We start from the raw sequence: 43,956 nt of genomic DNA on the forward strand, positions 1-43,956 counted from the left end.
AGAAGAGTTATCACCTCTAATAATATTCAATCCGGACTCAAATTCTATTTCATAACCATAATCCAAGCCGTCGTCAGCTAACAGCTTCACTAATAACTTATCAAATTTCATTATTCCACTTCCTTACAGCTTCATTCACCATTTTCTCAGTAATCCCTTTCCCAAGAGCTTTCATTTCCAAGGAGAGTTCAGGCAACAAACCTATCATGTTACTCTTATTCATAAACTCTAAACCTAAATCACTTAATTGAAATGAGCCGTTTGCTAGTCGTAAAATTAGCTTTTCTGAAACCGCAAATTGAAGAGCCATATTTAAAGAGGGGTCTATTCCCCAAACACCCAGAAGTAACTTTTTTTGCTCAGCGGATAACTTAAGAGCCTTGAACCTTTGGCTATCCAATAACGCCCAATTAAGAAGATGTAATTTGAGTAAACTGGCTTTTTTACCTGAACAACATAGTGCTAGAATCATCAAAATTTTTGCAATCTTATACATCGGCCTCAAGTCTGGAATGACAGCAGCCCTTCTTCTATTAAATTCTATTTTACTCATGAGTTAATCCTCATAGGGCACTCTGCTATCCACCTCGCAACCATATGGGTCGTTATCGCATGAAGGTCTTCATATTCAACTTTTGCTAACTGCTGATCTCTATCAAACCTTGAATTAAGCTTTTCTTTCATGCAACTAATAAGCTCTTGAGGAGTTCCTTGCCAAGTAGAAGATTCCTCTTCTACTTCATCTTCAAACTGATTTATAATTTTCAGTATTCTGCTGTACACCTCAGGAGCTTGGATATGAATGCCCTTCAATATTTCATATCCCTTTAAGTATTGCCTTTTAGTTAACTCATTTAGACGTTGATGAGTTTCTTCATTGTAAATCTGATTTATAACACTTCTAACTCTATTTTTACTTTCAATATTATCATCGTATTCAGTAGTTAATACTGGGTCTTTGATAGTGTGATAATTATTATTTGAAAAACTGATTTTTCTACCACCAGCAACCTGTATTTCTCTTATTTCAGAAAGGTATGTATCAATATCATGCACAAGAACTATAAAGTCTTCATCAATAAATGGTAAACCAAAATCTCTAACCATTTTTTCCTTCTTTCTCACGTGTGATAGAATTTCATTTTTTGATACTGTAGGCGTAATAAATATCCATGTCTTGAATTTAGATTCACCAACTCTTTTTAATATTTCTGAGGAATAGGTTTTTAACTTATTTAAATCTTCAGTTATTTTATCTCGCTGCTTTTCATACAATGTATTAGTATCATATTCCTTTTCTGGACAATAACACTGTATGAAAACTCCTTTATCTAAAACAAAACCTTCCACGCCAAAATCACCTGGCGAAGATACCATCTCCTGATACTGTTCATACTTTCTTTTAAAGACTGATTGGATTAACCTTTCCCAACTACCCCCATCCAAATAACCCAAGCTAGTTTGTATCATATTTTTTAAACCTCATAATATCTCTCAACCGCGCAAACGTTACAAACTCATCACTGGCTTCCATGACTGTATACTCTGGGTTTCTTGCCACAAGTAGGTAAGTTATTTCACCTTGCGCATTTATCTTTTTTTGTACATCACGTAATAAAAATTGCTCATCACCTGCGCTATCAAAGCGCTCTATGGCAATGGTGGTATTGGTGATCGAGCCTGCGTTATCGGGTGTGATGCGCTCAAGCAGGAGTAGATCACCGTCTAGAATCGGGTGCTTTCCGCCGTTCATGGAATTGCCGCTGGCGTGCGCCAAGAAGTGTTTTTGAGGGTCGACTTTACCGCAGCCTTCAGGGGCTGGCAGGGTTGTCATATCACTGGTGTCGCCCGTTTTAAAATGACCGCACGCGATTTTTAAATTTGGGAAATATGGCAGCTGAACAATATCGGCCTCATCCGCTGAATTATCGTGAGGTGGGGTATTATCCACTGAGGTTAGTTCAGCGCCTGTTGAACTGTCGTTTTTACCCTCAACCTCTTGATGAATAGTGCTATTTGCTTGCTGTTGTTCAAACTCGGTTAACTTGTCACTTTTACTTTTGAGGTAATTAGCTAGTCGATATTGGCTTAGTTCAAGTATGCAGTCATAAAGCTGCGCTACATCTTGCTCATTAACCTCGATGTTGAGCTTAAACAACGCATCCTCTATGGAAGTATTTACAGGTTGTTCAACCACAAACCAATGATGGTCTTTGCGCTTGTGCGCTGGTTTGGCAATGTCGGTAAACGCATTGATCGGATTGATTAACCAATACTTAAACCAAGCTGCACTGCCTTTGGTTTTACTTTGATCTTTTTTTGCAATGTCTAAAGCACGCAACTGCGGGTAGTGCATCAGCACATCATAACTTTTATCGGCCAATACCTTTAAACTGGGGGGATTTGAAACCCCGTCCAATGCAACAAACGCTTCCAGCAAAATAGCTTTAAAGCATTTGGTCATGGGTGTTTGCTCAACGCCTTTATGTAAGAATGTTTGGAAAGGTGCAAGCCACTGTGAGGTGATGGTTTTGCTAAGCCCTGCGTTTGCTACCAGCTCAAACCAACTGCCTTGCTGTTTGGCTTTTTTAATATCGCCATATTCATGGAAAAATTCGCTGGCACTGGGGCCATGCCCGAGTAGTTCAGTAAGATTCTGATAGTCTTCAAGTGCTGTGGTGCGCTGTGCTTTAGCAAGCTTTTGCCAAAAGTCGGTAATGGCCAAATCGTAATTAATAAAACAGCCATCGGGTAATGTGCAGTTCTGCTCGTTGTGCTTTAGTTTTGTCGCCAATTCCTTGGGTGAATGTGCGCCAAGCAAAGCATAGGGTTTGTTTAAAAAGCTATGGTGATTACCAATAAAATCCATCACCACTAAATGGGTTTTATCAGGGCATCGTCTGAGCCCTCTGCCAAGCTGCTGCAAAAACAAAATTTTGGACTCGCTTGGCCTGAGCATCATCACGGTATCAATGCTTGGGATATCAGTACCTTCATTGAATAAATCAACACTGAATATGACCTGTAGCTTGCCAGATTCCAACTGTGCCAGCGCTTCACAACGCTTGACCTTTGAGTCACCGTGCACTGATGCTGCGCGGATCCCCGCCTGATTAAAGTACTCCGCCATATGATCGGCATGCACTCTGGAAATACAAAACGCCAACGTGCGCGTTTGTGCAAGCTTGTTGTAGTGCTGTAATGCATGCTTGGCTCTTTGCTCTGTGGCAAAGTGATTATCTAAGCTCTTTGGATCAAATTTACCATTTCGCCATGGTATAGCGGTGTAGTCTACGCTTTCATCCCAAATACCGTAGTAATGGAATGGCGCAAGCGTTTCCGCTTCGATGCCTTGCACCATGTTACGCTCATACACGAGGTTATTGTCACACAAGCCCAAAACATCAGCTTGGTCGGTGCGCTCAGGCGTTGCGGTTAAGCCCAGCAAAAACTGCGGGGTAAAATACGACAAAACATTGCGATACATTTTACTGCTCGCATGATGAAATTCATCAATGATGATGTAATCAAAATGCGCCGCAGAGAAGTTAGCTAAATTACTGGTTTTACCAAGTGTTTGTACTGATGCAAACAAGCAATCTGACTCGATGTGTTTAGACTTTGCGTTGTAAAAACCAACTTTGCAGCCAAGTAGATGAGTAAAGGCTTTAGCGGCTTGTGAAAGGATCTCGTCACGATGTGCAACAAACAAGATTTTTTTAGCTTTTACCTTCTGTGCATCCAGTGCCGCGAGCCAAGTTTTTCCCATGCCTGTTGCCAGTACCACAAGACCCCGTTTATAGCCATTGGCTCTGGTTTGGGTGAGCTTTTTTAGTGCAGCTTCCTGCTCTGGCCTTGGTGGGAACACCTCAGGTGACTCTTCATTGATACCTGCACTCACAGCGCGAAATTCAGGTTTAACTCTGCGCTTTTGATACGCTTCAATCCACTGATCAGTTAGGTTGCTCACTTGTGGATGGTTAAATACGGCCTCAAACGCCCGTTTAAATTCAAAAAAGGCATCATCGTTAGTGCTTGGTGACACAGGTAAATAGTCATGCCGAAAAGCCCATTCGAGTCCGCTTGTCAGTGCGACTTCACTAATATTATTCGAGCCAACAAACGCACTGCCCTCATATATTTGACCGTCTTCACCCTGTGTTTTGGTGAAAATGTATGACTTCATATGAAAGCTATCTTGGGGTTTAGTCTCAAATATCCTGATCTCAGCCCCCAAGCTTTGTAGAGATATAAGCGCTTTTAGTGCCTGCGGACAGGTATACCCTAAATAATCAGAGGTAAGTAGTTTTAGGCTGGTGTCATTATTCAGCGCGGTATACAGGGCATCAAACACTAAATTCAGCCCTGAACGCTGAATAAAAGAAACGGAAATCTCTATTTCATCAGCGTGCTCGATAGCTTGCAGCAGCGCAGGAAGGAGCGGATCATCCCCTCCGGTATAGAGTTGTTTTTGGGTGTTTAGTTGATGTGTTCTTCCTTGGTTAAAACTATTCACTTGATTAATCCTTCCTAAGTAAACAATTTAACCAAAGTTCGTTCTCTCGCCCGGGCCGCCTATCTTCAGTCACCCATACTTTGATGGCATCAAGTGAAGGTAGTCCTTCAAGTAACTGCGCTAAGCCTTTTTCATCGAGATCTGAAAAGTGCCGCTCGCCGTGTATTCGTTCACCTTGCCCATGTTTAAATGAGGCGTACATGACCCCCTTGGGCTTGAGTGCTTGTTCAAGGTTTTGCATAACGCGTGGTAAATGTCGATGTTCAACATGCAATAAACTGGCACACGCCCAAATACCATCGAACTCTGCGACGTGATTGAATGATTCAAAGTGTGCGTGTTGCACTGGTTGGTTTAGCAGGTTGGAAGCAATTTCAACGAGCTCAGGACAGGCATCCATCGCGCTTACCTGAAAACCTTGCTTTTTGAATGCCAATGCATCACGGCCACTGCCACATCCTGCATCGAGAATATGCAGCTGCGAATTGGGTTTGTCTTGTAGTGCTTGTAAAAAAGGCGTGTACAGTGGCTGCATATCTACATTCAGAGTAGCATCTGCAAATTCTTGGGCATGTTGACTGTAATAATGGAAAGTAGACTCGGACATCGATCACCTTAAAAAATAATACTCTGCGGTGGCACGTATAGACAATGACTGACTTTGATAGGTCCTGCTACACGCGATTCAAAAATCCTTTAACCGCTTACTTCTAACTCATTGCTATTAACAAATAACTTTGTATTAATTAATTTATAGCTTGCCATCATTTAACACGATTTCCCACACTATTTATAGTGTTTTAGCTCGGATATTCGGGATTTTTTTGAATTTAATGTGACAGAAGCAACATTTAAAATTTAGAAAACTTTTTAATATAACCTTTTTATTCTAAAAGAACCCATTACATGCAATTACATCTATTTTGTTATTTGCATTTATGTTTTGTTTGATGTGTTGAGTTTTCGGGTGAGAATAACAGATATGGGCCCTGAATAGAGTTTCGGGTGACGTAGGGTTAGAACTGAGTGCTCAATTTTAGACATATATAACTCCCAACCTCGTCATTGCGGGCTTGCCCCGCAATCTATTCTTTTAAACAACCTAAATGGTAGGCCCTTTGAGTGAACAGAAAATGGTTCCTGACGTTCGTCAGGATGACGCAGATGAAACTCAGCTTAAGTCTAAACACCCGCCATTGCGGGCTTGCCCCGCAATTCATTCTTTTAAACAATTTCAATAGTCAGCGCTTTGGGTGAGTAGAAAATGGATCCTGACGTTCGTCAGGATGACGGGAGTTGAAACCTGCTTTCTATTTAAACGCCCGCCATTGCGGGCTTGCCCCGCAATCTATTCTTTTAAACAACCTAAATGGTAGGCCCTTTGAGTGAACAGAAAATGGTTCCTGACGTTCGTCAGGATGACGCAGTTTGGATTCTGTTCAAATCTTAACATGCGTCATTGCGGGCTTGCCCCGCAATCTACTCTTTTAAACAACCTGAATGGTTGGCGCTTTGAGTGAGCAGAAAATGGATCCTGACTTTCGTCAGGATGACGCAGTTGGGATTCTGTTTAAATCTAAACATTCGTCATTGTGGGCTTGCCCCGCAATCTATTCTTTTAAACAACCTGAATGTTGGCCCTTTGAGTGAACAACATATGGATCCTGACCTTCGTCAGGATGACGCAGTTGGGATTCTGTTCAAATCTTAACATCCGTCATTGCGGGCTTGCCCCGCAATCCATTTGCTTTATAAAACTAAGTTAATACACAACTGCACGCACTCAACAGAGCTCCATAATCTATTCTCCAATACCATAGCCACCCCCCCCCCCCCATCCAAAAAGCCCACAAATGTGGGCTTGGGTTGATAACCTAATTACCAGATCAGGTTAGTCACATGAAATTATATTGCCGTCTTTGTTATGGCATTGCTGGCTTTGGCCGATTTGCCATACACAGTTATAAGCCACATTGTTTTCCATACAGTGAGTGTATGTGCCATACATGCCATTACCTGGGTTGAAAGACACTTTCCACTCGTAATATGACCAAGGCGTGGTCGAGCGGTTATCTAACCAGCGGTAAAACACCGATGATGAAACTATGTCGTACAAGGCATGGGGCTTTTGGTTTTCTTTATAACTGCGCCAACCGTTTTTAAAGCCTGAGTGCGAGTTATCCATTTCTACTACGGCATCAGCGGCATCAAAATAGGGGTTATCAAAGTTACTGCGCTTATCCACTTTTGACAGCAAACCTTGATAGTCATCTACCCAAGTCGTGCCTTCGCATTTATCTAGTAAGAACATACCTTTGTCATTGCCCTGACCGCACGAACCTTGTGGCGCACTGTCGCCAGTCCAAATGTAATCGCCGTTTTTGCCGCCTTCAATTTTGGCATCATACCCCGTTGAAAGCGCGATGATCACATCGTTTCCTTTACCCCCTTCTTGATCAGAAAACTCACCGTTAGTCACGAGGATATCGTCGCCGTGATTACCCCAGGCTTTGTGCCAGCGCTTGTTGTTCGAATTTCCGTCGCCATCTTCAAATAACGCATCATCGCCGTCGCCGCCATGTAAACGGTCTTCACGGCCTTCGTTACCCGCAAGGTAATCGTCGCCATCATCACCATATAAGGTATCGCTGCCTCTGCCGCCGCTTAGTACATCATGACCATTACCGCCGTACAGTTTATCTGCACCATCTTTACTGTGGTCGCAGTGCGGTGCATCGTAAATATCACCACCATTGGCGTTTTCAAGCACACACCCGCCGCCAATGTAATCATTATCATTACCACCGTACAGTCTATCTTCGCCTTGACCACCCATGATAAGGTCACCGCCGTTGTCACCTAAAATCGTATCGTTGTTGTACGAGCCCAATAATTTGTCATGACCGCTACCGCCGCGGATAGAGTCATTACCATAACCGCCATCCACTTCATCATCGCCATTGTCACCTAAAATGGTGTCGTTACCGCTGTTACCAAAAATCGTATCGTTGTTATTTCCACCGCGAATATAGTCGCTCTGACGACCAGTAGTGATGTGATCGTTACCATCGCCGCCATACACCTTTCGAATGACATTGACATCCTTGCCGTTGTAGGTGTCATTACCACCGTTAAGCACGGCATAAACCTCGTCAATTTGACTCAAATAAAAGTTATCGCAACTGCTACTGTTGCCCACTCTTCGAGTAACCTTTAAATTATCGCCAGACACGCTAAATGTGAACTTTTCACTGCTATTCGTGCCATGAATTTTTAGTGTATCGCCGTCAATGTAAGCGATTGCGCCGTCGCTTAAACCGCCGCAGCCCGCCATCGCATAATTTGACAAACCCAATGCTAAAGCTGCGCAGAGTGTACTTTTTTTAAACATCATTTTATTTCCTCAATATGATTGATATAGAGGCATTTTTAATCCTTTACTTGCCTACTCAAGAGGAAGCTAAAAAGCAAATAAGTAAGAAAAGTGAAGGCGGCCACTCCTAGCCTTTTTTGGCGCCAACGGTATGCATTTTGGCAGCATTTGCCAGTACCAGTTTGCAAAACAGCTTTGCTTTTCGCAAATTGAGACTCTTCGCCTTTGCCTCGTGAAGTTTCGCATTTTGAGAAATAATTTCGCCTTTCTAGGTCTTTGCAATATGCAAAAAGCGCATTTTCATTCGCCATCAAACTGAGGCTAGCATTTCCTTACTCACTGTTTTTTATACGTATAAATTACAAAATAGCCAAATATAGCTAAATTGGAGCTATTCTTGCTTTGATGTTAGTAAATGTAACGACTAGATTGGATTTGCATGACAACACTAGAAGCAAGTAAAACCATCGCGCTACTTGAGAAAAAGCTGCAACGTGCGCTAGCAGGTAAAGCACACGCTGAAGATTTACTCGAGTCCAGAGCTCGCAGCTTATACAAAGCAAATGAAGAACTTTGTGAAGCACTTGAGGCGCTCAAAAAGCAAGAGGTGCAACTAATCCAACAAGAGAAGATGGCTTCTCTGGGGCAGCTTTCTGCTGGTGTTGCACATGAATTAAACACCCCCACAGGCTATGCCAAATCGAATATTGAGACGCTTAAAATGTATCTCATTACTTTGCTGGCGTATCAGGACGATCTTGAAAAAATGGTACCAAACGAGCAGGCAATGTTAGCGCTCAAATCCAGCTACGACGTCGCCATTATTCAAGACGATATTCCAGACTTGATGGATGAATCCTTGTGCGGCCTCAATAAAATTGCGTCAATTGTTACTGAGCTACGCAACTACACACATATCGACAACGAAGAAATGGTACCAGAGGATCTCAACCTAGTCCTCGATCAAGCAATAAATTTGGCTCAGAGCAGCTTTAAACATCACGCGACCTTGAACACCCAGCTAGGAAAATTACCAAAGCTAGTGTGTAGTGGTAACAAGCTGTGCCAAGTGTTTTTAAACTTATTAATCAATGCTGGTCAAGCAATTGAGAAGCTGGGCAGAATTGACATCAGCAGCAGCTTTGATGAGCGACATATTTACGTGACTATTGCCGATGACGGCATGGGGATCTCAGCACAAAATCTACGCAATATATTTGACCCATTTTTTACCACTAAGCCGGTCGGAAAAGGCACCGGATTGGGCCTCTCAATTTCTTATAAAATCATTCAGCAACACAAAGGTAAAATCGCCGTTGAAAGTACAGAAGGTAAAGGTACACGCTTTACCATTAGTCTTCCATTCAAACCGGAGTTTGCATAATGAAAGGTCATATTTTTATGTTACTTGAAGAGTTTGTCACTGAAGTCGCCAGTGAAGAAGTGTTATACGACGCTTTTGAAGCTTGCACATTTGACACAAACACTGCCTTTGTACGAACAGAAAACTACCCTGACGAGCACCTTATTGAATTGGTCGATATCGTCATCAATAAAATAGGTATTACACTCGCACAAGCGCATTTTAGCTTTGGTAAATGGCTTTACCCAAGGCTGTCAGGGTTACTGCCAAAGCATTTCACTGATTACGCACACCCAGCGTATGTGTTGCAACAACTGGATGACTTACATCATATCGAACTTAAAAAGCTCTACCCAGATGCGCTGCCGCCAAAATTCCAATACAAGACGTTATCTTTATTTGAAGCGCAGCTGATTTATACTTCTTCACGTAGAATGTTCGATCTGGTTGAAGGCGTACTGGCTGGCATGGCCGCATACTATGGCGTACAAATCACAGTTACTAAACAGCTAAATTGGCAAGAAAACCCAAACAGTGCAAAGTATTTAATTACTTACGCTAACGGCGTTGAACTTTAAAACCTCAGTATGGGTTAAGCTACCTCTTTCCCAGTATAACGCCTATAAAGCTGAGGTACAGGAAGATACAGCATATTTTCATAGAAAAGAAATAACAACATAATTGGACGTTTATAGAATCAGTTTAATGTGCCGAGGTTAATACCATATCCATAAACAATAGATTTATTAGGTCAATTTTCGTTCTAACCTAATTGTTTTCCTTCGTAATACCCTGATCCGATAATATGGATATGATAAAAGTACTAGCGTTAATGCAACATAATGTAATAGACCAAAAAAGCGGTATACCGGAATAAACACATTGAGATTCAGGAAACCTCTTAGTACTAGCTCAATAAAGTTAATGGTCATAGTGGTGAACAAGATATAAATGCAATACCTTGTAGCAGGCGAATAAACGCAGCGACACAGGGAATGAAGTATGTAAACAGACATTATGCAGGTAAAGCCAAAGCACATTTTAAAAAAATAAAATAGCCGACGTCTCAACATGACTTCCATATCAGCATCTATCAATGCACTGTTAATTGGTTCATCTGTAAATTGCAAAATAAACACAACAAAAAAAGTGATACTCCATGACAAAAAGCGTTTGTCAATCTCACCCTTCCTCTCACAAGGCTTACGGTGTAATTTTATAACCCCCCTAAAAATCAAATCATAAATAAAATATATCAAAGCAAACAAAAGGGAAACTTGAAAGCCACGATGAGCTACGACATTAGCTAATACTGATTCTACATAATATGACAAGTTCTCACTCCAACAGCACCTCCTTGATGAACTTAAATGGATGTTTTTTCTCTAAATAGAGAACAATATAATTTATAAACTTGCAACATTTTAACCTTTTAAGATTTAACCATCCAGATATAATCACTATTTATTCAATTCGTTAACCTTCTTGACGTTTATATCAACTATCCGCACTTAACAAGTTATCATTTATGTGACAAAGTAACAAAAGCTAAAACATTAGAGATAGGGATAGTTATGTTGGATATAGGCAAAGTAACTGAAAAAACAGGTATTAATGCCTCTGCACTGAGATTTTACGAATCAAAAGGCCTTATCAAACCAGCGGGCAGAAAAGGTTTACGGAGGTATTACGCGGATAATATTATAGAACAGCTATCTATTATTGCGCTTGGCCAAACTGCTGGGTTTACTTTGGATGAAATTGCCTCTTTTTTTAGCGGCAAAAGCATTGAGATAGATAGAGATATGCTGCTCCAAAAGTCAAAAGATATCGCATTAAAAATCAGCCGGTTACAAGCAATTGAAGCGGAGCTCATTAAAGTAGCTAACTGTCCGAATTCAAACCACTTTGACTGTCACAATTTTAACAAGTTACTAAATAACTCATTTAACACCACAAAGACCTTTAACAAATTTTAAAATTCTGATAACTTAAATAATGAACTATATATTCAACAAGGAATAATGCAGTGAAATTAAAAATAAATAAAAAAGCAATTAAATCACTCTCTAATGACAGCAAAGCTATCCCAGTAATGCAAACACCAAATATTGCAGGTGGTAATAATCCATTCCCATACACAGTGTTTGAAAAAGGCTGTCGCTGGTTCACTCACATGCAAGTACATACATGTAACAACCCGTACTAATCAATTTTTTTGATTTAAAAGCTCAAACTAAAAATAGTTTGGGCTTTTTTATGGCATAAACAATAGCTTTCTAAGCCTTTGAATCACAAAATTATAAGATAATTATATAGCTTTTATCATTTCATCATATTTACCCTTCCTGCTAATTTTTTGAGTGAAATTAAACTCAAACTTAAAAGGAAGAAGCTATGAAGCTAGTCATTTCTAAAAAGCCACTCAAACGTTTGTTAAACGAACAAGCACTCAGTAATAAACTAACACCTCAAATAGGTGGCGGTTATCCACACTACCCTCCAACTAAGGTAGATGTTGGCTGTAGATGGCACACTAGGCAGTATGCTGAGACATGTCATAATCCAAAATAAACTTTGTTTTATAGTCATCTTGATGCAGCTTTAAACTAAAAATAATAGCTGCATTTTTTAAACCAGAATACATGGAGAGAATATAACTAACGATAATAAAAAGTCACATCCATGTGACTCTGCTTGCTTGGAAGGTATTATTCAAGGTCGTAACTTGAATACCGCAAGTCTAGTCAGAGAATATGCAAATAAAATGGAGGAAAACTTTTTATTTTAAAATACAGTGAGATATGACCAGTATAATTACTGGCCATATAGGATTAATCTGATTACCTAGGTCGCTATACGTTTAAGCTTTGCAATAAACGAAGTCGTGCGCTTTTTTTGCATTAACCAATAACAACTTGGCACAAAGAAAAACGACAATACAGTCGTTAATACGGTGCCACCCGCTATTGCAATTGCAAACGGTGGCCAGAAACTCCCTCCCGCTAAAATTAACGGCAAAAATCCCCCAACAGTTGTGATGGTTGTTGAAGTAATATGCCGAGCACACGTCATCACACCAGTTACAATGTCATCGACGCTACTTGCTTCATTGGCCCTGAGTTCAGATAAAATCACAATAGCTGCATTAATCGCTAGCCCCATTAGACCGAGCAAGCCGATGATCACGGTAAATCCAAATGGGAAGCCCGCGATGTACACACTTAAAATCCCTAACATGGCAGACTGAAAGGCTGTGATGAGGATCAGTCCTGTTGTTGTAAAAGAATTAAAAGTCAGTACCAACACAGTAATCAGTACAACAAAAATCACCCCAACTTTACCCAGCAGACTGCCCACCGCTTGATCTCGCTGCTGAGACTCACCACCGATCTCTAAACGATAACCAACAGGTAAAGTAAACTGCTCTTTTTCAAGTTGAAGTTGGAGATCTTTCAGTACCTTAGCAGGTAATACATCCGCTTGTAAAAATGCTTCAACCACATTTAAACGCTCGCCATTACGACGATGAATGGTACTTTGCTCAGGCACAATATGACTCGTTGCAAATGCCGACAATAATAAAGGCTGGTTGCCCATGATCTCCACATTAGCAAGGCCATCCAGCCCATCGCGATATTGATTATCAAATCTTAAGTTAACAGGTACAGTTTCAGTATCCTCTAGTACACTTGCGACCGTCACGCCTTGAGACTGAGCTTGCAATTGGGCAGCAACACGTTGAGCTTGTGCACCTGCGTGAATTAGTTGCGACTCTTGAGCCAATAACTCAACCTTTGCGGCACCGGACTGCAATGTCGTGCGCGTATGTGTCACTTCAGGGTGTGCAATAACGGTTTGCTTAACCCGCTGGCCTAATTCCGCTAAATTATCGAGATCTGGGCCAAATATTCTAATTTCTATCGGCGCATTAAATGGCGGGCCTTGCTCTAGCTTCCTAACCAAGGTTTGTGCCTCAGGAAATGCGCGATCAAGTTCAACTTGTAAAGTTCGGATCAGTTCATTGGCACGCTCAAAATCTGTCACTTTGACCATGGCCTGAGCGTAGTTTCGCGCGCCTTTGTCTCTTTGCATCAAGTTGTAATAAAAAATTGGAATGTTACGTCCGACCATCCAATCTAAACGCTCGATCCCCTCGTGGTTTAAAATATGCGCATCCATTCTTTTCACCAGTGCTTTGGTCGCATGTATGCTGGCATTGTCGGACAAGCGAATTTCTATATGGAACATATCTCTATCCGCTGGCGGGAAAAACTGCTCCGTCAATTTACCAGCAGAAATAAAACCAATCACTGGGAGCACCATGACACACAGCGCTGTTAAAACGGGCCTATTCAAAGAGCGGCTAAGTAACTGTTCAAAGATCTGACTAAGCCCTTTTAATCTGATCCCTTGTGTTAAAAAGCCTGAACTATTTTGCGCATCAACTTGTACATATTTACCTGCAAATACGGCAATCAAGGTATGCGAAATAAGATAGGAACCTATCAACGCGAAGATAACACTCAGTGCAATGCCGCCAACAAATTCACCTGATGGACCTGGCATGAGCACAATTGGCATAAATGCCAAAATAGTGGTCAGTGTTGAGCTTAATAGTGGTAGCCAAAAATGGTGCACCGCTTTTGACACTGCTTTAATCACAGCCAAACCTTGCTGACGGTATCTCTGTATGGCATCAGTGATCACAATGGCGTTATCAACCATAATACCCAGCGCAACCACTAATCCAGTTACCGAGATCTGATGAATAGGCAGGCCATATATATTCATACAGGCCAAAGTAAACATGACGGTCAAAGGTAGTGCCATACCAACGATAATGGCGGCTCTCAGCCCCAGTGTGACAAATAGTACTGCCAAAATCAGCACAAAACCGAGCAAGATGTTATCTAATAAACTGCCTAATCTGTCCTCTGTGTAACCTTTTTGGTCGAACAGGCTATGCAGTTGGATATTATTTGGCAATGTTTTACTAAATTCGTTTAATAGGGCATCAATCTGATCAGAAAACTTATCAATGCGCACATCAGGGAGCATGCGAATACCCAAGTACGCGCCCGGCAGCCCATCCACCCAGGCAATTTCTTGCTGCGGTTCAACCAAGACACGCTCTACGGTAGCGATATCACTCAACTGTACTTGACCGTAGCGGCTATCACTTTGAATAGGAATCGACGCAATGCGTGGAATGGACTTGAACTCGCCACTCAACTCAACCTGCATTTGAATTTGCGCATTGCTTATCATCCCCGCAGAGACTTTCGCATCCGCATTTTTTACCGCATGCGCTACTTGCTCGAATGATAAGCCAGCTAATTTTAATTTAGCTGGGTCAAGTGTGACTCTCACTTCCTCATTTGCCACACCAAATAAGTGAACCACCTCAACTCCGCTTTGATTACGTAGTTGATTACGAAGCTCTTTGGTGTAGCGATTCACGGCGATTTGTTTGGCCTGCTGCAAAGATAAAGACTCAGTTTCATCCGGCTCTATGGTCAGTGCAACAATTTTGGTATAGGCATATCCCCTATCGTCTTCGAGCAAAGGTGACGAGGCATCTTCTGGCAGTTCTATTTGCACATCAGCAAGCAAGTCTCGCATTCTCGACCACACCGGCGTGCTGTCTGTCACGGCATCTTCAAGTTCAATACTTAATACACTGATCCCGGCACGTGACATTGCAATAAGGTTTTTAATCTCGGACTGTTGCTTTAACTTTTGCTCAATTTTTTCAGTAACTTGAGCCTCGACCCGGGCAGCAGACGCGCCCGGTAAATACGTCGTGACAAAGGCAAAACGGTTGATAATACGGGGATCTTCTGTTCGCGGTAAGCTGCTTAGTGCAGCAAAACCAGACACCAGTAGCAGCGCAATGAGTAACACCTGAAATCGAACGTTTTTGAGCAAAAATGCTATCATTGCTGCTCACCTCGGGTCGCAACCGACTGGACGATATCTACTTTTATATTTGCAGCGACTTTATGTGTCCCGTTGGCTAAAATCTTAGTGCCATTTTCCAAGTCGCCATCTATAAACGCATATTGCCCATCGCTATGTAACACCTCAACCGCTGTCGGTTGTAAATGCCCTTGCTCAATTTGATATATCTGCCAAGTACCACGCGTGCCGTTGGTTAACGCACTCATTGGTACCCAATAGCCTAATTTTTCGCGCTTTTTCGCAATGATCATAGAAGCCATCTGACCAGAAAAAACAACAGCGTCGCTTGGTAAAGAAAAACGCAGTTGTACGGTTCTTGAAATTGGATCTAAATTGGTCCCACCGGAGCGTTTTTGCGCTTGATACACACTACCACCAATCGTAATAGGCATCATCGGCTGTATATTTGATAACAAATTTTGCGGCACGCCGATACGCACTTCTGAATTGCTCTGCTCTAATACTCGTAACGCAATTTGACCGGGCCCCACAACCTCACCTATTGACACCTCACGCATAGCAATAACACCATCAAACGGCGCCTTGAGGTGCGCTTTATCTAACCTTACATCCATGCCTTTCAACTTCACATTAAGCACCTGAATTTCGGCTTTTAATACCGCAATTTGAGAGCGGTTTTGGTCTAGTTGCTGCTGGGCGGAGTAATTCGACTTACTCAACTTTAATAATCGTTCGCTATCTTGCTGCGCCAGTGTGAGTTGGGCTTTGATCTTGTCTAGGTTGGCAAGTAACTCTAGCTTTTCAATTTCAAGTAACTGGGTGTCTTGTTTAGCAAGTATCTGCCCTTTTTTGATAGTGTCGCCTTGATCTGCATACAAAGCCTCTAAAACACCACTAAATTCAAAGCCTATCTCAGCTTCTTGATGTTTAACGACTTGCCCTGTTACCTGACGAAATTGATGAAAGCCAGTTGCTTGCTGCAAACTATAAGCTGCAACTGGCAGCCCTTTTTTCTCAGCACCTTGGTTATCTGCCCATGCCCAGTGCGCATTCATCAACAACATTAAGCCCAATAAAACTCTCATAATGGTTCCTTGCGAATTTCTATACTTTATATACTTGCTGAGCCAGCCTAGAGTTTAGTGCATTGTGTCATATGTATGTAAACTCAAATATAAAGCGTTTAAAACACCTAGAGCGGACGATAAAGGCCCGCTCATCCAATGTTGTCGTACAATCGAAATTAGAATAAATTATCTAAAGTCGTGTTCATTGTACCCTTGTTTGATTTTTATACTAGGCATACTAAATAAATTTCAATTTTATTTTCATATAAGTCTCTGTTAAACCCATCATTGTGTACTTTTCTTACCCATGTTACGTAAAACCCATCGCCACTTTATCAAAGGCAAAGTCGTTTTCAGCTCTCGCAACTGTATTCGTGTCGGATATGAAAAGTAACTACTTTGCTGAGATTGATCCCTCGCTTCCACGTGTTGATACTTCAACAACTCTAATACTTGCGCGTATAAAGCCGGAAAGCAGTTACTCACTTGTCTATCTATCTCCAATAAACATGTCGCACCACTCACCTTTATCGCACTTTGAGCGATCACAGGCCCAGCATCAATCTCTTTATTTTCAACCCAATGTGCAGAAATACCATAATTTTCTTCGTTATAAAGATAACTAAACATGATCGGGAACAAACCTCGGCATTTTGGCAAATATGCTGGGTGAAAATTGACTACACCTTGTGTTGCAGAACCAATGATCTCGTTATGTAAAATTTGGTCAAAATAATAAATACTCAGCAAATCAATACTTTGGTTTTTAACAAGCTCAACCACACCGGCTGAATTAATATCTTTTACCTTGATATACTTAATACCCAGCTCGCTACAGCGCTGTTCAATACTGGGCAACACATCCACACCAAAGCATTTCAACAACGGGCGTATTAGAGATAAAAATACCATTTTCACAAAAAGATACTCTGTGAATCCGTACCCTCTAAAGCGCATATTTTTATACGCTTGCGCTAAAAACCCGCCATTTTTTTTAGAATACGGATCACTGGTGATCACCAGTTTTATCTCATCCTTGTGCGTCTCTAACACCTGAAGGATGGCAGGTTGTGTGGCCATATTTTCAATATTGCACAGCGCTATACGCATTACACCATCTCCAACTCTTGACCATCGAAGTACTGATTCAAAGGCCCATACATGGCATGCTTGGCAGGTGGATGAAAATTAAATGCATGTACTACCTGCGCAATCGTCGCAAAGTATCCATTGTTAATGTAATTAATTCCCCCAACTAAACTCAGCGTATTTTGCGTTACATTCGCTAATACGTCTTGCAAGTGGTAGCGCACACTTAATACTTGTGCCAATGTGTCTTGAGTTTGCTCATTCATGTCTGCTGCGATTGCTTTTAACGATAATGCACATGCTTCTAATTGAATGTGAGCCTGTGCCTTATCTGCACCTTGCAATCTGCCAAGCTCACAAGCACGCTCAACTAAACCACATACCATACCTAAGTATGACGCGCAGGTAATGAGTTCAAACCATACAAAACCGGCGACATGTGACTGATAAGCAGACTTTTCATCTACATTCACTAACATTGAATGCGGCACAAACACGTTTTCTAAAACAACAGCTTCACTTTGGCTAGCTTGTAAAAAAGGTGCTTGCCAAAACTTTTCAACCGAGATCCCCTCGCATGCTTTGTGGATCATGGCAACAGCAAAGTAAGGCTCACCGTCTTTAGGTTCAACTTGCACACTGGCAGTCAATAAATCCATGCAGTGAGCTAAACTACACGGTTTTTTGACGCCTGAAATCACATAACCTTTGTCCACTTCTTTGGCGACAATTGAGCTTTTTAAGATACTTTTACCTATTTGCCCTTCACTGAAAGCAGAAGACACCAATAAGTTTGAACGAGAGATCCCTTCTAACATCAAAGACTCCAGTCCATTACCCACTTTCGCCATTTCTTGCAAAGTCGCAATCGAAAACTGATGCATGCCAACAGCAATTGCTAACGATGGTGATGCGCCACCAATGGCCATTTGCAATTGCACGGCTTGCCAAGCATCCAGACCTTTTCCACCATACTTTTGCTTCACCAAGGTAGGTGCACCACCTGTGTCTCTGAATATATTGATGGCTTGGCTTTTCTCATCTTCTAGCGCGTCAAAGGGGGTTTCGGCCAAATAATTTGCCAATTCTGGCAACGTATCGCGCAGCAAATGCTGCGCGTTTTGGAATGTACTCATGCAACGGCCTCTTGCTGGCTGGCGAATAGCTCGCTCAACATTTGCTCAACATTTTGCTTGATAGCAGATTCCGCAATTGGCTCTAAAATATCCGCAAGCGTTGGGATCCCCATGCAAAAACGCGCATCAAATGTCACTGTGCATTGGCCTTCTGAAAGAGCTTCAATAGACCAAAACCCTTCAAAAATATCTGCATCTCCTTCTATTTGCGTAAATTCAATCTTCAAGTCATTTTTGTTGAATATATCGCGTTCGCGCCACGACATTTTTCCATCGTGAAAATGCACCAACCAAGTTGACTCAGACTCAGTCTCATTAATCTCAGTCACATCAACGGAGATCACCGCCTGACAATGACTTTCAAATGATTTGAAGTCAGCAATTTTCTCAAATGCTTCTACCGCCGATGCATTAACTGTTTGGGTATATTTTACGTCTCTCATGGTATTTCCTTAAATCTTGTCAATTGCGTTTTCAAACGCGGTATAAAGCTGTGCTAACTGCTCGTCAGTTAAAAAAGCACATGGGGTTAAGCGCACCGTAGACGCATTACTTAATGAGTGGCTCGTCAGGATGTTATGATGTAAAAGTGACAAAGTGAGCTGGCCTGCACGAGCAGGACTACCAACATCAATCCCGATCAAAAGCCCCTCACCGCGCACAATGATTTCCTGCGAAGCACTGTTGTTATGTACCGCCGCAATGCTTTTTAATTTGGTTACTATGTTTTGACCTATCTTGGATGCTCGTTCTGCAATTTGATCTTTAAGCAACACATCAATCGTCGCTTCAGCCGCAGCCAACGCAATCGGAGAGCCGCCAAAGGTACTTGAATGCAGCATAAAATCTTTATTTAACGGTGCAAAAGCAGCTTCTGTAGCAACCACAGCTGCGCACGGCACGACACCACCGCTGAGGCCTTTGCCTACCAGCATGACATCCGGCACTATGTTGTGTTTATCAATAGCCCACATACTGCCAGTGCGAGCAAGCCCAGACTGGATTTCATCACAAATAAATAGACCTTTTGATTGCTCACACAACTGCTTGGCAGTATGCAAAAATTCATAGCTCAGGGCATAAACACCGCCCTCGCCTTGAACAGGCTCAGTAATAAAAGCGACAGGCTCTTTGTGTTTAGCAAACGCCGCTTTTAGTGCCGCAACATTGTCTCGTTCGACAAACTCAACATTGTCAAACAGTGGCGCAAATGGCGTGCGAAATTCATCGCGGTGTGTTACCGACAAAGCACCTAGTGACTTTCCATGATAACTGCCCGTTACGGCAATAATATGTTTACACCCATTGGCTCTGGCGAGCTTCAGCCCCAGCTCTGTCGATTCCGCACCAGAATTAGTGAAAAAGGCATATTGGATAGGCTCAGGACAAATATCTACCAGCTTTTTACTGGCAGAAGCCAAATTTGGGCTCACAAGCGTGCGTGAACTCATTGGCATAATGTCTATTTGCGATTTGACGGCCGCCACAACTTGCGGATGTTTGTGTCCCAAAATAAAGACCCCAAACCCACCAAAGTCTAAATAGGTTTTGCCTTTTTCGTCGACAATTTCAGCACAATGAGCACTTTGCTCTATGGGTAAGCTCATCATGCTAGATAAACGTGCTTTTGAGCGGTTACTGTGCGCCTTAAGTAGTTCGAGTGTTTCCTCTCTCACGTCACTGCGCTCCCGAAAGCTCAGTGATCAAAGGATGCTGATGATCATAAGCAACCAAGTTTTTAGCCAGTGTATGGCGTACATCATAGTTGTAACACTCGCCTGCAACCTCAGCTAGATGCGGTACATCAGATTGAAAACCTTCTGACATATCAAGATATTTTAAATAAATAGACGTTTCTTCAAACATACGTTTAAAGCGTTTTGGCAGTGCCGGCATAAATACGGGTTTAACCAACCTCTCAAAGGTGGTTGGGCTCATTAGCTTAGGCGCTTTGAAACGCACATCATAACGTGATGTGATATCATCATCTTCACCTAGTGTAAGCAAGTCGCCTAGTGTTTTAGCCAAGGTGCCCGCGGTTAACCAAAACTCACCTGACAGCTTTTTATCCACTATCGTCAAAATACATTTAGCGACAATATCGCGGGGGATCACATCAACCAATGTGTTCGCATCTCCAGGGACTATCGGGATAACTTCCTTGGTGGCAAGTTTAAGCATGTTATGTAGCCCTTGCTTTTTAGGCATCAAACCCAGTGCGCTGTCGCCAATGATCACAGATGGACGAACAACTGTGATGTTATCGCTGAGGCAAGCTTCTGCTTCGCGTTTGCTTTGCTCATAATTATTAAAATCATGACCATTTCGACCTTTTACAAATGCAGTGCTTATATGGATAAGCGGTACGGTTAACTGCTCAGACAACTGGATGGCGTGTTTAAGACCCGCCACATTTATCCCAGCTAACACATCTGGATCGGCGGTAAAGTCTGTCAGTGCCGCGCTGTGCACGATACAATCTATACCTTCAAGTTGAGCTATTTGCTCATCACTTAAGCCAAAATTGGCTTTACGGATATCACCCTGAATTTGCTGACTTACCCCTTGAGGCAACTCACTAAAAGATCGTTGATTTACTAGAATAACAATCTCATCATTTGGTGATAAAAGCTCTATCATTGAGAGCCCCACGACCCCAGTCGCGCCAGTCAATAAAAATCTACGAGACATAATTACTCCTTAATCAATTTGTGTGTAAAAAGCACGCTATATACTGCAAAGTCCCCCTTACAGGTAATAATGATAATGATTTTCAATTTCAGATCAAACAAATATTTTACTAAATTTTAACTTGCGAGATTCGTTTATGTTAATCACTGCAAATAAAACAGCGCGTTGCGGTGATGTAAGAGAGATTTAACAGGGAAATGTGCACAAAATATTGAAGAGAAGTTTTTGTTGATGAGGATTTACAAAGTGGACCCCACGCTAAGCATCTGATCCACTTGTGATTGTGAGCTTTTACACTAAGGCATTACTTATTAACAATTAAAGTGTAATCACCTGCGCCTGAATATGAATACACAACTATGCGATAGTATCCATTTGCAGCACTATACGAAATTGACTCAACTGATGTAGGTGTTTCTGAGATTGATACTTGTGTCCATCCCCCACCTTGCCAGCGCTCAAGTTTCAAGTCAAAATCAGCATTGCTTGGGCCTGTTAAATCAAGGGATATAGTGCCACCAGCATATTGAAACCAACTACCATTAGGTTGAATTTGCTGTGCTTTATTGCTAAGCGTCCCGCGATAAGTTTCACCTTTAGGCGGCTCAACAACAGACGATTCAACGGTAAACGAAATGGTTTTAGCTGGATCTGAGATACCAGAAATAGAGAGCCCTGAATCAGAGCCATTCCACCAAAGTGAATTAGTCCCTTTTGAAGATAAACTGTTTGGATATAATTTACTAAACTCCCCATTTGCTATAAATAGGTCGGTACCGTCACCTCTATTGCGCTTATTCTCAGGGTCACGATTGCCATCAGCATGTTCCATTTGGATATAAGGGTACCACTCATTAGAGTTGCTTCCTCTCGAATCGACATGCCATATCGCTAATCCCTGACCGGGCTGTTCAGAGTTTTGACCTGATTGGTGGATAGCTTCGATATAAAATGCCTCGTTACGATTACTTGGATTGGTCCATTTATAGGATGTATGCGCACCTGAGGTATGCGTAAGCACCCCTTTTGGTGCATTCTGATCGACCGCAGGGTTTAACTCAGTCACGGTATCCCATCCAGCAATTGCTCTGAAATGTGCAACAGGCGGGGTCGGTTTAAATTTATTCGTTGTGCCAATCGCACCAAATCCCATAACACCATAACTAGCAACAGAGCCATGAGAACTGCCATCGTAATCGTATAGATCAGGCCAATTAGTGATCAAGTGCCCCGACTCATGCACAAATGTACCTATGGATAAACTGGCACGCATATCCGTAATTTGATATCGGTCAGTACACACGCCATCGGCACAAAATCTTGGGCTCAACCTCGCCATATGCGGCCACAGCCCTTTTGACCATGAGCTATCTGAATTACCCGCGTAAAAAATATTGAGGCCGCGTATTTGATTGCTGCTATTGGTAGATAATGTTGAAAAATCAAACCCCTGTTGGTATTCAAGCCAATCTAACGCTTCTTTAATCAATTCTTGAGAGCGTACAGTCGAACTTAAACTTGAGTCTGCATAATAGGCTTTATTTTTTTTTGCAGTGTAATATGCAGTAACTGTATTAGTGTAATCTAACTTGTTATCAGATACCTCAAGAAAGTAACCTCGAACAGATTGGGCATTGCCAAATTCGGTGTAGTTTTGATCATTCAAAAAGCGTTCAACCTGAGATTTCGTGATGCTGCCGCGCTCATCAGGAAAATCAATAATAATGGTTAACCCTTTGATCTGACCAGTTACTTGAGTTTCAACGTTGGCACTTTGTGTACTCAATAAAAGCGGGCTTTCAATCGCGGGTAATAACTCATCTTGCTTTTGAATAACCAAATTTTGAATGGCCTCTGCAGATAAGCCAGCCTGTGTGGTGATGTCAAAGTGTGTAACCTGCTCTCCTATATGTCCTTTATCAGATACAAGGATACCGAGTGACTCAATATCAGTGCCAGCTTTATTGACTAACGCATACGACAAACCACCTAAGCTTTTATCGTAAACAACTAACCTACCATCATGTGCTCTTTGCTCTGCATAGTAGGTGTTGCCATGTAGAGTAATGGATACAACCTCTCCATTTGGTTGAGTATATTGATATGTCTCATTGTGGTATGGAATCGCGGCGTAAGATAAGGTGGGTGCGATTAAAGATGACAATATCGCTACGTGTTTAATTAACTTCATTATAGTTTCCTTTACATATTTTCCGAAATAGGAAACTAAATTATTAATCAAAATTTAACCAATGACAATTTATATTAACGATTGAAATAGTGATTTTTTGCAATTATTCTAGTTGTGCAAAGTCTTTCCAGCTTGACCCGAATGCCATTGGGTTCTTGTACTGACTTGATATCCGGTGTTTTTTCAAGTTGACTAAGAAGTGTGCTGCGTAATCTATCGTTTTGAAATAAACTCGAATAATAAGCCAAAGACGGCCCTAGTTCACTCTTAAGCAATAGTGGGATTGTATCAATTAACGTTGAGATTCTCTTTTCAGATAAAGGAGTATCATAATTCAGGTGCTCATTGAGATAAGTTTGCCACATGAAAAAAAACTTAAACATATCTTGCCCGCTCTGCTTCACTTCTAACGCAACAGATGAGCGGTAGCGTTCAAAACTCGGCCAATCGCCTAAAAATATTTGGGTATTTAGCAAATTAAGTCCGGTACCGGCCGCATAACCCGACTGCCCAACTTCTGAATGATAACGAAATGCTCGAATATACATAAGTTGAGCATGACGATATTTCTTTTGATCAAAATAAATATTACCCAAGTTATTTTTTATATTGGCAACTATTTCCCTGTCTTCGGCGAGCATCAAAGATTCATTCAAAATATTTTGCGCTTTTGCTGGCTGCCCACTGTATCGATACACCACAGCCATGTTATTCGCCACTCTGGCAAACTCTTTTGGATCAGCAGCATAAGATATAGCACACTCGTTTAAGATCTCTGCATAGGCATAGTCGTGAATTCGCCTGTGATAAATGGCGACAGCGGTTACAATATCAAGTTCAGCCCCCTCAACCGTTTCTTTCCACGGGTCACTTTCAAGCACAGCCACAATATGCTGGACAACATCTGCATCATTTACTCGGACACCCGCCTCTAAACCAGCAAGATATAAATCAAGTAGCCCTCGGCTTGGCTTTTTAGGCAACCTAGACTTTACAGTACGAAAAACCTGCGCGGCGTGCTGCGGATTTTTACTATTGAGTTCTTTTAATTGATTGAGGGTCATGAACATTTCGCTCGGCGACATCACAACAACCACAGATAACCAAAATGCTATAAACATAATGCCAGTATTTTATTTCAGTCCCGTCTAAGCATGGTATAGAACATAATGAAATCCAAGTTAAGTTAAAATTTACCTAGTACTGCAGCGCTTGTCTGAATGCCAGTTAAGAGCCAATAAATCAGATACTCAAAGCTGTAGAATCAAGGCCGATAAAAACAATTATTTAACAAAAAGAAATTAAAAAACACTCTACATATAAATAGATAAAACAAAAACCACTTTAAATCATAAACTTAAAAACACGCAAATTTTACCCATTAAAGGTAAAAAACACAACAAACCTACAAACCTAATACATAGTCAGCTGTAATTGTTAGGTTTTTAATTTGCGTATGAATAAACGCATAAAAGTGCAATATTTATAAACAAAAAATACAAAATTAATACAAGTACAAATTTTTGCACCAAAATAGTTTACATTTTGAATACATCCATGTAGGATGAAGTTGTTCCTTTGGAGACACCACTTAATTAAGTGGCTCCTAGAACTCCCGAGAAGTAGAGCTTACTGATAAGGATGTTGGTTTATTGGGTATTTCCTTGGCAAAGTTTATTGCTATTGGAGATTGGGCAGGCGTTTGGCCTGCCTTTTTTTTGTCTTTTTTATAGGTAAGATGCCCAAAAGTTCACGCTTGTACGTATCACTTGGTATAATAAATTGGTACTTACACCTATGGAAAATATAATGTTACGCCAACCGTTATCTGTCCTTGTCGTTATTTACAATCAAAGTAAGCAATTTTTAATTTTACAAAGAAAAGATGACCCTGATTTTTGGCAGTCTGTAACAGGCGGTATAGACAGAGGGGAAGAGCCGCTCACTACAGCGTATCGAGAATTAAAAGAAGAAACCGGTATAGACGCCCATGCTTTGGGCATCAAAATTAAGCAACATAACAGCATCAATCAGTATGAGATCAGGCCTCAATGGCGCCACCGGTATGAAAGCAACGCCAAAATAAACTCAGAACATGTGTTTAGTGTTTGCGTCCCGAATGATGTGCAAGTCACCTTGTGTGATGAAGAACACACTGACTATATTTGGCTAAACCAACAAAGCGCAGCCAACAAAGTGTGGTCGGCGAGTAACAAAAAAGAAATCCTTGCTATCTAAAACGCGTTATCAGCCTACTCATCATTAAATAGGCTTAAATAGTAGAGTTTGCCATCTTGTATGCACACGACCTTGCGCATCAGGCTCTTGAGCAGTGGTGAGCTCTAACTCGAGATCTGCACTGTGCGCCATGATAGATAATGTGTCGATGTCTATATTCGTCAACCCACGCTCTTTCAGATGCGCACTGTCATTACAGTGCCTTAGTTTCACTATCAATAACCCTTGAGGTTTAAGCAACTGCCTAATTGTTAAGAGTGCTTGAACACAAGCGCTATCATCTAGATAGTTAAAAACTGAGCTGACCAAAATCACATCAAATGCTTCAAATTTCTTTTTTACCTCGTATAGGCATGGCAACTCATCTCTAAGCCATACAATGGGTAAATCTCTCGTGTAAGCTTGACCTAACCTATTGATTGAACTGACGGGTTCTACTGCAACAACTTCGGCGCCTTGGCTCTGTTCGACTATGAATTTTGCATCCCTGCCCGCACCAGCACCAATATCCAGAAATTGTAACTTTTGCCGGTTAAAATAAGGCGTTAGATGAGTTAGCCAATTTGCATGCAATGATTCGAAACTGTCTGACTGATAGAGCTTGGCTAACTTAAGTGCATTCTGCTCGTAGTACTGCGCGGTCAATGTCGATACCTCAAAAAATATGTTCTGCTGTAGTATCTAGGATAGGTAATTTTTATAACAAAATAATGACAAACAAGCGCGTACACTTGTTATTTTCTGCAGAAAAATAAGTATAACTACATCAGCCTAAACAGTTAAATTTAACTCTTACCGACATCGTGTTATGGTATAGATAAGACTATTAATAAGGAATGTAACTTTATGGATCCAGTCACGACAATACTGAACTTTTTGTTCACCATCGAAGCTGTACTGCTAATTTTTGTCATTTTTATCTTAAAAGGTTCAATTAAATTTGTACCGCAAAATCGCGCTTGGATAATTGAACGTTTTGGTAAATATCAATCAACCAAAGAAGCCGGTTTAAATTTTATTATCCCTTTTATCGATCAAGTTGCTGCCGATAGAAGCTTGAAAGAGCAAGCGACCGATGTGCCTTCTCAATCAGCGATCACCCGCGACAACATCTCGCTTGTGGTTGACGGGGTACTCTACTTCAGAGTCCTTGATCCATACAAAGCAACGTATGGTGTTGATGACTATGTTTTTGCGGTTACTCAATTAGCACAAACAACCATGCGTAGTGAGCTAGGTAAAATGGAGCTGGACAAGACGTTTGAAGAACGTGACATGCTCAATACCAATATTGTAACAGCTATCAATGCAGCGTCTGAACCTTGGGGTATTCAAGTCCTTCGTTATGAAATTAAAGATATTGTGCCACCAAATTCTGTGATGGAAGCCATGGAAGCGCAAATGAAAGCTGAACGTGTAAAGCGTGCGCAAATTTTAGAATCTGAAGGCGACCGTCAAGCCGAAATCAATGTTGCTGAGGGTAAAAAACAAGCACAAGTATTAGCCGCAGAGGCTGAAAAAGCCGAGCAAATTCTCAAAGCAGAAGGTGAAGCAAAAGCCATCATAGCCGTTGCAGAAGCACAAGCTGATGCACTTAAAAAAGTCGGTGAGGCAGCCAATACTGAAGAAGGCCAAAAAGCGATTCAACTAGACTTAGCTACCAAGGCAATCTCTGCGAAAGAAGCCATCGCGAAAGAGTCTTCCGTCGTGTTACTTCCTGACAATGGCACTGATGCAAGCTCTCTTGTAGCGCAAGGTATGTCTATAATTAACACATTAAATAGCAAGAAAAATGGGTAAGTTATGACGTTTATAACTGACAATCTACCCCAAGCACTGATCATCTTTGGCCTAGTTGCACTTTGCATTGAAGTCATTGTCTTGGGGTTTGCAACCTTTGTGCTGTTTTTCTTAGGTTTGTCCCTTATCACCAGTGGCGTATTCATGTACTTTGGGCTCGTTGAGCCAAGTTTGTTAAATGCCGCATGGATAAATGGTGTGCTGACAGCCTTGCTTGCTGGTGTGTTATGGAAACCACTAAAAGCAATGCAGTCACAACAAGATAGCAAAAAAGTAGACAGTGACTTTGCGGATATTAGTTTTACGCTAGAGCAAGACTTGAATAATGAAAGCCCAGCCTTTTATCAATATTCAGGTATTCAATGGCAATTGAAAAGTAAAACGGAAATTGAAAAAGGCGTGCAAGTGAAAGTCGTCGAAAAATCTGTAGGCGTTCTTTGGGTCGCACCTGCTGAATAATATTACGCTACTGAATAACGCAAAAAACATCGCCCACTTATTGTGGGCGTTTTTATTTATTTAACAGCAAAGCACTCAATCACCAGCAGCGCGTTGTCTTGAAATTTAGTGTATCTAAGCCCGTAAACACATAATGCTGGGCACTTTACCAAGCCGCAGCATTATCTCGACCATAAATTATCTTCAGGGCTTATTTTTAATAATTATTTTCTCAGCTCTATTTAGAGACTATTAAAGATAATTCTAACTCGCTTTAGGTAAACTCATAATCCCGGATAAATCACACTCAACATAAAAGTCACAGCCAAAAACGAGAATTAGCTCATAAGCAAGATCTAAAGTCATAATCGTTTTACCACTCTCAAAATTGCTGATAGTCGCCTGATCGACACCCAGAATATTACCCAGCTGCCTTTGCGTTAAGTTTTTACTTTTTCTTAATCGACGAATTGATTTTTGCATATTAGTTTTAAACTGCGAAACACGCATTTGCCTAACAGGCCTGTTGTGTATAAAGCTTTTATTCGTTTTGGTGTTAGATTCGATAACATATTCAAGGGCCATGATGATTTCCTTTCAAACCTTATAAAATAATGAATAAACATAATTTAACAGAACCCGTGTTCCAGAATCTGGACAACTTACTCGTAATTACCACAACCAACATTTGTTGATAAAACAAACACAGAAAGTTAATATGCATTTAATTATTAAAGTGGCGTTTAGGTTATGGATGAAATTGACCCGTTTAAATTCGGGGAAAAGCTGAGGCACTTTGTAAGGAAAGAACTCATTGCAAAACAAGGCTCTGTTTCAAAAGGCTGCAAAAAAGCGGGTGTATCACGCAGTACAATGAACAACTATTTGAATGGGACTTCTGAGTTTCCTCAAAGCGTGTTAACTAAGTTACACAATGGGTGTAAGATAGATGTGTATGGTTTTTTGGCCTCCATGGCTGGAGTTGCTGGAAAATACAATAATGCTTGTATCAAAAAAGACCCCGAATTTGAGGCCTCTGATGAAAAACATGAAAATAAACCACAAACACCTGATCAGAAATAAAAGTCAGCTAAAACAGGTTTGTGCTGGCAGAAACCCAGGTAAAGGCTCTGGACCTAGACAGCAAAGCGTAGCCATTGACTACCCGTCAGTAACGATTATTCCAGATGATTTCCAAGGAGGTTGAGTGAAACCATTTACCAAGTTATTGCTTATCTTTATCGCGGTTGCTTTTGCCATTTACAACATGAAATCGCCAACTTATGAAGGAAGTATATTTATAGCCTGTTTGGCTTTTGCTTCTTATAAAACGGCTCATGGCTGGAGTTGCTGGAAAATACAATAACGCTTGTATCGAAAAAAAACCGAACTAGAGACCTCTAATGAAAAACATGAAAATAAAACAACCGATTAATAATAATGATCAACTTAAACAGGTTTATGCTGCTGGAATGACCTCCGGTAAAGGCTCAACGCCTAGGCAACAAAGCGTAACCATTAACTATTCGCCAATAATAATTATTCCAGATGAGTTCCAAGGAGGTTGAGTGAAACCATTTACCACGCTATTGCTTATCTTTATCGCGGTTGGTTTTGCCATTTACAGCATGAAAACGCCTATTTATGAAGGAAGTATATTTATAGCTTGTTTGGCTTTTGCTTTTTATAAAACGGCTCATGGCTGGAGTTGCTGGAAAATACAATAACGCTTGTATCGAAAAAGAACCCGAATTAGAGGCCTCTGATGAAAAACATGAAAATAAAACGAAAACACCTGATTAACAATAACGAGCAACTTAAACAGATATGTGCAGGAGTTAATACAGGTAAAGGCTCTGCACCTAAACAGCAAAGCGTAGCCATTGACTACCCGTCAGTAACGATTATTCCAGATGATTTCCAAGGAGGTTGAGTGAAACCATTTACCAAGTTATTGCTTATCTTTATCGCGGTTGCTTTTGCCATTTACAACATGAAATCGCCAACTTATGAGTCAACCATATTTATAGCCTGTTTGGCTTTTGCTTTTTTTAAAACGACTCATTTGCCAAAAATGAGTGTATTCATTTTGTATATTTTAATATTGACGATAATGGAGCTTATAGCAGCAAGCCTATTAGATAACTTTGTCTACGGGCAGTATACAGGCTTTACGGAAAACACCTGGTATTTTTCCACTTCAATCGTATTCGATGTATGCCTTTGTTTATACTGCAGAAAATCTGCCATTTATTTTTTAAGAGAAGAACCAAAGCTATTTGATATGGCAAACAGCTTATTTTATGTGTTTATGCTTTACCTCTTTGTAGACTTATACGCATTAGGTGAAAACTTCGTACGTAATTTGGATAAGCTTGGGTTCCCAGAAGAACAAGTAAGCCACCTTTGGGGAGTCACACATATGTATTACAATATTGAAATTTACAAATCTATTTTAATTGGTTTAGCTGGCATTTGTTTGTTCGCCAGTGTATATGCTCACCGCTAAGAAGAAGCACTCTCAGTTGAAAAAGAGTGAAACTAACTAAAAAACACGATTAGCTCTTATTTTATTTCTGAGTTGATGATTATTTTAATAGAGAATGGCATCACATTAAGTTTACCGAATAATCCACTTCAAAGGCGCAATTTTTGCGCCTTAAAAAAGCATGAAGGACTAACTATGCAAAACGCAAAAATAAAGCAACAAAAACAGCCAATTAATAATAAAAAGCTACTCATACAGATCTTTGCAGGCAGTAATTCAAGTAAAGGTTCTGACCCTAGACAGCAACGCGTTGGCGAATACATCCCTGCAAAATAACCTTCTACACATTGCCCACTCATTGTGGGCGTTTTAGTTTATTTAACTGTAAATCGTTCAATCGCCAGTAGCGCATTGTCTTGAAATTGTGGGTTATCTACATGATGCTGCGCACCAAGTGCGCCTGTTAGTCCTTTTTTACTGGCGTAAAACCGACCTGACTCTAAATTTGCATCAAATATCGCCGTTAAGTAACGCGCTGCGCCTGTCTCAACTCGGTGCACTTTGCCAAGCCACAACATGACTTGCATCATGCCTTTCATTGCATACTGTTTGATAAACGGAAGTGTGTTAAACCCTTCAGTGCCTTTGGTCGCAGCTGGGCTCATGGTTACAAACCTAACATGAGGGTGACGCCTCGCCATTGCCGACATCCACAGCGCGCCCATGTATTTGATTGGGCCATAATGTGCTGTGGCATCTTGGTTTTTTGCAAACGCAGAGCCATCACAGATACGCATAAACTCCTCAACAGATGAAGTGCTTAAGTTAGGTCTGGGCATGCCCATTTCGGGTACTCCTCTGGCAGCCTCAGAGCCTGCATAAACAGCGACTTGTGTCAGCTTGCCACACTTTAAAAGCCTCTCTGTTAGTACGCTATGGCCAAGTAAATTCACCGCGAAGATCTCTGTCACGCCAGCACTATTAATTGCCGAAAAACGCTTACCCCCTGTGCCACCAGCGTTCATAATGAGCGCATCTACACTCTGCGGTAAATCATGTACAGCGCGCTCAACAGAAGCGATGTCACTGACGTCTATTTCGAGCACCTCAAAAATATTCCGCCCTGTGATTTGCTCCAGTTCTTGTTGCGCCACAGCGGCTTTGTGTTTATCTCGACAGCCTAAATAAACCACTTCGACCTCTGGGCGTGCTGCTAGCTGTAAAGCCGCTTCTTTACCTAAACCTGCGTTTGCACCTGTAATTAAAACACGCTTAATCATAATAACCCCTTTTCATTTAACAACATCAAAACTCAATGTGGCTAGATTAAATGAAGCGCGAAAAGCACTTTTGATATTTTTTGCTGTATTTAAAATTCAGGCATAAAAAAGCCTGATAAATCAGGCTTTGGGTTTTATTGGAATATTTAAGTAAATCTTATTGTTTGGATCTGCATCGTTAAAATTTGCAGGCAGTAATTCAAAATCGGGCTTATTAGCGTACTCATACTTACTTTTTGGCAACCAACTACCCCAAATATAACGCAAGGTTTCTTCCATTTTTGCAATCGGTCCTATGTGAGTGAAGCGCGCGTAGGTTTGTGCAGCTAATTCACGGGTTATCAAACCCTCTGGGACATCATCAAAGTTTTCAACTTGTGCTGAGCAAATATAAACAAACCGAGTTACCTCTTCCGACTCTTCATAATTTTCATAAATGCCAAAAAAGTCACTGCCAACACGATTAGGGATTTTATCCCGATAGGGTCTAAACCCTGACCATAACTTAGGTAGGCTTAAGTCTCCATCATCATACTGAGTGGCGATGCCAACAATTTTCATCGCAGCTTGCTCGATTATCTCAGGCTCCATACTTAAGTTGTTTTGTAAAAAAGCGAGATCTTCTTGGCTTACCGGCTTTTTATATAACAACCTAAACGGCTCATTTATTTTGCGATATTGCGCTGGCGTCATATCAAATAAGGCCTTAAACGCGCGGGTAAATGCCTCTTGTGATTCAAACTGGCACTCTATGGCCAAGTCTAAAATACCGACATCGTCCATGAGTAATCGTTTTGCAGCAAGCGTTAAACGCCTTTTGCGTAAGTACTCTTTTGGTGTATCTCCAACCAAAGCTTTAAACACCCTACTGTAATGGTAAGTTGAATAATGAGCGGACGTCGCTATTTCATGCACACTGATTTTGTCGTATAGATGCGCTTCTATGTACTCAATACTTTTAAAAAATCGGTCCATCTCATACCTCATTAATAATAATTACGCTTGTGCCGTATTTGCTTTGAGCACATGTGACTCAGCATACCTTTTAAGACCTTTGAGTAGTTTGCCAAACGCCACGGGAAATACCAGCCTTAACAATGGGTAAAATGGATAAGCAAATAATTTAAGCACAGGGGAAGCAACCCAAATTACTTCTGCTTGGTTTGGACCAAGTGCACGCACAGACATGGATACATGGTTTTGCTTAATTGGCACAATTTTAGGGTTATTTACGGGCAACACATCAAATGCCAATTGCTTTTTTTGCTCATTAAAGTCGGTGATAACTTCTTTGACTTTCGCGCCATTAGGATCGGCGTTTAAATCACAAATACGCCCTTCCATCGGTGCACCTGTTTTGCTATTGCCACGACCCATTGCCACAGAGTTAGGAATAGGTCCCATCCATAAGTGGGCTTTATCAAACTCATGGGCAATCAAATGCCAAACTTGCTCTGCGGATTTATTGATGATGATTTTTTTAGTTACTTTCATAAGTACACCTGTGTATGTTGCGTTGATAGGTGTACTTTAAAAAATACCGACTGTGTTTTTTTGATATTTCTTGCTGTATCGACTCACTAAAATAGCAAAAACAAAAAACCTACCCTTTATGCAAAAGGTAGGCTTATGTAAAATTGCTTTAAATCGCCTTTAATCTAACAAGTCATTCGAATTGATAAACGCAGACAGTTTATTCGCGATATCAGTATGTTCTGCCTCAGTCGGATGCCAAATACACCCCTCTAATGGCGATGAAAAAGTGTGCGAGTACAACTTATCAATCCCCTGCTCTTCAAGCTTGGCTTTTGCCTCTAATGTAGCAGGAATAATGAAATCATAGGGGTAAGCGGGTCTTGGCATAAATATAATGGGTGCATTCGGGTAACGATAACGTACCTTATTGACGAACTCGACCATGGTAGAGATCCAGTCCGCTTTGACTTCTTCAATGGTTGCCCACGGTTCATGAGGCTGCGGATCTGTACTGAAATCGTTCGTGCCCACCTCAATCACAACCAAATCAGGATGTGTATCTTCATAAGCTTTATTATCGCCAAATACCGCTGAGACTTTGTCTAAATAAGTACGAAGGTCATGATGCGGATCGTTACCGCTCCAATTTCGAATTAAGCCCAGCCCTGAATAAGATACTTGTGTGAAGCTGGCTTCAAGCATAGATGCTGTCAAATAAGGAAAAGCCACTCTAGCATTACTGCTATCAACTATCTCCTGCCAAGTGCACTGGCGTTTAGTAGACTCACTGCCAAAACCAGCACTAATTGAGTCTCCGACAAATAAAATATGTGGTTGCTGCTGCCAAATCCCCTCTAAACGGCCATCCGTTGAAAAGCTGAGTATTTTGGTATTGTTACCATAGTTTTCCCAACGTTTGACGATTTCAATCTCGACCATTTTGGCTTCTTGCTGTGTAAAAACAACATGCTCTTCAAAATTGCCATTTGCATTGGTCACAATTTTTTTATGTAGCTGACCGTCCACCAATACATCAAACTGATCGCCATAACCTGCTAATGTCACCTTCAGTGATTTGCCTACCAACTTAGTTTTGAGTTGCGTGCCCGGCCAGTTAAACTCAACCTGACCTTTACTATAATGCTTGCTGACTCGCCCTTCATAAACAATGGCATGGTGCGTCGCTTGATAGCTTTTTGCAAACGCGGTGCTGGACAACAGCGCACTGCTGCAACTGAGAAAAGCCACCAACAGTGATAACTTAATAGATATTAACCTTAACATGTGTCATTCCTTAATTTAGTTTGTATCCGAGACTGTATTTCAACATTACATATCAACATGCAATGCACACAGTGCCCGCCAAATTAGTCACGCATTAAGTACCACCCTCAAATACAGCCTATTTCATTTGAAAAAAACTCATACAGCAAACATCTGTTCACAATTCGACCTAGTCACTATTGTATGCACAAGTGCAATAATCTTAAAATACAATCATTCTCATTTTAGAAGACACAGATCTGTGAACAACCGTATTTTAGTCGTAGAAGACGACATTACTCTCAACCAGCAAGTTTGCGCCCTACTTAATAACAGAGGCTATCAGGTAGACTGTCTTCATGATGGAGAACAAGGACTTAGCCAAGCACTCGCAGTAGATTACGACCTCATTATCTTAGATATTCGCTTGCCGAGCATGGAAGGCTATGAAATTTTGGCCCAGTTAAGAAAAATTAAACACACGCCTGTGTTGATTTTATCCGCCTGTGGTGCTGAGCAAGAACGTATAAAGGGCTTAAGCTTGGGCGCGGATGACTATTTATCTAAGCCCTTTAACCTTGATGAACTGGTATTACGCATCGAAGCCATTTTACGACGTGTTCATGCTAGCCACACACAAGCGCAAACGCCCTTTGAAATTACGTTGTCTGACCTACATTTAGACAGACAAAAACAGCTTGCTGCCTATAACACAGAGCCGCTAGACATTACTGCCATTCAATTTAAGTTGTTATGGCAGTTAGCACACAACCATAAAGAGACACTCAGTAAAGCGTTTTTATATCAAAGCGTGCTTGAACGTCAATTCAGCCGATATGACCGTAGTTTAGATATGCACCTGAGCCGCTTGCGTAAGAAGCTCGTTGCAGTAGGGCTCAGCCCAGAGTCTATCACCACAGTGCATGGCAAAGGGTATCGTTTGCATGTTCAATCTTAGAGCATCATATTTTTTACGCCTGTGTGCGTTGGTTATTGCAGGATCTTTATTGCTCTTTGCTGTGATTGACTACTTGGTCAATCACACTGAGTTTAGGATGAGCCAAATTAAAGTAGCGCATCAGCAAGAGCTCATCGCACTGGGCAAGCAAGCGGAGCAATTATATTTGTCAGGAGACATGGCTGCACTCAGTAAATATGTAAAAAACATAGAGCGAGACCATGATACTTGGGCTGCGGTGGTACAGCGCGAACTGACGCCACTGGCAGGCACGCAGCTTCAACAGTACTACCTAGACGAGTTTACACTTGGTCGTGATGTAAGATGGAAAATCCACTTATACTTTGCTCGTAACCCTGTCATGGACATTCCGTTTGCAGATGACAAAACCCACTTTTTGATCCAGTTACCCAGTCACATGCGCCCGGGTAATTATTGGCAAATTGCCTATATTTTGCTGCAATTTTGTGTACCTTTTTTAGTCTTAACCGGTATTTGCTGGCTGTTATATCGCGCCATTATGAAGCCACTCAAACAACTAGAGCAAAGCACCCGCGCTTTTGCCGATGGAGACTTAGATAGCCGTATTGGCGACAAAATCTCTAGTCGCGATGCCGAGTTTACGCAAATTGCAGCCACCTTTGACAAAATGGCTAACTGCACCGCCAATACCATTCGCGCACAAAGGCAGTTTATTGCTGATTTTTCTCATGAAATTCGCACACCGATCGCGCGTATTGAAACCGCGCTGGAGTGCCATAAATCAGGCTTAGATCAACAAGATATGCTCAATCGCGTGACCAAAAACACCCATACCATGCGAGAACTTGCGGAGAACACCTTAACACTCACTTGGCTCGAAAATGAACGCTTCTGCCCACATACAGATACCGAAAACACCCCTTTTGATTTGGTCGACTTAATTGACTGTATTGCTGAAGAGGTGAAGTTCGAAGCCCCTCATTTACAAATTAACCTAGAATTGCCCGACTCCAAAACGCTTAATACTGATGCCAGAGTCCTTGGCCAAGTCATTGAGAATGTATTAAGAAATGCCAGCCGCTTTGCAGAGAGCCGCATCTTAGTGACGCTCGACAATACCACCATTCAAATCATTGATGATGGACCCGGTGTGTCAGACAATGAACTGACTGATATTTTCAAACCCTTCTATCGCAGCCACGGCTATTCACATACGCAGCCCGATAGTGATTCATTCGGTTTGGGGCTTGCTCTTTGCAAACGCCAAATGGAGCGACTCAACGGGCAGATATACGCACAAAACAATTCAGATTCAGGGCTGTGTATCGTCATAGCACTTTAACGATGGTTTTTTAGTCCCTATTACATGCCAATATGTCACTGTAAATGTAACAGTTGTAAAAGTGCTTTGTTTTGGGACAGAACCATGAATAATACACGCGTATTGATAACTATTTTCATTTAAGATAAAGGAACACACCAATGCAGTTTGGTTTTTCTCGCACATCTATCGCCCTTGCTGTCGCTGCAGCAACATTCGCGTCTCCCGCTACTTTGGCAGACAATCAACAGCAAAAGATTGAAATCATCGAAGTTCATGGAAAAGTCTCTGACGCCGATATGATCATTGACCAAACTGATCTAACCCAGTTACAAGCCAACGACTTATCTGACATTTTTAGATCTTTACCACAAGTGTCTGTGGGTGGCTCAAACCCAGTCGCACAGAAAATTTACGTGCGCGGCCTTGAAGACACCATGCTTAATGTCAGTATTGATGGCGCATTACAAGCAGGCTACTTATTCCACCACCAAGGTCGTTTATCTATTGAGCCTGAGCTTTTGAAGCAAGTTGATGTTGTTGCTGGTGCTGGTGATGCAACTTCGGGGTCAGGTGCACTTGGTGGCGCACTGAGATTTAAAACCAAAAGTGCTTCAGACTTACTTGCCCCAGATGAACAGTTTGGCGCGTTGTTCAAGCTTGGCTATTACGGCAATAGCGAGGGCTTTAAAGCAAGCTCGACACTATATGGCCGTGTAACTGATGACATTGATGCACTTGTGTCACTTATCAAACGCGACACTGAAAACATGGAAGACGGTAATGGCGACGAGATCCCTTACTCACAATCAGAGCAAGAAGTCGGGTTTGCAAAAATCAGTGGTGACTTGACCAGTACACAATCGTTTAGCTTAAGCCATGATGTCCGCCATGATGATGGCACGCGTTTACTTCGTGCTCACTGGCACCCAAGCCGTAAGAACTTTGCATTACCACAAGAAAGTGAGCGTACTACAAGTACATTAAACTACCTCTATGCGCCACAAGATGACCTCATTGATATCGCTTTTTCTGCATATCAAACGAAGAACTCTATCACGCATGCTCATCCTGAAGGTGAAAATAGAGCCGGTGTTGTTGTCCAAAATACCTATTTTGCAGAGTATGACTCACAAGGGTTTGATCTAAAAAATACGGCACTATTTGAAACACACAAAATTGTTGCAGGCTTCGACTACAGAAGTGATGAGGCAATTTTGGAAGATGTCGGTTCTAACTATGAGCTATCAGGGGTAGAAGAAGGCAAAGTACTGGGTTTATATATCCAAGATTACTTCCAAGTGACGGATCAATTCCAGATAAGTACTGGTGTAAGATACGACAAATATGAACTAACAGACGATAACGGGTTTGATTTTGACTCAAGCGGCTTTAGTCCTAACCTGAACTTAACTTATGAGATAACGCCTGAATTATCAGTAAACACTGGGTATGCTAAGGCTGTTCGTGGCCAAAAAGTAAAAGAGTTGTTTGTACTTGGCTACTATGACAACGATGAAAACCTACGTAAAGAAGTGGCTGAAAACATCGAAGTGGGCTTCAAATATCTGGGTGACAACCTTGTTGTCCAAGCTGATGTCTTTATGTCGACCATTGATGATGCTGTGTCTACTGCTAAAAACATTGAAAGCCAACCTGCAAACTTCCTAAGCAATGTCGGTGATTTAGAAAACAGAGGCATAAACATCAATGCGCGTTACAGCTTTGACCGTGTATCTGTGTCTTTAGCGTTCAACAGCAGCCGCCCAGAATGGAAAACGCACGTTAATCCGGCACTTGCTGGCTCCGCGATTTCGGATCAAGATTGGTCAATCGGCACGTCTGTCGGTGATACACTGACACTCGGTGCAGATTACTCACTGACAGATTCTCTTGAGTTGGCTTGGCAAGCTCGCTTAGTTCAGAGATTGGATGATTCAGGTACTTATGTTTGGGATAACACAGAGCTGCCTGAAAAGGTAGGTTACGGTGTACATGATTTAAAAGCGACTTGGTACATCACAAACGACGAAAATGTGAAGCTAGATATCGCCATTAAGAACATCTTTGATAAGTTCTACTACGACCACGCAACTTACGCAGCCATCGGCCCAATTGACACCGGTGTTGCAGAGCCTGGCCGTGATATTCGTGCCACCATAACATGGCAACTATAATAAAATTCTAGTCAGCTGAACAAAGAGGCCCACAAGGCCTCTTTTTTCGTGCTAGGCGATTGTAACCAAACTAGACTAGTCCAAGCTGAGAAAGCTTGCTCTCAACCTGCTTATATCTCAAAGCACTGCAACTACCAAAACCAGACCTCTGTCTAAACTTATTGGCTGTAGACATCGGCGTTGTCATGCCAGTTAAAAAACGCACCAGTACTGGGGCTGTCGCTTCAATGCCAGCTTGGTTGAGATAGTTTTTTAACCCATTGATGTCATCTCTTAATTGCTGATCATCTGGGAAAAGCGGCTCTTGACTAAATTGCAGTTGCGCAGAGCTACCTCGGCACACGCTACAGTGCCCGCAGCTTTGCGGCACTTGCTGATCGTCAAAGTATCTGGCGAGGTTATTAGACAAACAGTTTTGCAACTCAAAAAAGCGCAGCATGGCTGCAATGCGCTTTACTTCCCCAAGCTCCTTATCAGAAAAATAATCACTCAATTTGTTAGCGAGCTCAGGGGCGTTCAAAGCAGTTTCATCCACTTGGTAGACTTGCATCATACGCTTAGATTCAAGCAAGATCATGCCCTGCTCATGCAAATAATCCAGTGCTGCAACCACGCGGCCGCGCTCTAGTCCTTGATTGACCAAAGCGGCCATATCAACTGTTCCCCACACTTTTTTAAAGTCGGTATTTGAAACTATCTGCTGAATAAACGCTTGGCGATTTGCGTCAAAGGAGTTCAGCACTTTGTTTTCTGTGTGTAGCCATTTAAAACGAAAATCAGCATAAAATGCATATTTTGCTTCGAGCACACCAAACAACTCCAGTTGAACGAGCGCCGTTTTTAGCGCAAGCAGGCGAATGTTTGTCGCCTTAGACACTCTCAGCTCTTGCATTTCCCAAAGCCCTTGAGACATTGACGTGCGAATTTCATTAAGTAGTGATTCAATATTGCCAAGCTCAGGCGTGTCTGCATACACAAAGTTCTCAAGGGTTGAAACCCCGTCTAAATTTGCCAGTGTGATACATTTTGACGGCTGCCCGTCTCGCCCAGCACGACCAATTTCTTGGCTGTAGTTTTCAATAGACTTAGGTAAATCATAATGAATAACAAAGCGAATATCTGATTTATCAATCCCCATACCAAACGCGATAGTGGCCACGATGATACGCTTTTCATTGTGCATAAATTGCTGTTGGATCTGCTGCCTTGCGTCATCTTTTAACCCTGCATGGTAGGCAACTGCGTCTTGCCCTGCTGCTTGTAGCTGTTTTGCGACTTCTTCTGCCGTTTGCTGCAACGTAACATAAATAATACCGCTGTCCTGTGTCTGGCTTAAAAACGATAAAATCGTCGGTAGCTTCTCACTCTCGGTGCAGGCCTGAATACTCAAATCTAAATTGGCGCGATAAAACCCGGTTTGCACAATATGCTGCTCATCAATGGAGAATCGATGTGCCATATCTCGCTTTACTTTTTTTGTTGCGGTTGCCGTTAATAGCAGGACCAAAGGAATATTTAGCTCATTGCGAATTTGCGGTAACTTCAAATAATCGGGTCTAAAGTTATGACCCCACTCTGAAATACAGTGCGCCTCATCGACCACCAGCATAGAAATGGGCACTTGCTTGATAAAGCCCCGAAAGCGCTCATTTTTAAAACGCTCAACAGACACCATCAAAATTTTGATGTGGCCATCTCTCACACCTTGCATCACACTTTGTGATTGCTCATAAGTTTGCGTCGAGTCTAAACTTGCAGCAGGGATCCCCTTTTTATTTAAAAACTCAATTTGATCTTGCATCAAAGCAAGCAGTGGAGAAACCACTAACGTGAGATTGGGCAAATGTAATGCAGTTAGCTGATAGCACAGGGATTTTCCAGAGCCCGTTGGAAATATCGCCAAGCTAGACTGGCCACCAATTAATTGCTCAATGGTTTGTGCTTGGCCTGCCCTAAAAGCACTAAATCCAAAATACTGTTCTAGCGTCTGATGTATATCTGCTTGATGCATAAAGTGTCTCGTTGTGATGTGTGAGCATAAGCGTTGGCCATCTTATTTAACCAAACAGCAGAGCAAATGCTAATTCACGCCCATGATAATTATGTACTTTATGATACCAGCTATTTGGGCACCTTTGCTTCACATATGATGAGTTTCATTTATTTTGTACTAGGTGCAGACAATAAGTGCTATTTGTCGCTTTCTATTTGAACAACACTGCCCCAATCGCTTATTCTTTTGTGCGCAAAACATCCAAACACGTATTATCGAAGTCCATGTTTTTATAAGGAGTATTTAATGGCACATGTGCGCCAAGCGACCATCACTGACGCTAATGAGATTAATGAACTCTCACGCTTTTTAGGCTACTCAAATACGACCTCTGACGAAGCTCAGCAGCGGCTGGAATATTTACTTGAATCAACCAATGATGATGTCTGGGTATGTGAGGTAAATGGACACATTGCTGGCTGGCTTCACGGGTTTAAAGCGCACCGACTAGCCTCTAATATGTTTTATGAAATAGGCGGTTTAGTCGTTGACCCAAAAATCAGGAAACAAGGGGTGGGTAAATTGCTTGTTGAGCAAGCTTATCAATATGCTCAACAACTTAATGTGGAGCTTAGAGTTAGGTGTAACAACAAGCGTGTTGAAACACATGAATTTTATAACAGACTTGGCTTTACCCAAGCAAAACAGCAGAGTGTATTTAGCAAGCGTTAATACCTTGTTTGACCTAATAAATGTTCGTGTAATGCAATGAAAGATACATTTTTATCAATGCACATTAAACTGACGGTATGAAAAGCACAGGGAGCCAATGAAATGTCTTTGCCAAATCAACAATCTCGATGCCAATCAACCACAAGTAAATTAAGAAAACTTGCGGTATTTTCCAGCTTTTTACTGCTTTTTGGCTGTAATACGACCAGTTTAACGAGCGAGTCAAGCGCGCTTGAAACTGCAAATAATGACTGCATTGGCAAGGTAGAGCAGCATACAGGGCTTGTGCCCCTGCCAGATGAAAGGCTTCCGTCAGGTGTGGTTATGCCGCAGCAGCAAGGTGGCTTATGCAAGGGGCTGGTATTCGTCACTACCCAAGAGATCACCATATGGCGTGCATGGAATAGTGAGTACAGTGGTTCAAAACTTGGAAAGTGGTGGACCTTCGACAAACCTCGAGGCTCTATCTCTCAATATCGACGAGACAATGTGATCTGCCCGAGCTACTCCCCTTTAGATATGCTCGTCAGTTGTAAAATAAAAGTCGGCACGCGGGTCATCGTGGGCCCCGGGCAGAGTGCAAAATGCAGTGATTACTTTAGCTACCCTGCATCAAAAACAAACCAGATATATTTAGCGGATGCCGAAAATACAACATTAGTTTGTCAATCTTATGATGGCCGATTTTCTTGGCGAGAAGCGCCGCAAAAAGTAGTCAAATCCGCTGAGTCACTTTAGTTGACTCAACTAACAGAGCACAATCACTCTTAAATTCACTTGTGCTCTGTTTGCTAAAAATGACTATCGACTAAGATAGCCGATACGGTTTAGCTCATCCGCTTTATGGCGCAACGGATCTTGTATTTTACAAATTCCATTTGCGCTAGCTATAAATGCGAGCAGTGCTTCATGCTCCATATGTTCAGTTACACTCAGGCAATCGTATGCAAGTAATTTAGATTTTAACCGCTGTGGACCAAGTAAATCATCTCCTGTAGATGCCGCTATTTTTTCTTGCTCATGTATCGCGTATGACGTTGCTACTGGCGTTGTCCATGACGAGGAGTAGTGATTCCAATCTACGACATAGCTCATTCCTATTGTATTTGGTGACATTTTTGGCGTGCTATTGGTCACTTGTTCGCCTCCCCCAACCAATGGGGTGTACCCAAGGTTAATGAACAAATCAATACTACGACTACCATTAAAATACGCTTGATGATCAACAAAAACTTTTTCCCAACCAGATTGACCGTAAGGTGCTAAATCTGTGTCTTTGTCTTTTGTAGAGTAATATGAAACTCGAATACGATTGGGGTAATCAATTAAATCTAAAGCGTCACCGCTTTGCTCAGCAAACTCATTCCCAGCATGAAAGGCTAATGTATTAGATGCATCAAATAGCGCATCATACACAGGCTTAATCGCCATATAGAATTGACTTCGCTGCTCTGCATTTAGTGCGTCTTGGCAACCATGTTGATGCAGAGCTTGCTCCACTGATTCTAAAGTAAACCCACCCGAATAGTTAATAAACTCGACCCCATACTGTTCAATAATCTCAGCGGTTAGTGAACGAGCAGCACTCTTCATATTGGCAGAAAAAGTAGCAAGGTCGTTATTACAAAGCGCGTCTTTATAATTTAAAAAAGGCGTGAACGTGGACGTGTCTATAACCACAAATTCTGCTTGAGGATTGTGCTGTGCCAAGTAACCAAATACCTGCACACCGTGAGAGTATATAGCTTGATTTGTTTCTCTGTCATATCTATCTTGCGGTACAACAGCTCGGTACTTGTTTGATAATTCAGTTAACCAAGCCGCAGGCACAAAGGTAGGCTGTGGCTGTGTAAATCGCTCATCTGTAATACTAAAACGGTTAACCTCTCCTAACAACTTAACGCCAAGCTTTGAAGTGTGAATATATGGATCGTCTATTACAAAGGAGTTTGACTGTGGGTTATATTTATAGGTGGATTTAACTCTTGAGCGGTATCTCAACACAGAGTGGAAATCCATCCCATAATCTAAGACAAGAATAGTTTGAGTCTGTTTAGTACGTGATTGTTCAAATTGACCATCGCTAAAACTAACACGCTGCACATCACACATTTCGTGCGCTTGAGCTTGCTCAGTACAATCAATTTGTTGCTCTTCAATCCAACGAACTGAATCGAGCACATATTGCTTGCTTTGCGTTTCAATTAATTCCAACAACTCCAACGGCTCTAAATCACTTGGCGGAGTTGGGGCGGGTCTTGTCGGCGTGGGTTCTGTCGATCTCGGATCAGGTGTTGTATCACTGCCACCACCGCACCCAGAAACAATGATGGATACCGCTCCAACAAAGAATAAACTTCTTATATTAAACACTGTGCTCTCCTTATATGTCATATTTCTATGTTGCTTGATGTTATAAATACAACACGTTGAAATGTCGTAAATGACTATATCACCAC

The 43,956-nt window shown here is 41.6% G+C and carries 43 protein-coding genes; 21 read left to right on the forward strand and 22 right to left on the reverse strand.

Going from position 1 to position 43,956, the window contains the following annotated elements; genetic code table 11:
* Positions 1 to 100: 100 nt before the first annotated feature.
* The 5 genes from L1077_RS24405 to L1077_RS24425 form a co-directional block, all read right to left on the reverse strand.
* Positions 101 to 553 (reverse strand): hypothetical protein, encoded by a 453-nt coding sequence (locus tag L1077_RS24405; protein WP_237139409.1) that lies wholly within the window; start codon positions 551 to 553, stop codon positions 101 to 103.
* The gene (locus tag L1077_RS24410) at positions 550 to 1,470 is read right to left on the reverse strand and encodes a hypothetical protein (protein WP_237139410.1); all 921 of its coding nucleotides are present in this window, start codon (positions 1,468 to 1,470) and stop codon (positions 550 to 552) included. The genes L1077_RS24405 and L1077_RS24410 overlap by 4 nt, the downstream gene beginning before the upstream one ends.
* On the reverse strand, positions 1,457 to 4,516 hold the full coding sequence (locus L1077_RS24415) for a DEAD/DEAH box helicase family protein (protein WP_237139411.1): 3,060 nt from the start codon (positions 4,514 to 4,516) through the stop codon (positions 1,457 to 1,459). The genes L1077_RS24410 and L1077_RS24415 overlap by 14 nt, the downstream gene beginning before the upstream one ends.
* 4 nt (positions 4,517 to 4,520) lie before the next feature.
* The gene (locus L1077_RS24420) at positions 4,521 to 5,123 is read right to left on the reverse strand and encodes a class I SAM-dependent methyltransferase (protein WP_237139412.1); all 603 of its coding nucleotides are present in this window, start codon (positions 5,121 to 5,123) and stop codon (positions 4,521 to 4,523) included.
* Positions 5,124 to 6,407: 1,284 nt separating this feature from the next.
* On the reverse strand, positions 6,408 to 7,910 hold the full coding sequence (locus tag L1077_RS24425; protein WP_237139413.1) for a calcium-binding protein: 1,503 nt from the start codon (positions 7,908 to 7,910) through the stop codon (positions 6,408 to 6,410).
* Positions 7,911 to 8,328: 418 nt separating this feature from the next.
* Between L1077_RS24425 and L1077_RS24430 the strand changes: the two genes are divergently transcribed.
* The 5 genes from L1077_RS24430 (at position 8,329) to L1077_RS24450 (ending at position 11,826) form a co-directional block, all read left to right on the forward strand.
* Complete coding sequence (locus tag L1077_RS24430) at positions 8,329 to 9,273, forward strand: sensor histidine kinase (protein ID WP_237139414.1); 945 nt, start codon at positions 8,329 to 8,331, stop codon at positions 9,271 to 9,273.
* Positions 9,273 to 9,830: a heme NO-binding domain-containing protein gene (locus tag L1077_RS24435; protein WP_237139415.1), complete on the forward strand. Its 558-nt coding sequence runs from the start codon at positions 9,273 to 9,275 to the stop codon at positions 9,828 to 9,830. The genes L1077_RS24430 and L1077_RS24435 overlap by 1 nt, the downstream gene beginning before the upstream one ends.
* A gap of 996 nt (positions 9,831 to 10,826) precedes the next feature.
* Positions 10,827 to 11,231 carry a MerR family transcriptional regulator gene (locus tag L1077_RS24440; protein WP_237139416.1) on the forward strand — a complete coding sequence of 135 codons (405 nt, stop codon included), beginning with the start codon at positions 10,827 to 10,829 and terminating at the stop codon, positions 11,229 to 11,231.
* A gap of 50 nt (positions 11,232 to 11,281) precedes the next feature.
* Positions 11,282 to 11,461 (forward strand): hypothetical protein, encoded by a 180-nt coding sequence (locus L1077_RS24445; protein WP_237139417.1) that lies wholly within the window; start codon positions 11,282 to 11,284, stop codon positions 11,459 to 11,461.
* 188 nt (positions 11,462 to 11,649) lie between these two features.
* Positions 11,650 to 11,826, forward strand: a complete 177-nt coding sequence (locus L1077_RS24450) for a hypothetical protein (RefSeq protein WP_155731808.1) — start codon at positions 11,650 to 11,652, stop codon at positions 11,824 to 11,826.
* 273 nt (positions 11,827 to 12,099) lie between these two features.
* Here the strand turns inward: L1077_RS24450 and L1077_RS24455 are convergent, their stop codons facing one another.
* The 9 genes from L1077_RS24455 to L1077_RS24495 form a co-directional block, all read right to left on the reverse strand.
* The gene (locus L1077_RS24455) at positions 12,100 to 15,195 is read right to left on the reverse strand and encodes an efflux RND transporter permease subunit (RefSeq protein WP_237139418.1); all 3,096 of its coding nucleotides are present in this window, start codon (positions 15,193 to 15,195) and stop codon (positions 12,100 to 12,102) included.
* A complete protein-coding gene (locus tag L1077_RS24460) occupies positions 15,192 to 16,262 on the reverse strand; it encodes an efflux RND transporter periplasmic adaptor subunit (protein ID WP_237139419.1) in 1,071 nt (356 codons plus the stop codon). Before L1077_RS24460 ends, L1077_RS24455 begins: the two co-directional genes overlap by 4 nt.
* Positions 16,263 to 16,529: 267 nt before the next feature.
* A complete protein-coding gene (locus L1077_RS24465; protein WP_237139420.1) occupies positions 16,530 to 17,354 on the reverse strand; it encodes a formyltransferase family protein in 825 nt (274 codons plus the stop codon).
* Entirely contained in the window at positions 17,354 to 18,469 is a 1,116-nt protein-coding gene (locus tag L1077_RS24470; RefSeq protein ID WP_237139421.1) for an acyl-CoA dehydrogenase family protein, read from the reverse strand. Before L1077_RS24470 ends, L1077_RS24465 begins: the two co-directional genes overlap by 1 nt.
* Positions 18,466 to 18,912 (reverse strand): type II toxin-antitoxin system RatA family toxin, encoded by a 447-nt coding sequence (locus L1077_RS24475; RefSeq protein WP_237139422.1) that lies wholly within the window; start codon positions 18,910 to 18,912, stop codon positions 18,466 to 18,468. The genes L1077_RS24470 and L1077_RS24475 overlap by 4 nt, the downstream gene beginning before the upstream one ends.
* A 9-nt stretch (positions 18,913 to 18,921) precedes the next feature.
* Positions 18,922 to 20,145 carry an aspartate aminotransferase family protein gene (locus L1077_RS24480; RefSeq protein ID WP_237139424.1) on the reverse strand — a complete coding sequence of 408 codons (1,224 nt, stop codon included), beginning with the start codon at positions 20,143 to 20,145 and terminating at the stop codon, positions 18,922 to 18,924.
* Between the two features lies 1 nt (position 20,146).
* Positions 20,147 to 21,160, reverse strand: a complete 1,014-nt coding sequence (locus L1077_RS24485) for an SDR family oxidoreductase (protein WP_237139425.1) — start codon at positions 21,158 to 21,160, stop codon at positions 20,147 to 20,149.
* Positions 21,161 to 21,464: 304 nt separating this feature from the next.
* On the reverse strand, positions 21,465 to 23,351 hold the full coding sequence (locus tag L1077_RS24490) for a M6 family metalloprotease domain-containing protein (protein ID WP_237139426.1): 1,887 nt from the start codon (positions 23,349 to 23,351) through the stop codon (positions 21,465 to 21,467).
* A 74-nt stretch (positions 23,352 to 23,425) separates the two neighbouring features.
* A complete protein-coding gene (locus L1077_RS24495) occupies positions 23,426 to 24,472 on the reverse strand; it encodes a tetratricopeptide repeat protein (protein WP_237139427.1) in 1,047 nt (348 codons plus the stop codon).
* 688 nt (positions 24,473 to 25,160) lie between these two features.
* Between L1077_RS24495 and nudB the strand changes: the two genes are divergently transcribed.
* Positions 25,161 to 25,589: a dihydroneopterin triphosphate diphosphatase gene (gene nudB / locus L1077_RS24500; RefSeq protein ID WP_237139428.1), complete on the forward strand. Its 429-nt coding sequence runs from the start codon at positions 25,161 to 25,163 to the stop codon at positions 25,587 to 25,589.
* 24 nt (positions 25,590 to 25,613) lie between these two features.
* Here the strand turns inward: nudB and L1077_RS24505 are convergent, their stop codons facing one another.
* A complete protein-coding gene (locus tag L1077_RS24505) occupies positions 25,614 to 26,234 on the reverse strand; it encodes a class I SAM-dependent methyltransferase (protein WP_063360468.1) in 621 nt (206 codons plus the stop codon).
* Between the two features lie 201 nt (positions 26,235 to 26,435).
* Here L1077_RS24505 and L1077_RS24510 point away from each other — a divergent pair, with 201 nt between their 5' ends.
* The gene (locus L1077_RS24510) at positions 26,436 to 27,389 is read left to right on the forward strand and encodes a slipin family protein (protein ID WP_063360469.1); all 954 of its coding nucleotides are present in this window, start codon (positions 26,436 to 26,438) and stop codon (positions 27,387 to 27,389) included.
* A 3-nt stretch (positions 27,390 to 27,392) separates the two neighbouring features.
* On the forward strand, positions 27,393 to 27,848 hold the full coding sequence (locus L1077_RS24515) for an NfeD family protein (RefSeq protein ID WP_237139429.1): 456 nt from the start codon (positions 27,393 to 27,395) through the stop codon (positions 27,846 to 27,848).
* Between the two features lie 243 nt (positions 27,849 to 28,091).
* Here L1077_RS24515 and L1077_RS24520 read toward each other — a convergent pair whose 3' ends face one another.
* The gene (locus L1077_RS24520; protein ID WP_237139430.1) at positions 28,092 to 28,412 is read right to left on the reverse strand and encodes a helix-turn-helix transcriptional regulator; all 321 of its coding nucleotides are present in this window, start codon (positions 28,410 to 28,412) and stop codon (positions 28,092 to 28,094) included.
* Positions 28,413 to 28,577: 165 nt separating this feature from the next.
* On the opposite strand from L1077_RS24520, the gene L1077_RS24525 reads away from it, so the two are divergent.
* The 8 genes from L1077_RS24525 to L1077_RS24560 all read left to right on the forward strand — a co-directional run bounded on the left by L1077_RS24525 (position 28,578) and on the right by L1077_RS24560 (position 30,651).
* A complete protein-coding gene (locus L1077_RS24525) occupies positions 28,578 to 28,910 on the forward strand; it encodes a helix-turn-helix domain-containing protein (RefSeq protein ID WP_237139431.1) in 333 nt (110 codons plus the stop codon).
* A complete protein-coding gene (locus L1077_RS24530; RefSeq protein WP_237139432.1) occupies positions 28,876 to 29,034 on the forward strand; it encodes a hypothetical protein in 159 nt (52 codons plus the stop codon). Before L1077_RS24525 ends, L1077_RS24530 begins: the two co-directional genes overlap by 35 nt.
* Complete coding sequence (locus L1077_RS24535; protein ID WP_237139433.1) at positions 29,035 to 29,193, forward strand: hypothetical protein; 159 nt, start codon at positions 29,035 to 29,037, stop codon at positions 29,191 to 29,193. It begins immediately after the preceding gene.
* Between the two features lie 37 nt (positions 29,194 to 29,230).
* Entirely contained in the window at positions 29,231 to 29,395 is a 165-nt protein-coding gene (locus L1077_RS24540; protein ID WP_237139434.1) for a hypothetical protein, read from the forward strand.
* Complete coding sequence (locus L1077_RS24545; protein WP_237139435.1) at positions 29,396 to 29,554, forward strand: hypothetical protein; 159 nt, start codon at positions 29,396 to 29,398, stop codon at positions 29,552 to 29,554. It begins immediately after the preceding gene.
* A 38-nt stretch (positions 29,555 to 29,592) separates the two neighbouring features.
* Positions 29,593 to 29,760 (forward strand): hypothetical protein, encoded by a 168-nt coding sequence (locus tag L1077_RS24550; protein WP_237139436.1) that lies wholly within the window; start codon positions 29,593 to 29,595, stop codon positions 29,758 to 29,760.
* On the forward strand, positions 29,761 to 30,336 hold the full coding sequence (locus L1077_RS24555; RefSeq protein ID WP_237139437.1) for a hypothetical protein: 576 nt from the start codon (positions 29,761 to 29,763) through the stop codon (positions 30,334 to 30,336).
* 174 nt (positions 30,337 to 30,510) lie between these two features.
* Positions 30,511 to 30,651 carry a hypothetical protein gene (locus L1077_RS24560; RefSeq protein WP_237139439.1) on the forward strand — a complete coding sequence of 47 codons (141 nt, stop codon included), beginning with the start codon at positions 30,511 to 30,513 and terminating at the stop codon, positions 30,649 to 30,651.
* Between the two features lie 38 nt (positions 30,652 to 30,689).
* Here L1077_RS24560 and L1077_RS24565 read toward each other — a convergent pair whose 3' ends face one another.
* The 4 genes from L1077_RS24565 to L1077_RS24580 form a co-directional block, all read right to left on the reverse strand.
* On the reverse strand, positions 30,690 to 31,595 hold the full coding sequence (locus L1077_RS24565) for an SDR family NAD(P)-dependent oxidoreductase (protein ID WP_237139440.1): 906 nt from the start codon (positions 31,593 to 31,595) through the stop codon (positions 30,690 to 30,692).
* 120 nt (positions 31,596 to 31,715) lie between these two features.
* On the reverse strand, positions 31,716 to 32,570 hold the full coding sequence (locus tag L1077_RS24570; protein WP_237139441.1) for an AraC family transcriptional regulator: 855 nt from the start codon (positions 32,568 to 32,570) through the stop codon (positions 31,716 to 31,718).
* A 21-nt stretch (positions 32,571 to 32,591) separates the two neighbouring features.
* Complete coding sequence (locus L1077_RS24575; protein WP_237139442.1) at positions 32,592 to 33,089, reverse strand: SRPBCC family protein; 498 nt, start codon at positions 33,087 to 33,089, stop codon at positions 32,592 to 32,594.
* Positions 33,090 to 33,248: 159 nt separating this feature from the next.
* A complete protein-coding gene (locus L1077_RS24580; RefSeq protein ID WP_237139443.1) occupies positions 33,249 to 34,355 on the reverse strand; it encodes an SGNH/GDSL hydrolase family protein in 1,107 nt (368 codons plus the stop codon).
* 241 nt (positions 34,356 to 34,596) lie between these two features.
* On the opposite strand from L1077_RS24580, the gene L1077_RS24585 reads away from it, so the two are divergent.
* From L1077_RS24585 to L1077_RS24595, 3 genes are all read left to right on the forward strand, one after another.
* Complete coding sequence (locus tag L1077_RS24585) at positions 34,597 to 35,292, forward strand: response regulator transcription factor (protein WP_039610219.1); 696 nt, start codon at positions 34,597 to 34,599, stop codon at positions 35,290 to 35,292.
* On the forward strand, positions 35,279 to 36,616 hold the full coding sequence (locus tag L1077_RS24590) for a HAMP domain-containing sensor histidine kinase (RefSeq protein WP_237139444.1): 1,338 nt from the start codon (positions 35,279 to 35,281) through the stop codon (positions 36,614 to 36,616). Before L1077_RS24585 ends, L1077_RS24590 begins: the two co-directional genes overlap by 14 nt.
* Before the next feature lie 140 nt (positions 36,617 to 36,756).
* Complete coding sequence (locus L1077_RS24595) at positions 36,757 to 38,772, forward strand: TonB-dependent receptor domain-containing protein (RefSeq protein WP_237139445.1); 2,016 nt, start codon at positions 36,757 to 36,759, stop codon at positions 38,770 to 38,772.
* Between the two features lie 70 nt (positions 38,773 to 38,842).
* Here L1077_RS24595 and L1077_RS24600 read toward each other — a convergent pair whose 3' ends face one another.
* Entirely contained in the window at positions 38,843 to 40,783 is a 1,941-nt protein-coding gene (locus L1077_RS24600) for a RecQ family ATP-dependent DNA helicase (protein WP_237139446.1), read from the reverse strand.
* Positions 40,784 to 41,071: 288 nt separating this feature from the next.
* Here L1077_RS24600 and L1077_RS24605 point away from each other — a divergent pair, with 288 nt between their 5' ends.
* Positions 41,072 to 41,497, forward strand: coding sequence for a GNAT family N-acetyltransferase (locus L1077_RS24605; protein ID WP_063360482.1), 426 nt, complete (start codon positions 41,072 to 41,074; stop codon positions 41,495 to 41,497).
* A 102-nt stretch (positions 41,498 to 41,599) separates the two neighbouring features.
* On the forward strand, positions 41,600 to 42,235 hold the full coding sequence (locus L1077_RS24610; protein ID WP_237139447.1) for a hypothetical protein: 636 nt from the start codon (positions 41,600 to 41,602) through the stop codon (positions 42,233 to 42,235).
* A gap of 63 nt (positions 42,236 to 42,298) precedes the next feature.
* Here the strand turns inward: L1077_RS24610 and L1077_RS24615 are convergent, their stop codons facing one another.
* Entirely contained in the window at positions 42,299 to 43,870 is a 1,572-nt protein-coding gene (locus tag L1077_RS24615) for a hypothetical protein (protein WP_237139448.1), read from the reverse strand.
* Positions 43,871 to 43,956: the final 86 nt, after the last annotated feature.

Origin of the sequence: Pseudoalteromonas luteoviolacea (genome assembly GCF_021654285.1) — a bacterium.
Classification (GTDB): domain Bacteria; phylum Pseudomonadota; class Gammaproteobacteria; order Enterobacterales; family Alteromonadaceae; genus Pseudoalteromonas; species Pseudoalteromonas luteoviolacea_J.

Excerpts from the sequence above, each read along its gene's own strand:
- L1077_RS24405 (WP_237139409.1), bottom strand. The coding sequence starts at position 553 with ATGAGTAAAATAGAATTTAATAGAAGAAGGGCTGCTGTCATTCCAGAC.
- L1077_RS24410 (WP_237139410.1), bottom strand. The coding sequence starts at position 1,470 with ATGATACAAACTAGCTTGGGTTATTTGGATGGGGGTAGTTGGGAAAGG.
- L1077_RS24420 (WP_237139412.1), bottom strand. The coding sequence starts at position 5,123 with ATGTCCGAGTCTACTTTCCATTATTACAGTCAACATGCCCAAGAATTT.
- L1077_RS24425 (WP_237139413.1), bottom strand. The coding sequence starts at position 7,910 with ATGATGTTTAAAAAAAGTACACTCTGCGCAGCTTTAGCATTGGGTTTG.
- L1077_RS24430 (WP_237139414.1), top strand. The coding sequence starts at position 8,329 with ATGACAACACTAGAAGCAAGTAAAACCATCGCGCTACTTGAGAAAAAG.
- L1077_RS24435 (WP_237139415.1), top strand. The coding sequence starts at position 9,273 with ATGAAAGGTCATATTTTTATGTTACTTGAAGAGTTTGTCACTGAAGTC.
- L1077_RS24440 (WP_237139416.1), top strand. The coding sequence starts at position 10,827 with ATGTTGGATATAGGCAAAGTAACTGAAAAAACAGGTATTAATGCCTCT.
- L1077_RS24450 (WP_155731808.1), top strand. The coding sequence starts at position 11,650 with ATGAAGCTAGTCATTTCTAAAAAGCCACTCAAACGTTTGTTAAACGAA.
- L1077_RS24455 (WP_237139418.1), bottom strand. The coding sequence starts at position 15,195 with ATGATAGCATTTTTGCTCAAAAACGTTCGATTTCAGGTGTTACTCATT.
- L1077_RS24460 (WP_237139419.1), bottom strand. The coding sequence starts at position 16,262 with ATGAGAGTTTTATTGGGCTTAATGTTGTTGATGAATGCGCACTGGGCA.
- L1077_RS24465 (WP_237139420.1), bottom strand. The coding sequence starts at position 17,354 with ATGCGTATAGCGCTGTGCAATATTGAAAATATGGCCACACAACCTGCC.
- L1077_RS24470 (WP_237139421.1), bottom strand. The coding sequence starts at position 18,469 with ATGAGTACATTCCAAAACGCGCAGCATTTGCTGCGCGATACGTTGCCA.
- L1077_RS24475 (WP_237139422.1), bottom strand. The coding sequence starts at position 18,912 with ATGAGAGACGTAAAATATACCCAAACAGTTAATGCATCGGCGGTAGAA.
- L1077_RS24485 (WP_237139425.1), bottom strand. The coding sequence starts at position 21,160 with ATGTCTCGTAGATTTTTATTGACTGGCGCGACTGGGGTCGTGGGGCTC.
- L1077_RS24490 (WP_237139426.1), bottom strand. The coding sequence starts at position 23,351 with ATGAAGTTAATTAAACACGTAGCGATATTGTCATCTTTAATCGCACCC.
- L1077_RS24495 (WP_237139427.1), bottom strand. The coding sequence starts at position 24,472 with ATGTTTATAGCATTTTGGTTATCTGTGGTTGTTGTGATGTCGCCGAGC.
- nudB (WP_237139428.1), top strand. The coding sequence starts at position 25,161 with ATGTTACGCCAACCGTTATCTGTCCTTGTCGTTATTTACAATCAAAGT.
- L1077_RS24510 (WP_063360469.1), top strand. The coding sequence starts at position 26,436 with ATGGATCCAGTCACGACAATACTGAACTTTTTGTTCACCATCGAAGCT.
- L1077_RS24515 (WP_237139429.1), top strand. The coding sequence starts at position 27,393 with ATGACGTTTATAACTGACAATCTACCCCAAGCACTGATCATCTTTGGC.
- L1077_RS24520 (WP_237139430.1), bottom strand. The coding sequence starts at position 28,412 with ATGGCCCTTGAATATGTTATCGAATCTAACACCAAAACGAATAAAAGC.
- L1077_RS24525 (WP_237139431.1), top strand. The coding sequence starts at position 28,578 with ATGGATGAAATTGACCCGTTTAAATTCGGGGAAAAGCTGAGGCACTTT.
- L1077_RS24530 (WP_237139432.1), top strand. The coding sequence starts at position 28,876 with ATGAAAATAAACCACAAACACCTGATCAGAAATAAAAGTCAGCTAAAA.
- L1077_RS24540 (WP_237139434.1), top strand. The coding sequence starts at position 29,231 with ATGAAAAACATGAAAATAAAACAACCGATTAATAATAATGATCAACTT.
- L1077_RS24550 (WP_237139436.1), top strand. The coding sequence starts at position 29,593 with ATGAAAAACATGAAAATAAAACGAAAACACCTGATTAACAATAACGAG.
- L1077_RS24560 (WP_237139439.1), top strand. The coding sequence starts at position 30,511 with ATGCAAAACGCAAAAATAAAGCAACAAAAACAGCCAATTAATAATAAA.
- L1077_RS24565 (WP_237139440.1), bottom strand. The coding sequence starts at position 31,595 with ATGATTAAGCGTGTTTTAATTACAGGTGCAAACGCAGGTTTAGGTAAA.
- L1077_RS24570 (WP_237139441.1), bottom strand. The coding sequence starts at position 32,570 with ATGGACCGATTTTTTAAAAGTATTGAGTACATAGAAGCGCATCTATAC.
- L1077_RS24575 (WP_237139442.1), bottom strand. The coding sequence starts at position 33,089 with ATGAAAGTAACTAAAAAAATCATCATCAATAAATCCGCAGAGCAAGTT.
- L1077_RS24580 (WP_237139443.1), bottom strand. The coding sequence starts at position 34,355 with ATGTTAAGGTTAATATCTATTAAGTTATCACTGTTGGTGGCTTTTCTC.
- L1077_RS24590 (WP_237139444.1), top strand. The coding sequence starts at position 35,279 with ATGTTCAATCTTAGAGCATCATATTTTTTACGCCTGTGTGCGTTGGTT.
- L1077_RS24595 (WP_237139445.1), top strand. The coding sequence starts at position 36,757 with ATGCAGTTTGGTTTTTCTCGCACATCTATCGCCCTTGCTGTCGCTGCA.
- L1077_RS24600 (WP_237139446.1), bottom strand. The coding sequence starts at position 40,783 with ATGCATCAAGCAGATATACATCAGACGCTAGAACAGTATTTTGGATTT.
- L1077_RS24605 (WP_063360482.1), top strand. The coding sequence starts at position 41,072 with ATGGCACATGTGCGCCAAGCGACCATCACTGACGCTAATGAGATTAAT.
- L1077_RS24610 (WP_237139447.1), top strand. The coding sequence starts at position 41,600 with ATGTCTTTGCCAAATCAACAATCTCGATGCCAATCAACCACAAGTAAA.